The organism is Streptomyces sp. NPDC002643, assembly GCF_053592555.1.
In genome coordinates this window covers 227,861-284,131 of the sequence record NZ_JBSFVY010000009.1, presented here as the reverse complement: position 1 = coordinate 284,131, position 56,271 = coordinate 227,861, and the positions used below count along the sequence as shown (strand labels likewise).

The window sequence follows — 56,271 nt, the reverse complement described above, 5'->3', positions numbered from 1 at the left end:
AGTGCACCGCGCGGGCGATCGCCACCGCCTGCTGCTGGCCGCCGGAGAGCGAACCGACCAGCTGGCGGGGGCTCTTGATGCCCTCGATGGTGACCACGCTGTCCAGGATCTCCGCGGCGATCTCGTCCATCTGCTTGAGCTTCAACATGCCGAGAACGTTGGTGAGTTCACGGCCCATGAAGATATTGCGGGTGATGGTCATCGAGGGGACGAGCGCGGAGTCCTGGAAGATCGTCTCGACGCCCCGCTTCTCCGTCTCCTGACGGTTGAGCGTGCTCAGCTTCTCGCCGCGCCAGAGGTAGTCGCCCTCCTCGGCGACGACCACCCCGGACATCGTCTTGACCAGGGTCGACTTACCGGCGCCGTTGTCGCCGAGCAGCCCGACGACCTCACCCTGGTGGATCTTGAAACTGACGTCGTTCAGAACCGTGTTGGCGCCGTACCGCTTGGTGATGCCGGACAGCTCCAGCAGGACCTCGCCGGTGCGCTCCTCGGTGGCGGTGGGGGACATGGTGGTTGCTCCGTTTCCGGCGGTGGACGCGGCGGCGCTCACTTCGCCTTCCCCTCGATCATGCGGTTGAAGAAGGCCGCGGCGACGATGATCAGACCCACGAAGAGGTCCAGGTAGAAGCCGGGCGCACCACCGAGCAGCAGGATGTCCTGCACGGTGAGGATGAGTCCCGCGCCGAGGACCATGCCGAGGACGCTGCCCCGCCCACCGGACAGGGCCACTCCGCCGACTACGGCCGCCGCGATGGCCTTCAGCTCCATACCGCGCCCGGTGCCGGGCTGGACGGAACCGGTGCGTACGGCGGTCAGGATCGCGGCCAGCGCCACACACAGACCGAGGATGCCGAACGCGATGATCTTGACCCGGTCGGGGTTGATGGAGATGGCGCGGGCGGCGGCCGGGTTGCCGCCGACGGCGAAGATGTGGTTGCCGAGCCGGTGTCTGTGCACGAGCAGCCAGAACACGACGCCGATGCCGACCATCCACAGCGCCTGGCCGCGGAAGAAGCCGAAGTCGGCCGTGAAGACCTGCTTCATCGTCTCGCTGGGCATCATCAGGGTGGCCGTGGTGCCGTTGTAGAAGAGCGCCGCGCCCTCCCAGAACATCATCATGCCGAGCGTCACGATGAACGAGGGGATCTTCGCCTTGGTGACCAGCAGCGCGTTCACCAGGGCTATCGCGACACCGGTCAGGACGGCCATGCCGGTGGCGGTCCAGGCGCTCGCCCCGTCGGCGTACCACCGGGTGAACACCAGCGCGCAGAAGGTGAAGTTGGCGCCCAGTGACAGGTCGAACTCACCGGCGATGATCAGGACACCGGCGCCGATGGCGAGGATCGCGAGGACCGGGACGGACTGGCTGAGGACGTTGAAGTTCGACTTCTCCAGGTAGGGGAAGCCCACCGGGTCCACGAGGTAGTAGACGATGCAGCCGAGCTGCACCAGGACGAAGACCAGGCCGATCTCCAGCGCGCCGCGGCCGCGGATCTGCCGGAAGCGCTCCTTGAGCCGGTCGCCGGTGCTGGTGGGGGCGGAGTCCGCGAGAGTCCGCTTCTGGGCGGGGACGGCCCCGGCCGGGGCGTCCTCCGCGACGGCGGCGCCCCCGGCCGCCGCAATGCTCCCCGCGGTCGTCTGACCGCTGCGCTCGCTCATGGTCGTACTGCCTTCCTGAAGGGTTGGGCGGGGCGGCCGGCCGGTGCTGCCGGGCCGCCCCGGGCCGAGTCGTCGGCGGATGAAGAGGTGGCTGCCGTCGGGTGCTGACCGGACGGGTCAGCGGACCTTGCCGGCGAGTTCCTTGGCGATGCCGACGTTGGACTTGTCGACCAGGCCGCTGCCGCCGGAGTTGATGTCGGCCGGGCTGAGACCGAAGTCGAGGAGCAGACCGAGCTGCATGACCGTCTGGAAGCCCTGGACGTAGCCCTGCTGGTCGGCGGCGGCGTCGATGACGCCGGACTCGATACCGGTGACGATCTGCGGAGCGAGGTCGAAGCCGACGACGGGGACCTTCAGACCGGAGTCCTCAAGGGCCTTGGGGACATTGCGGTGCGGGGTGCCGCCCAGCGGGACGATCGCGGCCGTGTCCTTGTGGCCGAGGAGGTACTGAGTGATCTTGTCGAGGGCGGCGGAGTCCTCGATGCCGGTGCCGAGGATCTCCGTCTTGGCGCCCACCTCGTCCAGGGCCCGCTTCACACCGGCGTGGCGCTGGACGGCGTAGACCTGGTCGGGGAACTCGACGGGGGTGAGGACGGTGTCGCCCTTGCCGATGTCGGGGTGGTCGGCGAGGAGGCGCTTGCCGAGGAGGTAGCCGACCTCTTCGAAGTCCTGGCCGACGAAGCCGAGGGTGCAGTCGCCGACCTCGCCCTCCTGCGTGATGTTGTACGTCATCACCGGGATGCCGGCCTTCTGGGCCGCGCAGACGTTCTCGGTGTACTTGTTGGGGTCGTCCAGGACGACGGCCAGCGCGGCGGGCTTGTCGGCGACCGCGCTGCCGATGAGGTCGTTGTACTTCGACTGGTCGCCCGAGCTGGTCTGCATGTTCAGATCGAGGTCCAGCAGCTGCGCGGCGTCCTTGGCGCCCTGCGCGATGGTCGTCCAGAACGGGTCGCCCGGGTCCTGGGCGAGCAGGAAGGTGACCTTGCGGTCCTTCGCCGTGCTCCCGAGGCCCGACGACAGCGACGTGCCCTTGCCCGAACCGGACGCCTCGTCGTTCGCGGCGGCCGAGCAGCCCACGGCGAGCAGGGCCAGCGCGGGGACGACGGCCAGCGCGCGCAAGCCGGAGATCCGACGGCTGCGGGTTCTGCGGGGCGAGTGAGCGGAGTGCGGCATGTTTCGACCTCTCCCTTGAGGAATCTGTGAGGCGCCGCGCCCGCGGAGAATTGCGGGTCTGAACGGATGGGGGCCTCTTTGGCGAAAATTAGCGCCCTTTTGGCCGAAGGTGTCAACGCTTATTCGCGAGGTAATTCCAACGAAAAGGTTACGGCGATTATGGGCATAAAAACGCAGGCCAGAGAGCCGTGCCGGGTTCTGATCGATAATCGGCAAGGCCCTCTGGCTGTAGTATTCAATTATTTATGGAGCGCTCTAGCTCAAAGGCAAATGAAACCTATGAGGCGAGTTCCTTCGAGATGCGGTCAAGCATGAACGCGGAGGATTCGCGAGCGCGTTCCTCCCAGGCGAACACACAGGCCGTGGCCACTCCGTCGAAGTTCAGTTCGCGAAGGGTGCCGAAGAACGCGTCCCAGTCGACCTCTCCCTGCCCGATGTCCAGGTGCTGATGGATACGGGCGGTGGTGCCGGGAGGGTTGAGGATGTACCGCAGGCCGCTGGAGCCCTTGTGGTTGAAGGAGTCCGCGATGTGCACGTGCCCCAGCCGGTCGCCGGCGTAGCGCATCATCGCCGCGATGTCCGCGCCCACCTGGGAGGGACCGGAGAGATGGAAGGAGTGCGGGGCGCAGTACAGATAGTTCACCCACGGCTTGTTGATCGCGCGGACCAGATCTACGGCGGGGGTGTTCTCCTCGCAGAAGTCGTCCGGGTGCGCCTCCAGGTTCAGAGCGATGCCTTCCCGCTCGAACACCGGCAGCAGCTCCTCCAGGGAGCGCCAGAACGCGGCCTCGCTCTCGGCGGCCTTCTCGGGCCGGCCGTTGAACTCCGAGTTCATCAGATCGCAGCCCAGATCCGAGGTGATCTGGATCATCCGCTTCCAGTAGCGGACGGCGGCCTGCCGCTCGGTCTCGTCGGGCGACGACCACTTGTACAGCGGCAGTACCGAGGACAGCTCCACACCATGGGTGCGCAGCGCCCGCTTGAACTCGGCGACACGCTCGTCGTCCGCCCGAGGGTGCAGGAAGAACGGCATGAAGTCGTCGCGCGGCGACAACTCGATGTACCGGTAACCGAGTTCGGCGACGGTACGCACCATGTCGTCGATCGACAGGTGCCGGAACATATAGGGGTCGAGGGCGATTTTCACGCGGTGCCTCCGTAGAGGGTCGGGCGGGGCTTGAGGTCAGTGGCGACGACGCGGCCCGATTCCAGGGCCTCGACGGTCGCGGCGGTGATGACGGTGGCGGCGTAGCCGTCCCAGGCCGAGGGCCCGGTGGGCTCGTCGCCGGCGGCGAGGTTCGCGACCCACTCGCGGAACTCCGTGTCGAAGGCGTCCGCGAAGCGGCCCACCCAGTCCGTGAGCACCGTCGTGGTGTGCGCTCCCGTGTGGCGTACGGCGACCGAGGCCGGGTCGGGCAGCCGGACCAGGCCCTCCTCACCGACCGTCTCGCACTGGATGTCGTAGCCGTACTGGCAGTTGACGAACACCTCCAGGTCGATACGGACGCCCTTGGCGGTCTCGAACAGCATGATCTGCGGGTCCTTCAGATGCTCGAACCGCTTGCTCGTCGAGCGCGGGGTGACCACCTGGGCGGAGACGATCTCGTCGTCGAGCAGCCAGCGCAGTACGTCCACCTCGTGCACCGCCGTGTCCAGGGCGGCCATGGCGGAGGTGTACGACTCCGGCACGGTCGGGTTGCGGTGGGCGCAGTGCACGATCAGCGGCTCACCGATCCGGCCGGAGTCGATGACCTGCTTCATCTGCCGGTAGCCGACGTCGTAGCGGCGCATGAAACCGACCTGCACCAGACGACGGCCGAACGCCGTCTCCGCCTCGATGATCTTCAGACAGTCCTCGGCGGTGGTGGCCAGCGGCTTCTCGCAGAACACCGGCTTGCCGGCGGCGATCGCGTTCAGCACATGCTCGGCATGGGTCGGGCCCCACGAGGTCACGAGGACCGCGTCGACGTCGTCCGCCGCGACCACGGCCGCGCCGTCGGGCAGCACCCTGGCGCCGACCGGGGCCGCCGCCTCCTCGGCACGGGCCGGGTCGATGTCGGTGACCGCGGTGACACGGGCACCGGTGACGGTCTCGGTGAGTCGCCGGATGTGTTCCTTGCCGATCCAGCCGGCGCCGATGACTCCTATGCGTACGGTCATGGCCGTTTCCCTTTCGAAGGGCTCGCGGGGGCCGGGAGTCGAATCGCTCCCGGCCCCGGGGTGGGGAAGAGAAGAGGGATCAGGAGAAGCGGGCCTTGAGTTCCGCTTCGAGGGTTTCGAGGCTGCGGCCCTTGGTCTCGGGGACGTAGAGCTTCACGAAGGTGATCGAGAAGACCCCCGCGACCACGAACAGGAAGAACGTGTTGGAGATCCCGATCCCGTCGACCAGCGACGGGAAGACCAGCCCGATCACGAAGTTGGTCAGCCACAGCACCACGGCCGCGACACCCATGCCGAAGCCACGCATCCGCATCGGGAAGATCTCCGACAGCATCAGCCAGGTCACCGGCGAGATCGCACCCTGCTGGAAGGCGAGGAACGTGACCGTCATCGCCAGCACCGCGTACGCCCGGCCGTCACCGGCGGGCAGCACCAGCGAGAACACACCGATCAGCAACAGCGCGGCGGTCGTGCCGACCTGACCGGCCATCAGCATCGGACGGCGGGCGACCCGCCCCAGCAGCCAGATGCCCACGAACGTGGCGAGCACCGAGATCACACCGTTGGCGATGTTCGCCGTCAGCGCGCTGTCGGCGGCGAAACCGGCGTCGGTGAGGATCTGCGTCCCGTAGTACATGATCGTGTTGACGCCCGTGATCTGCTGCACGATCGCGATACCGAAGCCCACGAACATCAGCTTGCGAATCCACGGGGTGGACTTGATGTCCTGCCAGCCGCCGAGCTTCTCCTGCTCGTCCTTCACGGCCAGCGCGGACACCTCGGCAAGCTCCGCCTCGGCCCGCTGCTGGGACCGCACCTGCTTGAGCACGGACAGCGCCTCGTTGAACCGACTCTGCGAGGCCAGCCAACGCGGGCTCTCCGGCATGACCAGCATGCCGAACCACAGCACGACGGCCGGGAGGGTGGCGATCACCAGCATCCAGCGCCACACACCACCGGACTCGCCACCGACCTGAGCGATGATCGCGTTGGAGGTGAAGGCCAGCAACTGCCCCGTCACGATCATCAGTTCGTTACGGGTGACCAGAGCACCGCGCCGCTCGGCGGGGGAGACCTCCGCGAGGTAGACGGGCACGGTCACCGACGCGCCACCGACGGCGAGACCGAGCACGAACCGCGCGACGACCATCACGGCCGTCGTCGGCGCGAGCGTGCAGCCGAGCGCCCCGATGAAGAACAGCACGGCCAGCGTGAGGATGGTCCGCCGCCGGCCCCGCGCGTCGGACAGCCGCCCGCCGGTGATCGCGCCGAGCGCGGCACCCAGCAGCAGCGAACTGGTGACCATGCCCTCGGTGACCGGCGTCAGCCCGAGGTCGTCGGTCATGTACGGCAGGGCACCGTTGATGACACCGGTGTCGTAGCCGAAGAGCAGACCGCCGAAGGTGGCGATGATCGTGATGAGCCGCAGCCGCCGCGACACGGCGGGCGGGGCGTCATCGGCGGTACGAGTGGGGGCCTGATTCGCGTCGTCCCTGACGTCCATGGCCACCTCCTACTGGTTGACGGTGGGGCGTCGGGTTCCGGTCAGACCGCAGCCTGCCAAGTGCTCACGGGTGCGGACGGCTATGGGCAGCGGCACCTCCGGGGCGCACGGGTACAGGTCCTGCTCGACAATCACGAACAACTCGGCGTCCAGCCGGGCGAGTTCGGCGACGACATCGGCTGGGTTGGGCACTCCGGCGGGCGGCGACACGCACACACCCCGCTTGACCGCCTCACCGAACGACAGCTTCTCGGCGGCGACCTGCGCGAGGATCTCCGGGTCCATCTGCTTGATGTGCACATATCCGACACGCTCGCCGAAGCGCCGGATGAGATCGAGGTTGTCGCCACCGCCGTACGCCACATGCCCGGTGTCCAGGCACAGATTGGTGTACGCGCTGTCGGACTCGTTCAGCAGCCGCTCGATCTCCGGCTGCGTCTGGATGTGGCTGTCCGCGTGCGGGTGGATGACGAGCCGTACGTCGTACTCGTCCAGCAGCAGCTTGCCCAGCCGGTCGGCGGCCTTGCCGAAACCGGCCCACTGCTCGGCGGTCAGCTCCGGGGACTCGGTGAAGTCACCGGTCTTCTCGTCCCGGTACATCGGAGGGATGAGCACGAGGTGATGGGCGCCGGCGGCCTGGGTGAGCGTGGCCACCTGGCGGACATGGGCGAGCATCTCGTCCCACGCCTCGGGCCGGTGCAGCGCGCCGAAGGCGGTACCGCCGGAGACCTGGAGCCCGCGTGCGTCGAGTTCCTCCTTCAACCGCTGGGGGTCCGTGGGGAGATATCCGTACGGCCCGAGCTCCAGCCACTTGTAGCCCGCCTCGGCCAGCTCGTCGAGGAAGCGGGTGGGGGAGACCTGGTGCTCGTCCTCCGGGAACCACACGCCCCAGGAGTCGGGCGCGGAACCGAGGCACAGATTGCCCACGGTGGTGCGGAGAGATGGCGTCGTTGCCATGGGGGTGCGTCCTTCGGGAAGGGGAGAGGGGAGTGGTGTCGACAGGGGGTCGCTTCAGCTGGAGGTGGGGAAGTCGAACCCGGCGGTGACGTGCTGGGCCTGCTGGGGCCAGCGGGTGGTGACGACCTTCGGCCGGGTGTAGAAGCGGATGCCTTCGGGGCCGTGGATGGGGTTGTCGCCGATGAGGGAGTCCTTCCATCCGCCGAAGGAGTAGTAGGCCATGGGGACGGGCACCGGCACGTTGATGCCGATCATGCCGACCTTGATGTTGCGCTGGAATCGGCGGGCGGCTTCGCCGGAGGCGGTGAAGAGGGCGGTGCCGTTGCCGTAGGGGTTGGCGTTGATGAGGTCGATGGCCTGGTCGAGGGAGTCGACGCGGAGGATGGCGAGGACGGGGCCGAAGAGTTCTTCCTTGTAGGCGTCCATCTCGGTGGTGACGTGGTCGAGGAGGGAGGGGCCGGTGAAGAAGCCGTTCTCGTGGCCGTCGATCTTGAGTCCGCGTCCGTCGACGATGACGGTGGCGCCTTGGGTGGCGGCTGTGCCGACGGCGTTCTCGACGCGTTCCTGGGCCGCCTTGGTGACCAGGGGGCCCATCTCGGTGCCGGGGGCGTCGCCGGGGCCGACCTTCACCTCGTTCGCCTTGCGCTGAAGGATCTCCACCAGCGCGTCGGCGGCGTCACCGACGGCGACGGCGACGGAGAGGGCCATGCAGCGTTCACCGGCGGAGCCGTAGGCGCCGGCGGTGATGTGGTTGGCGGCGAACTCCAGGTCGGCGTCGGGGAGGACGACGGCGTGGTTCTTGGCACCGCCGAGGGCCTGGACGCGCTTGCCGTTCGCGGTGGCCGTCTCGTGGACGTACTTGGCGATGGGTGTGGAGCCGACGAAGGAGACGGCTTCGATGCCGGGGTGGGTGAGGATCGCGTCGACCGCGTCCTTGCCGCCGTGGATGACGTTGAACACGCCGTCCGGGAGGCCGGCCTTCTTGTACAGGTCGGCGACGAAGTTCGCGGCTGACGGGTCGCGCTCACTGGGCTTGAGGATGAAGGTGTTGCCGGTCGCGATGGCGATGGGGTGCATCCACAGCGGGACCATCGCCGGGAAGTTGAACGGGGTGATGCCGGCGACGACTCCCAGCGGCTGGCGGAAGTTGTGCACATCCACGCCGCGCGAGACCTGGTCGGAGAAGGAGCCCTTGAGGACGTCGCCGAGGCCGCAGGCGAACTCCACGACCTCCCGGCCTCGGACGATCTCACCGCGGGCGTCGTCAACGGTCTTGCCGTGCTCGGCGGAGATGATCCGGCCCAGCTCCTCCTCGTGCTCGACGAGGAGCTGGCGGAAGTTGAACATGACCTGGGTGCGCTGGGTGAGGGAGGACTCCCCCCAGGTCTCGAACGCCTTGGCGGCGGCGGTGACGGCGGCGTCGACCTCCGCGCTGCCGCCGAGGACGACGCGGGCCTGCTCGGCGCCGGTGGCCGGGTTGAACACGGCCTGGGTATCAGGGCTGGTGGCCGGGGCGCCGTTGATCCAGTGGGGGATGGTGTTCATCTGAGGGTGTCCTTCACAGGTAGTGGCGCTGGGCCTGCTTGGCGGCGGCGTAGGTGTCGTAGGCGCTGCGGGTGGAGTCGAGTGCGGAGACCTCGCTGACGGGGACGTCCCACCAGCCGTGGCCGGGCGGGTTGGGGCCGTAGAGGTCGGTTTCGACGTGGACGACCGTGGTGCGGGTGGCGGCCTTGGCCTTCTCCATCGCGGTGCGGAATTCGTCCACCGACGTTGCGTGCAGGACGTCCGCGCCGAGGCTGGCGGCGTTGGCGGCGAGGTCGACGGGGAGGACGTCGCCGTCGAGCTGCCCGGAACTGCCGTCGCGGTAGCGGTACTTGGTGCCGAAGCGCTGGGAGCCCAGTGATTCCGACAGGGCGCCGATGGAGGCGAAGCCATGGTTCTGGACGAGGACGATGATGACCTTGAGTCCTTCGGAGACCATGGTGACGATCTCCTGGGCCATCATCAGGTACGAGCCGTCTCCGACAAGGACGACGACCTCGCGTGACGGGTCGGCCATTTTGGCGCCTGCTCCTGCGGCGACTTCATAGCCCATGCAGGAGTAGGCGTACTCGACGTGGTAGGCCTTCGGGTCCCGGGCCCGCCAGAGCTGCTGGAGGTCGCCGGGCATGGAGCCGGCCGCGTTGATGACCACGGCCCGGTCGTCGAGCACGTCGTTCAAGGCGCCGAGGATCTGCGTCTGGGCAGGCAGGTCGCCGGTGTTGCGGTCGGGAGCGAAGCACTCCTCCTCGATCTCCCGTGTCCGGGCGATCAACTGGCGGGTGCGGTTGCGGTATCCGGGGTCGACTTCCCAGTCGGCCAGGGCTCCGGCGAGGGCCTGGATGCCGAGGCGGGCGTCTGCGACCAGGGGTTCGGCGGAGTGTTTGACGGCGTCGAGGCGGGCGACGTTGAGGTTGACGAAGGTGACGTCCGGGTTGCCGAACACGGTGTGGCTGGCGGTGGTGAAGTCGGAGTACCGGGTGCCGATACCCAGGACCACATCGGCGTCCTTCGCCAGCTCGTTCGCCGCGTACGACCCTGTCGATCCCACACCGCCGACGGCGCAGGGGTGGTCCCAGGCCACCGCGCCCTTGCCGGCGTGGGTGTCGGCGACGGGGATGCCGGTGGCTTCGGCGAACGCGCGCAGCGCGGTCTCCGCACCGGAGTACACCGTGCCGCCACCGGCCACGATCAGCGGCTTCTTCGCGTTGCGCAGCAGCCGTGCGGCACGCTCGACGGCAGCCGCCTCCGGTACCGGGCGGCCCACGTGCCAGACCCGGCGCCGGAAGAAGGAGACCGGCCAGTCGTATGCCTCGGCCTGGACGTCCTGCGGCAGCGCGAGGGTGACCGCGCCGGTCTCGACCGGGTCGGTCAGCACCCGCATGGCGGCCAGCGCGGCCGGGATCAGCTGCTCCGGACGCGAGACGCGGTCGAAGTACTTCGATACGGCGCGGAAGGCGTCGTTGACCGTGACGTCCCCGCCCCGGGTGTCCTCCAGCTGCTGCAGGACGGGGTCGGCGACGCGGGTGGCGAACATGTCGGAGGGCAGCAGCAGCACCGGGATGCGGTTGGTCGTGGCGAGCGCCGCGCCGGTGATCATGTTGGTCGAGCCGGGCCCGGTGGAGGCCGTGCAGGCGAAGGCCGCCAGCCGGTCGCGCATCTTCGCGTACGCCACCGACGCGTGGACCATGCCCTGTTCGTTGCGGGCCAGGTAGTAGGGGAGATCCGCCTCGCCTGTCGCGGTGGCCTGGAGGAGTGCTTGTCCGATGCCGGCGACGTTGCCGTGGCCGAAGATGCCCCAGACGCCGGGGATGAGGCGGTGTTCCTGGCCGTCGCGTTCGCTGTACTGGTTGGCGAGGAAGCGCACCAGGGCCTGGGCGGTGGTGAGCCTGATCGTTTCCATTACTCGTTCTCCTCGGCGCCGAAGGGGAGCCGGTCGTCGATGTCCTGCGAATCCCAGGTGGTGCGGACCCAGCCGTGTGCGGGGTCGTCGCAGATCAGCCAGGCGCGGTCCTGTCCGGGGCCGGCCATGACGTTGAGGTAGTAGAGGTCGTAGCCGGGGGCTGCGATGGAGGGCCCGTGCCAGCCGTGCGGAATCAGCACCGTGTCCCCGGAGCGGACCTCGGCGAGCACGTCGATGGGGCGTTCGGGGGTGCCGTAGACGCGCTGGTAGCCGAAGCCGTTCTCGCCGCCGGAGACCTCGAAGTAGTAGATCTCCTCCAGCTCCGATTCCACCGGAGTGCCGTCGGCGCCGGTGCGGGCTTCGTCGTGCTTGTGCGGCGGGTAGGACGACCAGTTGCCGCCCGGGGTCAGCACCTCGCACACCAGGAGTTGTTCGGCGTCGAAGGTGCCGGGCAGGCAGTAGTTGTTGACCTGCCGCGAACACGCGCCCGCACCCCGCAACTCCACCGGCACCCCGGCTTTGGGCCCGTACCGAGCGGAGAGTGAGCTCCGCTCGGTACGGGCGGAGGGCAGCGCGAACCTGCCACCGGCCGCGCTGCTGATAGTGGCCTCCGACTTCTGGGGGAGGTACGCGAAGTCGGTGGCCGAGGTGAACACATCCGTACGGCCTTCGAGCGCGAAGGTCTGCCCGTCGACGGCGACGGTGCAGCCGCCGCTCAGCGGCAGGACCAGGAACTCGCAGTCACCCGTGGACAGCGTGTGCGCCTCACCCGGACCCAGAGTCAGAATCCGGAGCCCTGAGTAACCCCAGCCCGCCGACTCGGGTGTGACGACCAGGTCGTACGCCCCCTCGGCCGAAGTCCCCTTGGGCAGGTGGTACTTGTTGGTGCCGGTCACAGCAGGCTCACCGCCCGGTCGACCGCGCCGGCGACATCGCCGTTGGACGGGTAGAGAAGAGAACGGCCGACGACCAGGCCTTGTGCGGTGGGCTGCTTCAGTGCCTTGCCCCAGGAGGCGAAGGCGGCATCGGCGTCCTTGACCTCGCCGCCCAGCAGCAGCGCGGGGAGTGTGGAGGAGGCGAGTACGCGTTCCATGTCGTTGACGACGGGGAGCTTCAGCCAGGTGTAGGCGGTCCTGCGTCCGAGGCCCGAGGCGATGGTGACGGACTTGACGACCGCGTCGGTGGAGAGGTCGTTGCGGATCTTGCCGTCCTGCCAGAGGGAGATGAACGGCTCCACCATCGCGATGAGCCGGCGGTCGTTCAGCTCGTCGACCGCCCGCGCGGTGTTCTCCAGCACCGACGGGGTGGCGGGGTCGCCCAGTGCGATGCGGGTGAGCATTTTGCCGCCGTCGAAGCCCATGGCGGCGATCGTCTGGGCGTCGTAGCCGGTGAACCGGTCGTCGATCTCGAAGACCGAGCCCGCCAGTCCGGCCCGGTTCATGGAACCGAAGACGCTCTTGCCGTCCAGGACGCCGAGCAGCAGCAGGTCTTCCAGGATGTCGGCGGTGGCCAACACCCCGGTCACGCCCGGCCGTTCCAGTGCAACGCACAGGCGGTCGAGCAGCTTGAAGCGGTCGGCCATGGCGTTGGGGTCGTTGCCGACGCCGTTGGCGCCGCGTGCGGGGTGGTCGGCCGCGATGATCATCGCCTTGCCGTGCTCACCGAGCAACGAGGTGGCCCTGACACGTCGGGCCGCTGCCACAGCGACGGCACCGGGATCGTTGACCCGGGCGGTCACGATGCGGCTCACATGGTCGGTCTGCACCTCGTCACACCTCTCGTTCGATGTCAGCGGGGGCCGTCGTCCGGTCTCCGGCCGCGGTGGCGCGGAGCTTTTCCTCGACTTCGGTCTGGGTGGGCATGGCGTCGGAGCAGGACAGCCGGCCGGCGACGATGGCGCCGGCGGCGTTGGCGAAGGCGACCGTGCGGTAGGTGTCCCAGCCGGACAGCAGTCCGTGGCACAGGGCTCCGCCGAAGGCGTCTCCGGCGCCCAGGCCGTTGACCACGTCCACCGGGACCGGCGGGATCTCGGACACTGAGCCGTCCCGGTCCATGGCCAGCACACCCTTGGGCCCCTGCTTGACCACGGCCAGTTCGACCCCGGCGGCCAGCAGCGCCTTCGCGGCGGCCACCGGTTCACGCTCACCGGTGGCCACCTCACACTCGTCAAGGTTCCCGACCGCGACCGTGGTGTGCCGCAAGGCTTCCGTGTAGAAGCCGCGCGCTTGGTCGGGGGTGGCCCAGAACATCGGCCGCCAGTCCAGGTCGAACACCGTGATCCCGGCCTTCGCCCGGTGCGCCAGTGCCGTCAGCGTCGCCGACCGGCTGGGCTCCTCGCTCAAGCCCGTTCCGGTCATCCAGAACACCGAGGCGTCCCGTACCGCCTCCAGATCCACATCCCCGGCCTCGATGTCCAGGTCAGGGGCTTTGGGCAGTCGGTAGAAGTACAGGGGGAAGTCGTCCGGCGGGAAGATCTCGCAGAACGTCACCGGTGTCGGCGCGATCTCCGACACCCCAACGAACCGTGGATCGACCCCGTAGCCCTCCAGCGCGGCCCGCACGAACTCCCCGAACGGGTCCCGTCCGGTCTTCGTGATCACGGCGGCGCTGCGGCCGTAGCGGGCGGCGGCCACGGCCACATTCGTCGGGGAGCCGCCGAGGTACTTGCCGAAGGAGGTGACCTCGGCCAGTCCCACCCCGGTCTGGAGTGGATACACATCCACTCCCACACGGCCCATGGTCAGCACTTCCAGCGGCATAACAGCGAAATCCCTTCACTCCGGAAGACCCGGGGAGTCGATGGGGGACGATGATGAAGAAGACACTGACGCGCTCTACTAGCGCGCTCTAGTGCGAGTACGATGGCCCCTGTCCAAATGTCATGTCAATAGCTTGTTGCTGGGAGATTTCGGGACTGCCCTAGGGTTGGGCGCGGCGAAGGGTGGTTCTCAGTGAATGCGTCGGGGAAGCAGCGGCCCACCATGGCGGATGTCGCGGCGAAGGCGGGGGTGTCCAGGGCGCTGGTCTCGATCGTCTTTCGTGGTCAGCCGGGTGCGGGCCGCGAGACGCGGGAGCGGGTGCTGCGGGTCGCGGACGAGATCGGCTACCGCCCGGACAGCGCGGCCCGGCTGCTGGCGCGTGGGCGCAGTCGCACGCTCGGTGTCATGTTCACCGCCCATCAGATCTTCCAGGCCGACCTGGTGGAGGGGATCTACTCCGAGGCCGAGCGGCTCGGCTATGAGGTGCTGCTGTCGGCGACCAGCCCGGCGCGCAGTGAGGCCAAGGCCGTGGAGGCGCTGCTCAGTCATCGCTGCGAGGCGGTGATCCTGCTCGGCCCGGGTGGGGCGGACGCGGACCTCGACGCGCTCGGGCAGCGCACGGTCGCCGTCTCCGTCGGCCGGCGGGTGCCCCGGGCCCATGTCGACAGCGTCCACACCGCCGAGGGCAAAGGCGTACGCCAGGCCATGGACCATCTGGTGGAGCTGGGCCACCGGCGGATCGTGCACATCGACGGCGGCCGGGGTCCCGGTTCGGCGGAGCGGCGGCGGGCGTATCGGGCCGCGATGCGCCGGCACGGCCTGGAGGCCGAGTTGAGGGTGATTCCCGGCGACCACACCGAGCAGTCCGGGATCGAGACCGGGCGGCTGCTGGTGGCGGAGCGGGAGCGCGGGCTGCCGCTGCCGACGGCCGTACTCGCGGGCAACGACCGTTCCGCCATGGGGTTGTTGATGGCGCTGACCCGGGCCGGAGTCGAGGTTCCGCGTGATCTGTCGGTCGTCGGGTACGACGACAGCCATCTCTCCCATCTGATGCCGATCGGTCTGACGACGGTCCGTCAGGACGCCTTCCTCATGGCGGAGTACGCGGTGCGGTTCGCCGTGGAGCGGCTGGAGAACGGGGAGTTGGAGCCCCGGGAGGCGGTGCTCGACTCGAAGCTCGTGGTGCGGGGGACCAGCGGGCCCGTCCCGGAGGGCGGCCTCACGCCCCCCATATGATGTGACCTAGCTCACATCGATTGGAAAACCTGCCGCCCGGGCCGGGCGTCTAGCGGGTGTGAGATCAGTCAGAGCAGCGCTGCACGAGGTGGACGAGGAGCGTCTCGTCCGGCTGGTGGCGAAGGGCGACCGGGCCGCGTTCGAGGAGCTGTACCGGCGTACGGCACCGTGGTTGGCGGTGCGGTTGCGTCGTCGCTGCGCGGACGAGCAGATCGTCGCCGAGGTCATGCAGGAGACCTTTCTGGCGGTGTGGCGCGCGGCGGGCGCGTTCGCCGGGGCCGCGGCCGGAGGGACGGCCGTCGGCTGGCTGTGGACGATCGCGGCCCGCCGCCTCGTCGACGCGTTCCGGCGCAGAGCCCACCACGCGGAACCACCGCCCGCCGCGGCACCCCACCCCGTGGCACCCGCCGCCGAGGAGGAGGCGCCCGGGGCGACCGTCGGCGGTGACGTCGGCGACGCGCTGCGGCGGCTCGCGCCGGAACTCAGAGACGTACTGCGGGCGATGGTCCTCGACGGGTTGTCCGTCCGGGAGACCGCCGTCCTGCTCGGGCTGCCCGAGGGCACGGTCAAGACCCGGGCCCGCCGTGCCCGGATCGCGATGCGAAAGGCGCTGGCATGAACGGGGAACACGCGTCGAGGCGGCTCATCGACGCCTACGCGGACGGCGCCGCCGACATCGCCGCCGACGAGATGTGGGCCCTGGAAGCCCATCTGGAGACCTGCCGGGGGTGCCGCGACCGGCTGTCGGCCGCCGTCACGGCGCGGGCGCCCGCCGTGTCGTCGCTGGTCGACACCGTGTGGTCCGACCTCGAACCCCGACTGGCCGCCACCGCCACGATGCCGCGCCGACGCCACTGGGCGGCGCCCCTGTCCCGCTGGACGACCCCGACGGCGGTGCCCTGGCTGGCCATGGTCGTGAGCGTGACCCTGCTCGCGCTCCTCCTCGACCTGGCCGACACCGGCTTCGGCCCCGGCTCAGGCGAGGTGTCGCTGGTGCTGCTGCTCGCCCCGGTCCTGCCGGTGCTCGCCGTGGCGGCGTCGTGGTCACGCGGTCTGGACCCGGCGTACGAACTCACGGCCTCGGCACCGAGAGCGGGACTGCCTCTGGTGCTGCGGCGCACCGCGGCCGTGCTCGCCGTGGTCGTCCCCCCGCTGCTGCTGGGCGGCTGGGCGACGGGGGTGACGGCCGCGCAGTGGCTGCTGCCCTGTCTGGCCTTCACCTCGACGACTCTGGCGCTCGGCGGCGTCATCGGCGTCACCCGCGCCGCCGTCGCGCTGGTGGCCGTATGGGCCGCCGTCATCCTGGCGCCGACCCTGGCGGCGGGCCGCACGGCCCTCGCCCTGCGGGCGGACGGGCTGCCCGTGTGGGGGCTGATCCTCGCACTCGGCATCGGTGTCGTGATCGCCCGCAGGGGCGCGTACTCCGTGCTGGGAGCCCGACAGTGACCATCGGAAAGGAAGCAATGATGCCCGCGGTGAACGCGGCCGACCTCGCACCGACCGCCTACGCCTGGGAGATCCGGGCCGACGGGCTGAAGGTCAGGGTCGGCAGGAAACGCATGGCCGTCGACGGACTCGACCTGTCCCTGGGCACCGGGGTGCACGGCCTCCTCGGACCCAACGGCGCCGGCAAGACCACCCTCATCCGGACGCTCGCCACCGTGCTGCGCCCCACCGAAGGCACCCTGGAACTGCTCGGCGAGAGCGTGGGCGGCCTGGGCGAACACCGTGCGCTGCGCCGCAGGATCGGCTATCTGCCGCAGGAGTTCGGGTACTACAAGCGGTTCACCGTACGCGAGTTCGTCGAGTACATGGCGTGGCTGAAGGAGGTCCCCAAGGCGGACATCCCCGCCGCCGTGCAGCGCGCGGTGGAACGGGTGGGGCTCGCGGACCGGGCCGACGACAGGATGAAGTCACTGTCGGGCGGCATGGTGCGACGGGTCGGTATCGCCCAGGCCATCGTCAACGACCCGGCGATCCTGCTGCTGGACGAGCCGACCGTCGGCCTCGACCCGGCGCAGCGGCTGCGCTTCCGTGAGCTGTTGCAGGAGTTGGGCACCGACACCTGCGTGGTCGTCTCCACCCACCTGGTCGAGGACGTGGCCGCCGTCTGCACCGATGTGGTGCTGATCGCCGAGGGCCGCCTCGTCTTCCAGGGCCCTCCGGACGAACTGGCCTCGGCGGGCGGCGCGGAGCACCAGGGCGACACCCCGCTGGAGCGCGGCTACTCGGCCATGCTGCTCAACCCCGCGCGGGAAAGGGGAAATTGGTGAACGCCCGTGTCCTGCGTGTCGAGTTGAGGCGCTCCGTCGCCCCCTGGGCCGGAGCCGCCGTCCTGGCGATCGCGCTGACCTTCCTCTTCCTCGTCCCCGGAATCGGCACGGTGTGGACGGCCCAGTGGACGGCCATGGCCCTGGAGACCCGCTTCCTGCTGGTCCTGCTGTGGCCGCTCGTCCTGGGGCTCGGGGCGCTCCAGGGGCTGCGCGACCGCCGCTCGAAGATGTCCGAGCTGCTGACGAGCACACCGAGGCCCGCCCGGCACCGCGCCGCCACACTGGTGGGCGCGATGGCGATCACCCTGGCCTCGGCCTTCACGCTCGTCCTCCTCACCGGCGCGGTCCAGGTGCTCACCGAGGCCGACTACTTCCCCTTCGGGTGGCTGCCCATCTCGCTGGTGGGGCTCCTCGGCCTGGTCGCGGGGGCCGTACTGGGCATGGGGATCGGGCGGGCCCTGCCGTCGCCGCTCACTCCGCCCGCGCTGGCCGTGGCCGCCTTCGTGTTCGTCAACCTCGTGCATCCGTCGACGGACTGGGGTGTGCCGACCGCCGCCGTACCGAACCGGCTCTCACTGCTGTCACCGGCGGTGGCCGAGGTACGCGAAGTGCTCCTCACGCTCTCCGCCCCCGTCCATGTGGGCCAGACGCTCTGGCTGCTCGGTGTGACCGCGACGGGTTTCGCGCTGCTGGTCGCCGCGACCCCGCGTGCCCGGCTGCTCGCCCTGGCTCCCGTCCTCGCGGGCGTGGCGGTCGCCCTGCTCGTCCTCCCCGCCGACCCGCGCCGGACGTATGTCGTCGACGAGACGGCCGCGGCGCAGGTCTGCGACGGCCCGGTGTGCGTGGCCAGGGTGCACCAGGACCGGCTCGCCGACCTCGCGGGCCCCGGCCGGGAGGCACTGGCCCTGCTGCACGACACTCTCGGCGACCGGGCGCCGGTCTCCCTCCGCGAGACCACCGCCCTGCTCGCCATCGGCGACACACCCGAGAGATCCCGTACGGCCGTGCTCGTCGACTTCGACGACGGGATGCTCGACTCCGCGAAGGGCGAGAAACTGACCCGAGCCCTCCTCGCACAGGGCCTGGCACCGACGTGCTTCGCACGCAGCCGCAACGAGAGCGGCACACTCGGCGAGATCGCCGCCCAGGGCATCGCGGCGGGCTGGGTCCTCGGTGACTACGAACCGCTCGGCGGCACCCTCCACTCCTCCCTCGACCAGAGCGCCCTGGCCGACCCGGTCTGGAAGGAACTGACGGCGCGGCCACGGGCCGAACAGGTCCGCAGGATCAGGGCGACACACACCGCCGCCGTCTCCTGCGCGGCCGATCCGCTCAGCGTGCTGGAGGACGCGTCCCGGTGAGATGGCTGACGCTGTACGCGCGCTCACGACAGGTGCCCGCCTCGCTCGCCACGGTGGTGATCAGCGCGGTGGCGGTGTGGGCGCTGGCTCGGAACGGCGGGGAGGGCTCCGAAGGTGCCCGGTCGGCCGTGCTGGTCCTCACCGCCGGGGTGACGGCGCTGTCGATCGGACTCGGCGGGCAGGACCCGGAACTGGACCGGACGGCCGCGATCCGCTGGAGGTACCGCAGGGCGGCGCATGTGCTGCTCGCGGGGGCGGTCGTCGGTGCCGTGCTGTGTGCGGTGCAGACGCTGGGCGCGGACCTGGCCACCACCGCGTTCGTCGTCCGGGACAGCGCGGGGCTGATCGGGCTGGTCGCCCTGGGGGCGGCGGTGTGCGGGGCGCGGTACGCGTGGACGCCGCCGATTGTCTGGCTGTCGTTCTCGCTCTTCGCCCCGGCCCCGACGAGCGTGCCGACGCGGGTGGCGGCCTGGATGCTGGTGCCTCCCGGCACGGCGGCGGGGACCTGGACCGCGTTGACCCTCGCGGTCGGCGGCACGGTGGCTTACGCGATCGGGGGGCCGAGGCGGTAGCGCTCCGCTGAATGGACCGCGATAGGCCGTCGGTTGGCTGCGGCGCCGTGGTGGCTGGTCGCGCCCGCGCGGCGGAGCCGCAGAATGTTCCCGCCCCGCGCCCCTTTGGGGGCGCCACCTGTGACCCTGGCAATACGGCCATCGGGGTTGAAATTTCAAACGGATCGCGCGACACTCGTTGTGCTTGAGAGTTCAAGTGATTCCCTTGTCGGAAGCCGCTGAACTCCTCCCTGTCCCCCTTTCTGGAGCCCCCATGTCTGTCGCCTCTGCCGCAACCCCCGTCCGCCGTGGTCCGCTCGTCGTGATCGGAGGTGTTGTCGGCGCGATCGTCGTGGCCTCCCTGGCCGACGCGATCCTCGCCCTGGCCGCCCTCGCCATCGGTGCGCCGGACGACTTCCAGCCGCTCATGCCGGGTTCGTACATCTTCCTGACGGCGGTCGGGGTGATCGCCGGCGCGATCGGCTGGGCCGTGGTGCGCAAGGTGTCGAAGGACCCCGAGGCGTTGGTGCGCTGGCTGGCGCCGACCCTCGTCGTGGTGTCCTTCATCCCCGACTTCCTGCTCTTCGGCGACGGAGGAGTGGCCGGAGTGGTGGCCCTGCTGCTGATGCACGTCGTGGTCGCGGTGGTCGCCGTGTACGCGTTCCGCAAGGTCATGCCGCTGTCGTAGAGCCGGCCTCCCCGCCCGGCACGGCCGCCCCCTCCGCCCTTCACACTCGGCGGGTCAGCGGGGCGTCCGTGCGCGCGGCGATCTCCTCGGCACTCACCCCGGGGGCGCACTCCACCAGGACGAGCCCCTCGGGAGTGATGTCGAGGACGCCGAGGTCGGTGATGATCCGGTGGACGCAGCGCTCGCCGGTGAGCGGGAGCGCGCACTCCTTGACGATCTTCGGGGTGCCGTCCTTGGCGGTGTGTTCCATCAGGACGATGACGCGGCGGGCACCGTGGACGAGGTCCATCGCGCCGCCCATGCCCTTGACCATCTTGCCGGGGATCATCCAGTTGGCCAGGTCCCCGTGTTCCGACACCTGCATGGCGCCGAGCACGGCGGTGTCGACATGGCCGCCGCGGATCATGCCGAAGGACAGGGCCGAGTCGAAGAAGGAGGCCCCGGGCAGGACGGTCACGGTCTCCTTGCCCGCGTTGATCAGATCGGGGTCGACCTCGTGCTCGTACGGGTACGGGCCCGTGCCCAGGATGCCGTTCTCCGAGTGGAGCACGACCTGGACTCCGGGCGGGAGATGGCCGGGGATCAGGGTGGGCAGGCCGATGCCGAGGTTGACGTAGGAGCCGTCGGTGAGTTCGGCGGCGGCGCGGGCGGCCATCCGGTCGCGGGTCCAGGGCATCAGAGTCGTACCGTTCTCTTCTCGATGTGCTTCACGGCCGCTTCGGCGGCCGACAGTGCCACCACGCGCTGGACGAAGATCCCCGGCACACGCACCTCGTCCGGGTCCAACTCGCCCGGCTCCACCAGCTCTTCGACCTCGGCGAGCGTGATATGGCCCGCCATCGCCGCCAACGGGTTGAAGTTGGCGGCCGACTTGCGGAAGACCAGGTTGCCGTGGCGGTCGCCGCGCCAGGCGCGGACCAGGGCGTAGTCGGTGGTGATGCCGTGCTCCAGGACATGGGTGCGGTCGGCGAAGGCACGGGTCTCCTTCGCCGGGGAGGCCACGGCGACCGATCCGTCGGGCGCGTAGCGCCAGGGCAGTCCGCCGTGCGCGACCTGGGTGCCCACACCGGCCGGGGTGTAGAAGGCGGGGATGCCCGCGCCACCGGCCCGCAGCCGCTCGGCGAGCGTGCCCTGCGGCACCAGCTCCACCTCCAGCTCACCGGACAGGTACTGGCGCGCGAACTCCTTGTTCTCGCCCACGTACGAGCCGGTGACCCGGGCGATCCGGCCCGCGCCCAGCAGGACGCCCAGCCCGCGCCCGTCGACCCCGCAGTTGTTCGAGACGACCCGCAGACCGGTGGCGCCCTGCTCGTACAGGGCGTCGATCAGGACGGCCGGGATGCCGCTGAGACCGAAGCCGCCCACGGCCAGCGACGCGCCGTCGGGGATGTCCGCGACCGCCTCGACGGCGCTCGCGCAAACCTTGTCCATGAGGGGAAGGACCTTTCTGTTCCTGCCGGCTTCCTGCCGGATTCCGCCGCTCAGATGCTCATGGGCGCTGTCGCGGGCGCTTGCGGGCCGGTGGGATCGGGAGTGGAGCGGGGCCCGGCACCACCGTGTTGGAGACGGAGCCGATGCCCTCGACGGTGAGGGTCACCGTGTCGCCGGGCTTCAGGGGCGGCGGGTCCTGCCTGCCCCGTACGCCCCACAGTTCGGCGAGGCAGCCGCCGTTGCCGCAGGTGCCGGAGCCCAGCACATCGCCGGGGCGGACGACCGTGCCCCGTGAGGCATAGGCGACCATCTCCTCGAACGTCCAGCTCATGTTGGACAGCAGATCCCTGCCGACGACCTCGCCATTGACCTCGGCGGTGAGGGCGAGGCGCAGAAAGCCGTCCGGGTCGCGGTACTTCTCCAACTCGTCGGCGGTGACCAGATACGGGCCGAGGGTGGTGGCGGTGTCCTTGCCCTTGCAGGGGCCGAGGTTCACGCGCATCTCCGCGGACTGCAGATCACGGGCCGACCAGTCGTTGAAGATCGTGTAGCCGACGATGTGGTCACGGGCCTGCTCGGGGGTGAGGTCGCGGCCCTCCTCCCCGATCACGGCGGCCACCTCCAGCTCGAAGTCCAGCGCACCCGACCCCGGCGGCATGGGGATGTCGTCGTGCGGGCCGTACACCGCGTACGGGTTGGTGAAGTAGAACGTGGGGGCCGCGTACCACTGCTCCGGCACACCCGCGCCGCCGTCCACGGAACGCCGTACGCCCTCCACATGCTCCTCGAAGGTGACGAAGTCCCGTACGGTCGGCGGGCGGAGCGGGGCGAGGAGGCGCACCTCGGAGACATGCGGGCCCGGCGCGAGCGGAGCGGTGTCCCCGTCGAGGAGTTCGGGCAGGCCGCCGCCCTCGGCCAGGAGACCGGCCAGCGAGTGGACGCCGGGCAGCGGACGGAGGGTGCCGTCCTCGTCGACGACGGCCACCTGGTGCCGGTCGCGGTACTCGTACGTGGCGAAGCGCATGGGAGGGGTCCTGTCGGCCGGAGGACGGGCGGGGAGAGGGCGGGGACGGGACCGGGGGCGCGGCAGGCAGTCAGGGCACTGACCAGGGGAGCCACGCCCCCGGCGTATTCCGGGGACGCGATCAGGGGAACGGATCAGGGGATCGGATCGCGGGACCGGATCACGGATCACACCGGCGGGGCCACGAAGACGCCGCGGTCCACGTCGTTGAACGACTCCTTGGCGACCAGCTCGTTCATCGGGTTGGCCGTGCCCCACTGGTCGGTGACCTCGGGCCGGGAGAAGTCGTAGACGGACGGGTGCCAGGTGTCCTCGTCGAGGAGTTCCAGCTCGGTCGTGTACTCGACGGTGTTGCCGTGCGGGTCGAGGAAGTAGGTGAAGGTGTTGTCGCCCGCCATGTGCCGGCCGGGGCCCCACACCTTCTTGAAGCCGGCCCGGATCACCCGCCCGGAGCCCCGCATGTACTCGTCGATACCGCGCATCTCGAACGAGATGTGGTGCAGCGCGGTGTGCGGGCCGCGCGCCAGGGCCATGGAGTGGTGCTGGTTGGAGATCCGCATGAAGTGCATGACCTCGCCCATGTGCGGCGAGCTGAGCGTGTCGGAGAGCCGGAAACCGAGGTGGGTCTCGTACCACTCCCGCGTCCTGTTCAGGTCGGGCGAGTTGAGGACGACGTGCGACAGCTTGACCGGGATCGACTCCTTCTCCTCGATCCTGCGGTGCTGCCGTACCTCGACATCGGCGGAGACCTCGATGGTCCGGCCGTCCACGTCGAAGAAGCGGAAGCCGTAACCGCCGCCCGGCGTCTCGACCTTGCCCGGCTGGGAGATCAACTGCACTCCACCGGCGAGGAGTCGCTCGGCGAGTGTGTCGACGTCGGCCGCGCTCGCCGCCCCGTAGGAGACCAGGTCGAGGCGCTTCTCGTCGGCCTTGCGCAGCCGGACGACATACTGCTCGGGGCTGCCCTCGGCGGCGAGGAAGGAGATACCGGAGTCCTCGGCGACCTTGGTCAGACCCCAGACGCCGGCGTAGAAGTCGAGTTGCTTGTCGTAGTCCGGTACGGCCAGGTCGACGTGCCGGAGATGGGTGAGCAGGCGGTTGCTCATGGGGGGTTGCCTCCTCGGGCGAGGTTGAGCAGGGCGGCGGCGTTGCCGCCCCGCACCGCGTGGAAGTCGTGATCGGACAGACGCGCGGCGTGCAGGGCGTCGAGGGGGTCCTCGGTGCCCATGTCGAAGGGGAAGTCGGAGCCGAGCAGCACCCGGTCGGCGCCGACGGCCCGGATCAACTCCCGCAGGACGTACGGGTCGTGGACGAGGGAGTCGAAGTGGAGCCGCCTGAGATAGCTGCTCGGCTCCTCCGCGCAGCCCCGGGTGTCGGTGCGGGCGCGCCAGGCGTGGTCGGAGCGGCCGATATGGGTCGGGAGATAGCCGCCGCCGTGCGCGGCGATCAGCCTCAGCCCCGGATGCCGGTCCAGGACCCCGGAGAAGATGAGGTGCGACAGCGCCACCGCGTTCTCGGTGGGCTGGCCGACGGTGTTGGACAGGTACCACTGGTCCAGGCGCTCGTCGAGCGTGCAGCCGAAGGGATGCAGGAAGACCAGGGCGGCGGTCTCCTCCGCACGCGCCCAGAAGGGGGCGAGCCGGGGATCGGACAGCTCCACCTCACGGGTGCCGCCGGGGCCGGGGGCGTGCGAGGAGATCTCCACCCCCGCCAGGCCCTGGTCGAGCGCGTGGTCGAGGAGGGTGACGGCGAGGTCGGGGTGCTGGAGCGGGACCAGTCCCAGTCCGCGCAGTCGGTCCGGGGCCTTGGCACAGTGCGCCGCCGTCCCCTCGTTCGCCAACCGGCAGACCAGCTCGGCCAGTCGGGGCTCGGCCCAGTAGTGGTAGTGCCCCGGGGAGGGGCTCACCAGCTGGAGGTCCACCCCGGCGTCGTCCATGGCCGAGAGACGTACGGCGACATCGGTCAGCCGGGGCACCCGGGCGCCGACCATGGGCCCGTTGACGGCCAGGGCGGCCGGGCCGTTGCGGCGTGCGTCGAGAGCGCGGGCCTCCGCGAGACCGGGATGACCCGCGACGGCCTCCTCGACCTCCGGGAGCAGCAGATGGGCGTGGACGTCGATCGTCGGGATCGACTCGGGCTCGGTCACGGCAGTTCCTTCAGGATGCCCAGGGTGCGGCGCATCAGACCGGCCACATCCGCGTCGCGCCTGCGGTCCAGCAGCCATGTGCTGAGCAGGACGGAGGCGTCGACGACCGTGCGTACGCGGGGCATCCGGCGGTCGCGGTAGTCGGTGAGGAGTTGGTCGTTCCACTCGTCCCGGCCGGTCAGCAGCTCGGCGAGGACCTGGACGTCCTCCAGGGCCATGGCGGCGCCCTGGGCGAAGGTGGGCGGGCAGGTGTGGACCGCGTCGCCGACGAGCACGACCCGGCCGCGGTGCCACGGGCCCTCGATCAAGTGCCGGTCGAAGCAGGCGTAGTTGACGGCCTTCGGGTCGGTGAACGCGGTACGGATCTCGTTCCACGCGCCGCCGTAGCTCTCGCTGAGCGTCCGCATCTCGTCAGCGAACGTGTCCGGGTCCAGCGAGGAGCGGTCCCGTGCCGGCTCCACGAGGTAGGCGTAGACCGTGTCCTCGCTGGTCGGGCAGTACCCGGCGATGTAACAGCGGCCGCCGTACATCATCTCGGTGCGGTTGACACCGGCCGGACGGGGAGCGGGCGCGCGCCAGATGCCCATCCCGATGGCTTCGGGCTCATCCGTGATGCCGATCATGGAGCGGGTGGTGGAGTGCAGTCCGTCGGCGCCCACGACCAGGTCGTAGCGGCGGCTCGTGCCGTCCGAGAAGGTGACGTCGACGCCGTCGCCGTCCTGCTGGAACGCGGTCGCCCTGATGCCGAGGCGGACATCGGCGCCCGAGGCGCGCACCTGGTCGATGAGGAGCTGCTGCAGCCCGGGCCGCTGCATGCCGATGTGGGCGGGCAGGTCGTCGCCGCCGGTGCGCAGCTCTTCGTGGGCGTGCAGCACGGTGCCGTCGGGGGCGAGGACGGCGACGCCCTTGGCCTGGTAGCCGTCCTTCTCGATGCCTTCCAGGACGCCGACCTCGCGCAGCACACGCAGCGCGTTGCCCTGCAGAGTGATCCCGGAGCCGAGGGAGGCCTTCCAGTCGGGGCTCGCCTCGATCAGATCGACGGCGATACCGGCCCGGCGCAACAGCACCGCCAGGGCGTTGCCGGAGGTGCCGCCGCCGATGACGAGGACGGATCGCGGGGTGGGGCTTTCGGTCATGTCGGGAACCTCCCGAGGTAGGGCCGCGCTGCGATGAGCGGCGGAGTGCGGCTCGCCCGCCGGGGAGCGCGGGCCGTTTTGGGGAAAGGTTTCGGCTTGCCCGTGGGGGAGTGGCCGGCCGAAGAGGGGACAGAGGTGCGGCTTGCCCGCGTGGATGCGGGACGGGTGCGTGAAACGGGGGTGCGGCTCGCCCGCCGGGAGCGGGCCCGGGTGGTGCGGGGCCGGATGCGCCGTCGCCGTCCGGGGAAGGGCGGCGCATCCGGGTCCGGAGTGGACCTACTTGACGGCGACCGGATTGACCGGGGAGCCGACGGCGCCTGTGATGGGCAGGGGAGCTGCGGTGAGCCAGAACGCGTACACACCGTCGTCCGCGCAGTCCGCGGCGAGGGCGTCGAGGTCCCACATCTCGCCGATCAGCAGGCCCATGTTGGGGATCACGACCTGGTGCAGCGGCTGGAAGGCGTTCTCGAACTCGTTCGGCCGTACTTCGAAACCCCAGGTGTCGGTGGCGATGGCGGCGACCTCGGTGGAGTGCAGCCAGCCGGCCGTGGTGAACGACAGCCCGGGCGCCGGTCCGCCCGCGTAGTCGCCCCAGCCGTCCCGCCGGGCACGCGCGAGGTGTCCGGTGCGGACGAGGACGATGTCGCCGCGACCGACGGTCACCCCGTGGGCCTCGGCGGTCGCGGCGAGGTGCTCCTCGGTGATGGGGAATCCGTCGGGCAACTCCCCCTCGGTACCGATCACCCGGCCCACGTCGAGGAGGACACCGCGCCCGGCGACGTACGGGGCCATGTGCTCGATGCCGGTGACGAGGTCGCCGTCGGAGGTGACGACCTTCTCGGCGTCCCGGCCGTTCCACGCCTTGCCGTGGTCGAAGATGTGCCCGAGCCCGTCCCACTGGGTGGAACACTGCAGCGGCATCGCGATCACGTCGTCGGCGCCGCCGATGCCATGCGGGAAGCCCTGGTTGCCGAGCGCCGCGTCCGTGCCGGTGTCCAGCATGGTGTGCACCGGGTTCGTCCGGCGCCGCCAGCCCTTCTGCGGGCCGTTCATGTCGAAGGACTGCGAGAGCGAGAAGCTGACACCCCGGCGGACCAGGGCCGCGCCCTCGCGGCGCTTGGCCTCGTCGAGGAAGTTCAGGGTGCCGAGCACATCGTCCTCGCCCCAACGCCCCCAGTTGGAGTACGCCTTGGCGGCCTCGGCGATCGCGCCCTCGGGGTCATGCCGGTCCAGGCTCATTCCGCGCCCTCCGCTTCCGTGGTCGCCTCGTCCGTGGCCCTCTCGTCCGTGGCCTCCGCGACACAGCGGGTGCGCTGCACACCCAGCCCGGTGATCGACCCCTCCATGACGTCGCCGTCGCGCAGCAGCCGACCCCAGTGGATGCCGTTGCCGGCCGGGGAACCCGTCAACACCAGGTCACCGGGCAGCAGTTGGGCGGTCTGGGAGATGTACGACACCAGCCGGGCCACGCCGAAGAGCATGTCCTTGGTGGACTCGTCCTGCATGGTCTGGCCGTTCAGCTTCAGGGTGACCCGCAGATCGTCCGGGTCGGCGATCGACGCGGCGGGCACGATCCACGGCCCCAGCGGGGTGAAACCGGGGGCGTTCTTGCAGCGCAGCCAGTCGGTGCCGATGGCCTTCATGTCCCGCCGGAACACGGTCGCCCGGTCGGTGAGATCGTTGGCGATCGTGTACCCGGCCACGCACTCCAGGGCCTCGTCGACCGACACCCGATGAGCGGGCCTGGCGATCACGGCGGCCAACTCAAGCTCCCAGTCCGGCTTCTCGGCCCACGAGGGCAGCACGACATCGTCGTACGGACCGGCGATCGTGCTCGGCAGACCGATGAAGACATACGGCAGGTCCTCGGCGGCCCGGCGGTCCATGACCGCGGCGATCTCCGCGCGGGCCTCCTCGATCGTGCGCGGGTCGTCGGGGGCGCGGTGGGCGACCTCCAGATCGATGACGTGCTGCCGGTAGTTGGCACCGGACTGGAAGATCTGGCGGGGCTCGATCGGGGCGTGCACCCGCAGGCCGTCCAGGGGCCGCCAGCCGAGGGTGTCGTCGTCGGCGAGGGAGTGCAGCACGGGCAGGGCCGCCTCCCAGCGCTCCACGACGGCGCGCACATCGGACGGGGCCCAGTCCAGGGCCCTGCTCAGGTCGAGCACCCGGCCCTCGGCCAGGAGACCGGGGAAGGGCTCCTCGTCCTGGGCTGAGAACGTGCCGAGCCCGAAGGGGCCGACAGGTTGCGCGAGCGTTGCCATGAGATTTCCTCCTGAGGGGTTGCCGACTACTCTGGCCCCGATCGATGAATCACGGAAATCAATCCTGTGGATGCGTCCCATCCATAGGCTGGATGATGCTCTCCGCTAGGTAGGTGGCCCGGTGAACCTGTCCCGACTCGACCTGAATCTGGTCGTCGCCCTGCGCGCCCTGTTGGAGGAGCGCAATGTGACCCGGGCCGGGGAGCGCATCGGACTGAGCCAGCCGGCGATGAGCGCGGCACTCGCACGGCTGCGCCGCCATTTCGACGACGAATTGCTCGCCCGCACCGGCAACGCCTACGAGCTGACCCCGCTCGGTGCCGCCCTGCGCGACCGCAGCGCGACCGCCTGCGACCTTCTGGAACGCGTCTTCTCCAGCCAGGCCGACTTCGAACCGGCCGCCGAGACCCGTGAGTTCACCCTGCTCGCCTCGGACTACGGAGCGGCCGTCTTCGGCGCGGCGCTCGCCCGTGCCATCCACCAGGAGGCGCCGGGCATCCGCTTCGACTTCCAGCACCCGGCGCCGTCCGTCGTGGAGAACACGGCGACGATGCTGAGCACCGTCGACGGGCTGCTGATGCCGCACGGCGTCATCGACGGCTTCCCCGCCGTCGACCTCTACCAGGACCGCTGGCTCTGCCTCGTCGCCGACGACCACCCCGACGTAGGGCACGAGCTGACTCTCGACCAGCTCGCCACGCTGCCGTGGGCCGTCTACCAGCGGCCCTACGATGCCCCGGTCGCCCGGCAGCTCAGCATGCTCGGCATCAGCCCCCGGGTGGAGGTCTCCGTGCAGACCTTCCAACTGCTGCCCCACATGGTCGAGGGCACCCGCCGGGTCGCCCTCATCCAGGAGCGCCTGGCCCGCCGGGCGGTCGGCGCGGCGGCGGTACGAGTGCTTCCGTGCCCCTTCGAAGCCGTGCCTGTGCGGCAGGCCATGTGGTGGCATCCGGTCCACGCGCAGGACGCGGCCCACATATGGCTCCGCCAGAAGGCCGGGGAAGTGGGGGCGAGCCTGATGGGCAACGCCCCGTAAGGGGCGCGGGGCGGTATCGATATGCGGCTCCGCCGCGTGGGCGCGAGCAACCAAGTACAAAGCCGCACCCGCCGATCCACGGTTGGTGGCAGACGCGTCTGCGGCTTGTACGTGGCTGGTCGCGCAGTTCCCCGCGCCCCTAAAGGGCGCGGTGGTGGGCCGCACGCATGCCCACCGCCACGCCGGCGGCAGCCAGACCCAAGAGACCCACGGCACCGGCGAGGGTGCCCACCGCCGCCTCCCCCGCCAGCAGGATCAGCGGGCACACGAACTCCCCGCCGAAGAACGCGGCCATCCACAGGCCCGTCCCCCGGCCCCGGTCCTCGAAGGCCAGACGGGACATCGCGCTGGTGAGGAGGGCGGGCAGGAGCATGCCGGTGCCCACGCAGTTGATCACGGCGCCGACGATCAGCAGGGGGACGTTCGCCGCCACCGTCCCGGCCGCGAACATCACGCCGAAGCCGACCGCGCAGACCGCGAGGACGGCGGGCAGCATCGGGTCGGGGGCGCGCTTCAGCCGGGCGAAGGCGATGGCCCCGCCCACGGTCGCGGCGCTGGCGACGGCAGTGGCCAGACCGATCACACCGGGGTTCTCCACACCGAGATCGTCCAGGAGGTACGCCATCTCCACCGGCACGGTGTAGAAGACCATCGCCCCGAAGAAGGTGAGCGCGCAGATCCCGGCCAGCCGCCGGAAGGGGAAGGGCCGCTTGGCCTCCGGCGAGGACCCCGCCCCCGGCGAAGTGCCCGCTTCCGGCACGGCGGTGGCCGGCGTCTGCCCGGCCGGCGAACCCTCCGCGGACGCGGCCCGTGCCGTCGGGTCCGGCAGCGCGGTGGCCATCAGCGGAGCGAGCAGCAGGCTCACGGCGTACACCCAGAACGGCATCCGCCAACCCGCCGCGCCGACCGCACCGCCGAGCACGAAGAACGCGGTGGCCGACGCGGACGCGCACATGGTCTGCAGCGCGAGGTACCTCACCCGCCGGTGACCGGAGTAGTAGTCGGCGATCAGGGTCGTGCAGCACGTCATGATCGCGGCCTCGGTGACACCGACCAGCGCCCGGCTGGCGATGATCGCGCCGAGCGAGTCCAGCCAGAGCGGTGCCGTGCCGAACACGGCGTACAGCAGGGTCGTCACGATCAGCAGCCGCTTGCGGCCCAGCCGGTCCACGATCACCCCGGCGAACGGGGCCAGCAGCGCCAGGGAGAGGGCGGGGACGGTCAGCGCCAGCGGGACCAGGGCCTTGGCGCCGGGGGTCGACGCGAAGTAGTCCTGCATCTTCGGCAGCACCGGGGCGATCAGTACCGCGCCCAGGATCGGCAGACAGCTGCCCGCCATCAGCAGGGTCACCCGCAGCAGATGGGCCGGGCCCGAGACGGTGACGGCCGAGGGCGCTGTCTCGTCGGCCTCGGTGAGCGGCGGCGGGGGAACGGATGCGGGCATGGCGACTCCAGGGACGGGGACAGGAGCGGGCATGCCTCTCACGGGCGCCGACCTGGGGCGCCGACGACGTACGGCATGCCGTGGGGAACCCGCGTGGCGGCGGCTGAACCGGACAGCGGCGTGCGGGTAGGGACGACTATGGGCGGTGGGGAGCCCGGTCGCCATCCTCCGAGCGATCCGAATCGCGTATCCGGCTCATCCACGGGGTGGATGAGCTGCCTTCGCCCGAAGCTTTCGTTTGAATGTTCAATCGTGGCGGGCTATCCTGCGATCATGACCACTTCGCCACGCTGGCTCAACAGCGAGGAGCGGCGGGCCTGGCTGGCCTACGTCGACTTCTCCATGCTGCTGGCCGACCACCTCAACCGGCAGCTGCGCCGGGACTCCGGGGTGACGCACGCGGACTACGTACTGCTGGTCCATCTCTCCGCGGCACCCGGCCACACCTGGACCATGTCGGAGCTGGCGGAGCGGCTGAAGATCACCCGCAGTCGGCTCACCCATGCCGTGACCCGGCTCCAGGAGGCCGGCTACGTGGAGCGCCGGGAGGACCCGGACAACCGCCGCAACCAGCTCGCCTCCCTCAGCGACCAGGGGCGGGAACTGCTGGAGCGGGCGGCCCCCGGCCATGTCGAGGCCGTCCGCCGGGCCGTCTTCGATGTGCTGACCCCGGAGCAGGTGCGCCAGTTCGCGGAGATCGGCGAGGCGATCAGAGCCGCGCTGGAGCACGAGGACGCCACGGCCGACGGCGCCGAGACATTGCCATGGCGGCGGCGTTAGCGCACTGTGGGCCCGGCCGTCCCCTGTAGTCGTACGCGTCGCATGGGGTGCCCGGCGCACAATGGACCCCGACACTGGGACCCTGGAAGTCTGGCAGCGGTGCCGACGCGGTCGTGCCACGACCGCGTCGGTGGTGGGGTCCCGGTCTGGTGGAGAGAAGGAACGATGGGCGAGCACGGTGTCGCCTCGGCCGCGGTGGACGCGGGCGGGGTGGTCGTCGCCTGGAGCGCCGGTGCCCGCCGTCTGCTCGGACACGAGCCGGAGGAGGCGATCGGCCGCCGGGCCGCCGATCTGCTGGCCGTCGCCCTGCCGCTCTCGGCGGTGCGCTCCCTCGCCGAGCCCGCCGACTGGCACGGCACGGTCCACGCACGGCACCGGGACGGCCACCGCGTAGAACTGGAGCTGGAGGCGCACCCCCTGCTGGACGCGGTGGGGGAGACCCGGTGGTTCCTGACGGCGAGGGCCCCGCGGCCGGCCGTCCGGCTGCGCACCTGGGCCCTGGAACAGTTCCCCGTCCCGATGGCCCTCTTCGACCGGGACGGACTCGCGGTCTCCGCCAACTCCGCCATGGAAGTGGTCATGGGCCGACCGGAGCGGGAACTGCTCGGCCGCCGGGTCGGTGAGTCCGCCGACGGGCGGCGACGGCTCCCGGGTTTCGAAGGACTCGGCGAACAGGTGCTGCGCGTCCTGCGCACCGGCGAGACCGTACCGTTCGAGGCCTGGCTGCACGCGCCCGGCGAGACCCGTGAGCACGCCTGGCTGATCTCCCTCAGCCCGCTCAAGGACGACGAGGGCGACGTCCTCGGCGTCTGCCTGGCGGCGATGGACAGCACCGAGCAGTTCCTGGCCCGGCGCCGGCTGAGCATGCTCAACGAGTCCAGCGGCCGTATCGGCTCCACCCTGGACGTCACCCGCACCGCCGAGGAACTCGCCGAGGTGTGCACGGACCACTTCGCCGACTTCGCCATCGTCGACCTGCTGGACTCCGTACTCGCCGGCGAGGAGACACCCCCGGCCCCCGGCCCTCTCCTCTTCCACCGCACCGCCCAGCGCTCCGTCCTCGACGGCGTCCCCGAGGCCGTCATCGAGGTCGGCAACCGCCACACCTACGTCGAGGAGTCCACCCCCGGCCGCTCCCTGACCAGCGGTCGGGCCATGCTCTACGAGGCCGACGACGTCACCCGGCGCGGCTGGGCCATGGGCCTGCCGGAGCGGGCCCGCAGCATCGAGACCCATGGCATCCACTCGATGATGGCGGTGCCGCTGCGCGCCCGGGGCGTCACCCTCGGCCTGTCGATCCTGGCCCGCCACCGCAACCCCGAACCCTTCGGCGAGGACGACATGCTGCTCGCCGAGGAACTCGCCGCCCGCGCCGCCGTCTGCGTCGACAACGCCCGCCGCTACACCCGCGAACGCGCCATCGCCCTCGAACTGCAACGCAGCGTCCTGCGCCACCACCAGCCCCGACAGGCCGCCGTCGAGGTCGCCTCCCGCTACCGGCCCGCCTCCACCCGCGCCGGCGTCGGCGGCGACTGGTTCGACGTCATCCCCCTCTCCGGCGCCCGCGTCGCGCTCGTGGTCGGCGATGTCGTCGGCCACGGCGTCCAGGCCTCCGCCACCATGGGCCGCCTGCGCACCGCCGTACGCACCCTCGCCGATGTCGACCTCGCCCCGGACGAACTGCTCACCCGCCTCGACGACATCGTGCTCCGCCTCGACGACGAGACAGCCCCCGACGGCACCGAGGGCACCGAACGCCCCGACGACGGCCCGGAGAGCCCCGGCGAGATCGGCGCCACCTGCCTGTACGCCGTCTACGACCCGGTCTCGCGCCGCTGCTCCATGGCCGGGGCGGGCCATCCACCACCGGCGCTGGTCGCCCCCGACGGCGCCGTGTCCTTCCTCGACCTGCCGACCGGGCCACCGCTCGGCCTCGGTGGCCTGCCCTTCGAGACCGCCGAGTTCGAGGTGCCCGAGGGCAGTGTGCTCGCCCTTTACACCAACGGCCTCGTCCAGACCCCCGCCCGCGACATGGACGCCGGCCTCGCGGCACTGCGCCGGGCGCTCGCCGGACGGGACCGCACCCTGGAGGAGACCTGCGACGGAGTCCTCGCCGACCTGATCACCGACCGCCCCGCCGACGACGTCGCCCTCCTCCTGGCCCGCACCCACGCGCTCGACGCCGACCAGGTCGCCACCTGGGACGTGCCCGCCGACCCCGGCTTCGTCGCCCACGCCCGCAAACTGACCTGCGAGCAGCTCGCCGCCTGGCAGTTGGAGGACATCTCCTTCGTCACCGAACTCATCGTCAGCGAACTGGTCACCAACGCCATCCGCTACGGCGAACCCCCCATCCAACTCCGCCTGATCCGCGACACCACCCTGATCTGCGAAGTCTCCGACGCCAGCAGCACGGCCCCCCATATGCGCCGAGCCCGAGCCTTCGACGAGGGCGGCCGAGGCCTGCTCCTGGTCGCCCAGCTGACCCAACGGTGGGGCAGCCGCCACACGAGGACGGGCAAGACGATCTGGGCGGAACAGATCCTGCCGGAGGACGACGGGAAACGGTGACGGCGGGCCCTCGTTGCCGAGGGCCCGCCGATCACCTCCTCACCCCCCGGTTCAGATGTCGAACTCCTTCTCCTTGGTCTCCGGCAGCGCCAGCACACACATCAGGCTGACCAGACACAGCCCACCCGCATACGCCCCCAGCGCCAGCGGCGAAGCCCAGTGGCTGTTCAGCCACGTCGCGATCAGCGGGGCGAAACCACCGCCCAGCGTGTTGGCGAGGATGAACGTCGCCGAAGCCCCGGTGTACCGCAACCGCGCAGGGAACAGCTCCGGCAGAAACGCCGCGATCGGCGCGAACATCAGCGTGAAGAAGACCATCCCCACCGTGTACGCCCCGGCGATGACGAGCCCGTTGCGGGTGTTCAGCGCCCCGAACATCGGCAGCGCCCACACCACACACCCGATCGCACCGGTGAGGATGACCGGCCGCCGCCCCACCTTGTCGGCCAGCCGAGCCGCCGGCACCGTCGCGACGGCAGCGGCGGCGGCACCCACACTCGCCGCGGCCAGCATGGTGTTCTGCGCGATACCGAGCGCCTTCGGCCCGTACGACAGGCTGTAGACGACGGTCAGGTAGTACACCGACGAGCCACCGATACCGGCGCCGATGCCGAGCAGCAGCCGCCCCGGGTGCTCCTTGACCAGCGTGCCCAGCGGAAAACGCGGCCCGGCAGGCGCGGCCTTGCCCTCGCGCTGCGCGAACACCGGCGACTCGGTCACCCGGGTCCGCACCCAGAGCCCGATGACGATCAGCAGCGCGCTCAGCAGGAACGGCACCCGCCACGCCCCGTCGGCGAAGCCGTCCCGCCCGGCGATCGACAGGGTCGGCAGGATCACCGCGCTGGAGAGGAGGAAGCCCAGCAGCGGACCGGCCTGCGGGATGGAGGCGTACATCGCGCGGCGTCCCGGCGGCGCGTGCTCGGCGGCCAGCAGGACCGCGCCGCCCCACTCGCCGCCCATGCTGACGCCCTGGAGCAGCCGCAGCGTCACCAGCAGCGCGGGGGCGAGGAGCCCGGCGGTCTCGTACGTGGGAAGGAGGCCGACGCCGACCGTGGCCACGCCCATCAGGACCAGGGAGATGACGAGGGCACGCTTGCGGCCCAGCCGGTCGCCGATCGTGCCGAACAGGACGACACCGATCGGCCGGGCCAGGAACGCCGCCGCGAAGGTGAGGAAGGCCGCCAGCGTCTGCAGGGTCGCGTTGCCGGAGGGGAAGAAGGCCGGGCCGAGGACGAGGGCGGCGGCGGTGCCGTATACGGCGAAGTCGTAGTACTCGACGGTGGTGCCGATGAGACTCGCTACGGCGACCCGGGACACCGTGCGCCGGTCTCCCTGACCGGTCTCGGGGCGTCTGAGCGACTGGACGGATTCGGACATGGAGCGGCTCTCTTCCGGTTTCACCTGTGGTGTCGGATGGCGGTGATCCACACCACAGCGGGGACTTGGTGCCCAGAAAGGTGGCGTCTGACCGAAAGTCGCGCACGCCGTCGTGCCGTCCTCCGGCACGGGGCCGGGGTCGCCGCTCGCGGACCTGCCCCTACAGTGGTGGCGTGTCCTCAGGAAATTCCGTGGTGGCGCGCAATGTGCGCCTTCTCAGAGAGCAGCGTGGTCTGTCGCTGGCCGAACTGGCCCGGCAGGCCGGACTGGCCAAACAGACCCTGTCCAACCTGGAGCAGGGCACGGGCAATCCCACGGTGGACACCCTGTTCTCCATCGCGACCGCGCTCGGCGTTCCGGTGACCCGGCTCGTGGCGGAGCGCGAACAGGTCATGACCGTGCAGCGGGGCGACGAGGTCGTCTGGAACCGGCACGACGGCTACGAGTCCCGTGAACTGGACCATGTCTATGGTTCGGGTGTCATCGAGAACTACATCGTGCGCATCGCGGGCAAGGGCCAGGACGGCCGGGACGGGCCGAGCCCCGTCAGACCGACCGAGCCGCATCCGGTCGGCACCCTGGAGCATCTGTACGTCATCAGCGGCCATGTGCGCGTCGGCCCGGCCGACACCCCGGTCGAGTTGTCGGCCGGCGACTTCGTCCGCTATCCCGGCGACCGCCCGCACATCTATGAGTCGCTGGACGGCGAGAGCGTCGTGCACATCGTTGTCAGTGTGCCGAGGGTGCAGCCGGGAACCGGCGGTATCAGCCCCGCGCGCACCCATGGGAGTGGCCGGCACTGAGGGTCCTGGGCGCGGCGGGGATCGGGAGCGGGCCCGGCCGAGGGCCCGGCTCGGAGGCGGCCACAGGCTCTCAGGCGTCGAGGAGGCCGCCGACGCCCGCGGGGACCGTCTGGCGGGCCCGGGCCGCGTGGATCGCGCGGCCCGCCTCGAAGGCCACGCGGCGCAGGGCCGGGGCGTAGCGGGCGGGGTCGAAACGGCGGTCGGCGCCCGCGATGGACAGCGCCGCCACGGGACGCCCGGCGGGCCCCATGACCGGCACGGCGACACAGGTCAGCCCGAGCACGGCCTCCTGGCGGTCGTACGCGATGCCGTCCTTGCGGATGCGGCGCAGATCGGCGCGGAAGCGCTCCGGGTCGGCGAGGGTGTACTCGGTGCGCGCGGGCAGCCCGGCGGTGATGGCGGCCTCGGCGGCGTCGTGGTCGAAGGCGAGCAGGGCCTTGCCGACGCCCGTGCAGTAGGCGGGCAGCCGGGCGCCGATCCGGGAGGGCGAGCGGGCCGCGCGGTGACCGTGCAGCTTGTTGACGTAGACGATGTGCGTGCCGTGCAGGACGGCCAAGTGAACGGTTTCGTGGGTCAGTTCGTACAAGTCGGCGAGATGGGGAAGCAGTCGCTCCTGGAGCAGTGGGGTGGTCGTGCCGTAGGCGCGGCTGCCGATGTCGAAGAGCCTGGCACCGAGCCGGTAGTCGCTGCCGACCCGGTCGACCAGGTCGTTGCGGTGCAGGATGCCCAGCAGTCGGAACGTCGTCGACTTGCTCATCCGGGTGCGGCGGGCCAGTTCGCTGACGCCGATCTCCCCGTCCAGCTCGGCGAGGGACTTCAGCAGGACGAGGGCCTTGTCGACGGCGGTCTGCTGTTCCTGCGCGGTGTTGAGAGGCATGGCGGGCTCCGATGGCGATCACGACGACCATGGTCATCCGGGCGACCAATGAAATGGACGCACGTCCAATGTAGGTGACTGATGTCCGGCTTGTAAACGGGGAGGACAAGCGCGCGTACGCGAAGCGGCACCCCCGTTCCGGGGCCGTTCCACATCCCGGCACAACGGCTGGTCAGGGTGGAGTGCGGCGGCATCTCCTGTGGCCATGGAGCGACACCACACCGGGCACCTGCCGCCGTCCGTGGACGTAGGCGGCTACTTCGACCTGGACCATGGCCTCATCGACCGGACGATCTTCAGCGACCCCGGCCTCTACCGGCAGGAGCTGCGCCGGATCTTCGCGCCGAGCTGGTTGTTCCTCGCCCATGAGAGCCAGTTCGCGAAGCCCGGCGACTTCTTCACCACCTACATGGGTGAGGACCCGGTGATCGTCACCCTGGGCCGCGACCGGAAACTGCGTGCCTTCCTCAACGCCTGCCGCCACCGGGGCATGCGCGTCTGCCGCGCCGACGCCGGCGCCACCAAGGCGTTCACCTGCAGCTACCACGGCTGGGCGTACGACACCTCCGGCAAGCTCATCAACGTGCCCAACGGCGAGGACTACCCCGCCCACTTCGACCAGGACGAATGGGGCCTCATCGAGGTCGCCCAACTCGACACCTACAAGGGGCTGGTCTTCGCCACCTGGAACCCCGAGGCACCGCCGCTGCGCGAGGCGCTCGGCGGGCTCGGCTGGTACCTGGACGCCATGCTGGACCGCGACCCGGAGGGCACCGAGGTCGTCGGCGGGGTCCACAAGTGGGTCCTGGAGGGCAACTGGAAGCTCGCCGCCGAGCAGTTCGCCTCCGACTGGTACCACGTCAACATCTCGCACGCCTCCGCGCTGATGGTCATGTCACCCACCGGCAAGGGCCCCAAGTCGGAGATCGTGCAGACCCCCGGACGCCAGTACTCCGACTCCCTCGGCCACGGCCATGGCTTCCCCACCCACCCCAAGAGCCGCTTCGACGACCGGATCGTCCACGACTGGTACGACTACGAGGCGCTGCGCGACCGGCTCGGCGACGCACGCGTCGAGGGACCCATGACCACCGGCCACGGCACGGTCTTCCCCAACTTCTCGTACCTCCCCGTCAACGGCTCCATCCGCGTCTGGCACCCCAAGGGCCCCGACAGGATGGAGGTCTGGGCCTGGACCCTCGTCGACAAGTCCATGCCGGACGAGGTCAGGGACGCCCAACGCATCTACAACCTGCGGACGTTCGGACCCACCGGCATCTTCGAGCAGGACGACGGCGAGAACTGGTCGGAGGTCCAGGCCACCGCCCACGGCTTCGTCGCCGGCTCCATGACCCTCAACTACCAGATGGGCCTGGGCCTCGAAGCCGAGGACGGCATCCACCCCGGCACCACCGGCCGCCTCTACAGCGACGGCGCCGCCCGAGGCTTCTACGCCCGCTGGCGCGACCTGATGAACACCCCCGCCTGGCACGAGAAGAACCGGGAGCGGGGCCCGGAGACCGACAGCGAGAAGGACACCCCATGAGCACCACCAGCACCGGCATCCGCGTCGCCGACGAGGGCGACATCGAGGAGGGCGAGGCGCTCAAGGTGTCCGCCGACGACACCGGCCACGCCGACGCCATCGCCGTCTTCCACGACTCGGGCTCCTACTACGCCCTCGACGACACCTGCTCCCACGGCCAGGCCTCCCTCTCCGAGGGCTGGATCGAGGACGGCGAGGTCGAGTGCCCCCTGCACAGCGCCCGCTTCTGCCTCAAGTCCGGCGAACCGCAGTGCATGCCCGCCACCGTCGCCGCCCGCACCCATCGCGTCGAGGTCCGCGACGGCGGCATCTGGCTGCACCCCGGGGAAGAGGCCACCGCATGACCACCCCCCGCCGTATCGCCCTCGTCGGCGCCGGCCTCGCCGCCCTCTCCACCTGCGACACCCTCCGCGCCCAGGGCTACGACGGCCAACTCGTCCTGTACTCCGCCGAGTCGGGGCTCCCCTACGACCGGCCCCCGCTCAGCAAGGACGTCCTGCTCGGCAAGGCCCGCCGCGAGGACGTGCTGCTGCGGCCCGAGCGGTGGTTCGAGGACCAGCGGGTGTCGCTCCGCGAGGGAACGCCGGTCCGGGCGATCCGCCCGGACGAGGGGGGACTCGAACTGGGCGACGGCACGGTGGAGTCGGCCGACCGCGTCGTCCTCGCCACCGGTGGCACCCCCCGCGCCCTGCCCGTACCCGGCGGCGACGACCGGGCCGTACACCTCCTGCGGACCTGGGAGGACGCCGAGCGGCTGCGCGAGCGACTGCTGCCGGGAGCCAGGGTGGCCGTCGTCGGGGCCGGGCTGATCGGCGCCGAGACCGCCGCCGTCGCCCACGCCCTGGGCTGCCGGGTCACCCTGATCGACCCCGTCCCCGTACCGCTGGCGGCCGTCGTCGGCGAGGACATCGCCGGCGCGCTGCATCTGCGGCACTCCGCCGAGGGGATCGGCGTCATCACCGCCGGGGTCGAGCGGATCGAACGCCTGGCGGACGGACCCGGAGTGCTGGTCCATCTCACCGGGGGCGCGGGGCCGTTGGCCGTCGACACCGTGGTGGCGGGCATCGGCATCCGGCCCGCCACGGAGTTGGCCGAGACCGCCGGGCTCACCGTGGACAACGGGGTCGTGGTGGGGGAGGGGCAGCGGTCCTCCCACCCCCATGTCTTCGCCGTCGGCGATGTGGCCCGACGGGACGGGCACCGGGTGCGGCACGAGCACTGGGAGGCCGCGCAACGGGACGGTGAGGCCGCCGCGTACGGCGTACTCGGGCGGCCGGCGCCGGAGTTCGGGGCGTCGTGGTTCTGGTCCGATCGGCACGGGGCGCGGTTGGAGGCGGTGGGGACGATGGCGGACGCCGAGCGGGTCGTGGTGCGGGGTGACCTGGACTCCGGGGCGTTCACCGTGTTCGGGCTGTGTGACGGGAGGGTGGTGGCTGCCGCCGGGATCGATCGGGGGCGGGACATCAAGGTGGCGCGGCGGATGGTGGACCGGGGGGTTGTGGTCGACGTCGAGCGTCTGGCCGACGCGGGGGTCGATTTGCGCAAGCTGCTCGGGCGCTGACCGTTGCCGCGCTCTTGGCTGCGCCACCGCTTGCGCGACAGGGGCAGCCACCTGATGTATTCGGGCGGGTGCGGGTGGTTTGTGGCTGGTCGCGCAGTTCCCCGCGCCCCTAAAGGGGCTCGGCCCCGGTCGAACGTGTCCCTGTGCCATCCACCGGCACACGTGCTCCCTGAAACGAAACTCTCCGCGCTGGAATGACTGCACCGAGCGCGGTCCGCTGGAGGAAAGATCCATGAGTACCCATCCGCCGGAGACGATCGCAACGGTCGTCGACCAGGACATGCGGCTGCACTTCGAGGTGCAGCGGCTGTACGCCGTCGAGGCGCGGTTGCTCGATCAGCATCGGTATGCCGACTGGCTGGAGCTGTTCGCCGAGGATCTGCACTACTGGGCGCCGGTGCGGAGCAACCGGCTGCGGCGGCAGCAGGCGCTCGCCGACGGTTCGCCCGGTGAGGTGGCGATCTTCGACGAGACCAAGGCGAGCCTCGCCTGGCGCATCCGCCGGTTCGACTCGGGGATGGCCTGGGCCGAGGACCCGCCGTCCCGTACCCGGCATCTGATCAGCAACGTCCTTGTCTGGGAAGGCGATACGGACGGTGAGTACATCGCCGAGTCCGCCTTCCTCTGCTACCGCAACCGGCTGGAGCGCGAGGTCGACATCTACGCCGGCGGCCGCAGTGACGTACTGCGCCGCACCGAGGAGGGCGGGCTGCTGATCGCCCGCCGCACCATCCTCCTCGACCAGAACGTCCTGCTCGCCAAGAACATCAGCACCTTTCTGTAGGAACCGGAGCCCGCTCGTGACCAGTGAAGAGACCACAGAGGTGAAGCTCGTCGAGCACACCGTGCAGACCACCCTCGGGCCGATCGCGGTCAGCGAGGCGGGGGACGGGCCGGTGCTGGTGATGCTGCACGGCGGCGGGCCCGGTGCGAGTGCCGTCGCCAACTACCGCCAGAACCTGGCCGCCCTCACCCCGCACTTCCGGGTCGTCCTGCCCGACCAGCCCGGCTTCGGCGGCAGTTACCGGCCCACCGAGGCCGACCTCGACGCCCGCAGCATCACCGAGATCACCGTCGACGCGCTCATCCAGACCCTGGACGCCCTCGGTATCGAACGGTTCCATCTGCTGGGCAACAGCCTCGGCGGGGCCGCCGCCATCGCGACCGCGCTCGAAGTCCCGGACCGCGTCGAGAAGTTGGTGCTCATGGCCCCCGGCGGCGGCTGGCTCCCCTTCGGGCCGACGCCCACCGAGGGACAGAAGGCGATGTTCCGCTACTACAACGGCGAAGGCCCCACGGTGAAGAAGATGCGGGACTTCATCCGTGTTATGACCGCCGAACCGGGGCGCTGGGAGGACACCGTTCAGGCCCGCTACGAGGCCTCCCTCGACGAGTCCCACATCGCCTTCTACCACGCCTACAACGCGGCCTTCGCCAAGCGCCACGGCATGGACCCGCTCTGGCAGCGCGTCCACCGGATCAAGGCGCCCACCCTGCTGCTGTGGGGGCGTGACGACCGTACGATCACCCTCGACGGCGCCCAGCTCATGCTGAAGCAGATCCGCGACGTCCAGTTGCATGTGTTCGGAGGCTGCGGGCACTGGGTGCAGCTGGAGCGGCAGGCCGAGTTCGAGCGGCTGGTCGCCGACTTCCTCGGGGTCCGGTGATGGCCGGCTGGCTTCAGGGCGATGTCGCCCTGATCACCGGCGGCGGCTCCGGCATCGGCCGCGCGGTCGCCCTGCGGTATCTGGCCGAGGGCGCGAGTGTCGCCGTCATGGGCCGGAAGATCGAACAGCTCCAGGAGGTCGTCGAAGCCGCCGGGGAGGCGGGGGAGCGGGTGCTGACCGTCCCCGGTGACGTGCGCTCCCCGGACGATCTGCACCGGGCCGTCGAGGCCACCGTGGAGCGGTTCGGGAAACTGGACATCCTTGTCCCGAACGCAGGAATCTGGGACTACCACCGCAGCGTCACCCGGCTCACCGGCAAGGAGCTGTCCGAGACCTTCGACGAACTGTTCGGCATCAACGTCAAGGGCTATGTCCTCGCCGTGGAGGCCGCCTGGCGCGAGCTGGTCGCCACCTGCGGAAGCATCGTCATGACCCTCTCCAACGCCTCCTTCCACACCGACGGCGGCGGTTCCCTCTACACCGCCAGCAAACACGCCTGCCTCGGTCTGCTCCGCCAGTTCGCCTACGAACTCGCCCCGAAGGTCCGCGTCAACGGCGTCGCCGTCGGCGGTATGCGCACCAAACTCAGCGGTCCCGAGACCCTGGGCCTGCAGAACCGCACCCTGGAAGCCTCCTTCGCCAAGAACGAGGCGTCCGGCACCAAGAGCCCCCCGCTCATCCCCCTGTACGACTCCAGCGTGGAGCCGGAGGATTTCACCGGCCCCTACGTCCTGCTCGCCTCCCGCGCCAACAGCGGCACCGTCACCGGGGCGGTCCTCCCCGCCGACGGCGGTATCGCCGTACGCGGCTTCCGTTCCGCCGCCGGCGGCACCGATCTGTAGTAGACAAACCACGCTCCGCATTCCGTACGACAGCCATAGAAGGAGCCGCCGCCATGGCCGCCGTCGACATCAGCCCCGCAGCCGCACTGCACAGAAGGGCCCAATACCCCACGCCCACCGCCGTCGTCTACGAGGGCCGTGAGCACTCCGCCGCACAGCTCAGCCGCACCGCGATCGAGCTGGCCGCCGGACTCGCCGAGCAGGGGCTGCGCCGCGGCGACCGGATCGCCTACCTCGGCTTCAACAGCGTCACCTTCCTCCAGACGCTGTTCGCCGCCTCCCACCTCGGGGCCGTCTTCGTCCCGGTCAACTTCCGGCTCGCCCCCGACGAGGTACGCCACATCCTCGTCGACAGCGGCGCCCACACCCTGGTCGTCGAGGAGGGCCACCGCGAGACCGTCGAGTCCGTCCTCGACGCCGTCCCGGCCCGCCGCCACCTCCTCATCGACACCGACCCCGCCTGCCCGGCCACCGAGACCCCGGCGCCCGTATGGACCCCGCTCTCACGGCTCCTCGGCGACCACCGCCCCACCCGCGAGCCCGTACGACTCCACGACGACGACCTCGCCGCCCTGATGTACACCTCGGGCACCACGGGCCGCCCCAAGGGCGTCATGCTCACCCACGGCAACCTGTGGTGGAACGCCGTCAATGTCGACAGCATGGTCGACACCCGCTCCGACGACGTGAACCTCGCCGTCGCCCCCCTCTTCCACATCGGCGGCCTCAACGCCCTCACCCTGCGCACCCTGGTGCGCGGCGGCACGGTGATCCTCCGCCGGGCCTTCGACCCCGCCGCGTTCCTCGACGACCTCGTCCGGCACCGGGTGACGTCCTTCTTCGCCGTCCCCGCCATGTGCGCCGCCGTCGCCCGCGTACCCGGTTTCGCCGAGGCCGACCTGAGCGCCCTGCGCTCCGCCGTCGTCGCCGGCGCCCCCGTACCGCCCCAGCTGATCAAGGACTACGCCGAGCACGGCATCCTCCTCCAGCAGGCCTGGGGCCTCACCGAGACGGCACCCTTCGCCACCCACCTCCCGGCCCCCCTCACCCTGGACAAGGTGGGTTCGGCCGGCGCCCCCATGCCCTACACCGAGGTCTGCCTCACCCATCCCGGCACCGGCGCCCGCATCGACGAGCCCGACACCCGGGGCGAGATCTGCGTACGCGGCCCCAATGTCACCCCCGGCTACTGGAACAACCCCGACGCGACCGCCGCAGCCTTCGACGACGCCGGCTGGTTCCACACCGGCGACATCGCCCACCGCGACAAGGACGGCTTCTACTACATCGTCGACCGCCTCAAAGACATGATCATCAGCGGTGGCGAGAACATCTACCCCGCCGAGGTCGAACGCGTCCTCGCCGCCTGCCCCGGAGTCCTGGAGGCCGCCGTCATCGGCGTCCCCGACCCCAAGTGGGGCGAGACCGTCCTCGCCGTCCTCACCTGCGCCCCCGGCAGGACCCTCACCCTGGAGGAGGTCCGCGAGTACGCCGGCGGCCATCTGGCCCGCTACAAACTCCCCACCCGCCTGATGGTCGTCCCCGAACTCCCCCGCAACGCCAGCGGCAAACTCGCCAAGGCGGAGCTGCGCCGCATGGCGGAGACCGAACCGGCCACGGACACGGTGTGAGCCGACCGTGATCACGCCGCTGGTCGTACCACCACCGCCCACCCCGGCCCTCGGCCCCGACTGGACCCTGCGCCCCCTGGCCACCGAGGAGCACGCCGTCCACGCGTACGCCGTCACCCCGGGCAGCGGCGGCACGCCGTTCCAGCTACGCCTGTACCGAGTCCAGCACCATCCGCTGCGGGGCTGTTATCCCTACGGCGCCCACGACATCGCGGTGGAGCTGGCGTCGGCCGACGCCCCCGACCTGCTGACCGCCCTGGTCCCGGCACTGTTCACCGCCGACCCGCTCTGCCGCAGAGTGGTGGCGGCACCGGCGGAGGAGGACACGAAGGCGCAGGAGGTCTTCGAGAGGGGCGGCTTCAGAAGGGTGACGGAGGCGGACCTGCCACACGGCAGCGTGGTCCTGTTCACAGCGGAGCCACACTGGCTGGCAGACCTCCCGACGGCATTGGACGACATGCCCCACTGAACGCCCGTTCCACCCCCACCATCACGGCCGACGGCCAGGTACCAGAACCTGCCCGTCGGCCGTGGTCGTGCTTCTCTGACTCCGGGAGGGGCTTTTAGGGGCGCGGGGCTGTGTTGAATTTGCGGCTACCGCCGCCTGGGCGCGACCAGCCACAAACAACCCGCAGCCGCCACACAAACATCGCGCGGCACCCCCTGGGGCGAAGGGGGGCCTGGGGCACAGCCCCAGAAACAGGGGCCACACGTGCTGCCCAGTGGCACGATCACTAGGGCCCACACCAGAACCCGGCGAAATTAGTACCGTGCTTGCCGCAATCGCCATCTCCCAGAGCGCGACCGACCCCCTCTCCGGCCTGGTCCTGCGCGACGTCCCGCAGCCCGAACCCCGACCCGGCTGGTCCAGGGTCCGGGTCGTGGCGTCCTCCCTGAACATGCACGACCTGTGGACCCTCCGCGGTGTCGGCCACCCGCCCGAGCGGCTGCCCATCACCCTCGGCTGTGACGCCGCCGGCTACGACGAGGACGGCAACGAGGTCATCGTCCACCCGGTGCTGGGCGACCCGGACGCCGGCCGAGGCGACGAGACGCTGGACCCGAACCGCGCTCTGCTGTCGGAGCAGCACGACGGGTCGTTCGCCGAGTGGCTGATCGTGCCGACCCGCAATCTGGTGCCCAAGCCCGCGTGGCTGTCGTTCGACGAGGCGGCCTGTCTGCCGGTGGCGTGGACGACGGCGTACCGGATGCTGTTCACGCAGGCCCGGATCACCGCCGGTGACCGGGTGCTGGTGCAGGGTGCCGGTGGTGGTGTCGCCTCCGCCGCGATCAAGCTGGCGGTGGCGGCGGGTGCCGTCGTGTACGCGACCAGCCGGAGCGAGGACAAGCGGGCCGAGGCCGTGAGCTGGGGTGCCCGGGCGGCCGTACCGACCGGGGAGCGGTTGCCCGAGAAGGTCGACGTGGTGATCGAGACGGTGGGGGAGGCGACCTGGTCGCACTCGCTGAAGTGCCTGCGGCCCGGCGGCGCGGTCGTGATCGCCGGGGCCACCAGCGGCGCCAACCCGCCCGCCGACCTCGGCCGGATCTTCTACCTCCAGCAGCGCATCCTCGGCTCCACCGGCTGCACCCGAGCCGAACTGGTCGGGATGCTTCGGATGATGGACGCGACCGGTGTCCGCCCGGTGATCGACCGGACCCTGCCGCTCACGGAGATCCACAAGGGCTTCCAGCTGATGATCGACGGCGGTCTCACCGGAAAGCTCGTCATCCACCCGTCGGATGCCGGCCCCCAGTAGCCCGGACCCCGGCCCCCGGCCCCGCCTCAGGCCAATCCACAGCGCAGTACTCAGCGCAGTCCACTGCAGTAAGGAACCCCCATGCCCGCAGCAGCCGTCGGGTTGTCCCACTCGCCGCTCATCGGCAAGAACGACCCGGAACCGGAGGTCCTGGCCCGCGTCGACGCGGCCGTCGAGACCGCGCGGAGCTTCATCCGCGCCTATGACCCGGACCTGGTCGTGCTCTACGCGCCCGACCACTACAACGGCTTCTTCTACAAGGAGATGCCGCCGTTCTGCCTGGCCACCGAGGCGCACGCGGTCGGTGACTTCGGTACGACGGCCGGACCGCTGTCGGTGGACACGGCCGCCGCCAAGGCGCTGGCCCAGGGCACGCTCGACCGGGGCATCGACCTCACCGTCTCCGCCCGGATGACCGTCGACCATGGCTTCGCCCAGCCGCTGGAGGTCCTCTTCGGCGGCATCGACGAAGTGCCCGTCGTCCCGGTCTTCGTCAACGGTGTGGCCACGCCGCTCTGTCCGGTCAGCCGCATCAGGGCGCTCGGCACGGCGATCGGGCAGGCCGCCGCCGAACTCGACCGCCGGGTGCTGTTCCTCGCCTCCGGCGGCCTCTCCCACGACCCGCCCGTACCGGTCCTGGAGGGGGCCCCGCCCCGTGTCGCCGACGCCCTCATCGAAGGGCACCCGCCGACCCCCGAGCAGCGGGCCAAGGGCGAGCAGCGGGTCGTCCGGGCGGGCCGCGACTACGCCGCCGGATCGTCCGCGATGATCCCCATCAACCCCGAGTGGGACAACCGGCTCCTCGACCACCTCCAGCACGGCGAACTCACCGAGTTCGACCACTGGACCGTGGACGGCATGGCCAAGGAGGGCGGCGGCTCCGCCCATGAGGTCCGTGCCTGGATCGCCGCGTTCGCCTCGCTCGCCGCCACCGGACCGTACGAGATGACGTCCCGTTTCTACGAGGCCATCCCCGCCTGGATCGCCGGGTTCGCGGTGGCCACGGCCGAGGGACGGTGACCGGTATGGCAGACACATCCGACACATCCGATGACGCACAGGCCGTAACAGGAACAGGTATGCCCCACACATCAGTTGACGCCGAGGCCGTGGCCGGAGCCGTCGCCCGGATCGTCACCGCCCTGGACGAGCGGCGGCCCGTGGCACCCGTACGGGATCTGCTGGGCGAGCACGACATCGCCGCCGCCTACGCCGTACAGCGGGAGCTGACCCGTCGCCGTCTGGACGCGGGCGCGGTGGTCGTCGGCCGCAAGATCGGCCTCACCTCCCCGGCCGTACAGAAGCAACTCGGCGTCGACCAGCCCGACTTCGGGGTGCTCTTCGCCGACATGGATGTCTCCGGCGAGCGTGAGGTGCCCTCCGGCAGGCTGCTCCAGCCGAAGGCGGAGGCCGAGATCGCCTTCGTACTGAAGGAGGACCTGGCGGAGGGCGATCTCGGTCCGGAGCAGGTGCGGGCTGCCGTGGACTACGCCGTCGCCGCGCTGGAGATCGTCGACAGCCGGATCGCCGACTGGGACATCTCCCTCACCGACACCGTCGCCGACAACGCCTCCAGCGGCCTCTTCGTCCTCGCCGAACGCGGGCTCGGTCTCGACGAGTTCGAGCCCCGCGAGGCCACGATGCGGTTGTACGTCGGCGATCAGCTGGTCTCGTCGGGCAATGGCGCGGCCTGTCTCGGTGATCCGCTGGGCGCGCTGGCCTGGCTGGCCCGTACGGCACGGGAGTACGGCGAGCCGCTGCGCGCGGGCCAGGTGATCCTCTCCGGCGCGCTCGGCCCCATGGTCCCCACCCCGCCCGGCACCCGTGTCCGCGCCGAGATCAGCTCGCTCGGCGAGGTCACGGCCACGTTCTCCGAAAGAGATGACGCATGACTTCCCCCAAGACCGAGGCCAGGACCAAGGTCGCCATCATCGGGTCGGGGAACATCGGCACCGACCTGATGATCAAGATCCTGCGCCTGTCGGACACCCTGGAGTGCGCCGCGATGGTCGGTATCGACCCGGAGTCCGACGGGCTCGCCCGCGCCGCCCGGCTCAAGGTACCCACCACCCATGAGGGCGTCGAGGGGCTGATCGCCCTGCCGCACTTCGACGACATCGACATCGTCTTCGACGCCACCTCCGCCAAGGCCCATGTCGCCAACGCCCGCAGGCTGGCGCCGTACGGCAAGAAGCTGATCGATCTCACGCCGGCCGCCATCGGCCCGTTCGTGGTGCCGCCGGTCAACCTCGACGACCATCTCGACGCGGGGGCCGCCAACCTCAACATGGTCACCTGCGGAGGCCAGGCCACGATCCCCATGGTCGCGGCCGTGTCGGCGGTGACCGAGGTGCACTACGCGGAGATCGTGGCGTCCATCGCGTCGAAGTCGGCCGGGCCCGGTACCCGCGCCAACATCGACGAGTTCACCGAGACCACCGCCCACGCCATCGAGACCGTCGGCGGCGCCGCGCGCGGCAAGGCGATCATCATCCTCAACCCCGCCGAGCCCCCGTTGATCATGCGGGACACCGTCTTCTGCCTCACCGGAGACGTCGACGAGGACGCCGTACGCGCCTCGGTGAAGGAGATGGCCGAGCGGGTCGCCCAGTATGTGCCGGGCTATCGGCTCAAGCAGGAGGTGCAGTTCGCGCCCGTCGCCGACGACGAGCCCGTGCACACCCTCGTGCCGGACGGCGCCGGGCCGGTGACCACCCGGATCTCGGTGTTCCTCGAAGTCGAGGGCGCCGCCCACTACCTGCCGGCCTACGCCGGAAACCTCGACATCATGACCTCGGCCGCCCTGCGCGTCGCCGAGTCGATCGCCCGACGCAGCACGGCCCCCGCGGAGGTGACCCGATGACCGACACCAGCGAGAACGTCGGCCGGACCCTGTACATCCAGGACGTCACCCTCCGGGACGGTATGCACGCCATCCGGCACCGCATCGACCCCGCCGACGTGGCCCGGATCGCGGCGGCGCTGGACGCGGCCGGTGTGGACGCCATCGAGGTGGCCCACGGGGACGGGCTGGCGGGTGGTTCGCTGAACTACGGTCCCGGCAGCCACACCGACTGGGAGTGGATCGAGGCCGCGGCGGACGCCGTGAGCGACGCCGTCCTCACCACGCTCCTGCTGCCCGGCATCGGCACCATCGCCGAGCTGGAACACGCCTACAAGCTGGGCGTCCGCTCGGTGCGCGTCGCCACGCACTGCACCGAGGCCGACATCGCCGCCCAGCACATCGCCAAGGCCCGCGAACTCGGCATGGACGTCGCCGGGTTCCTGATGATGAGCCATATGGCCCCGCCCGCCGAACTCGCCGCCCAGGCACGGCTGATGGAGTCGTACGGCGCTACTTGCGTGTACATCACCGACTCCGGCGGCCGGCTCACCATGGACGACGTACGCGACCGGGTGCGCGCCTACCGCGAGGTGCTCGACCCGGCGACCGGGATCGGCATCCACGCGCACGAGAACCTCTCCCTGTCGGTGGCCAACAGTGTCGTCGCCGTGGAGGAGGGGGTGACTCGTGTCGACGCCTCCCTCGCGGGGCAGGGCGCCGGCGCCGGGAACTGCCCGATCGAGGCGTTCGTCGCCGTCGCGGATCTGCGGGAGTGGAAGCACGGCTGCGATCTGTTCGCCCTCCAGGACGCCGCCGACGATCTGGTCCGCCCGCTCCGCGACCGCCCGGTGCAGGTCGACCGGGAGACGCTGACCCTCGGCTACGGAGGTGTGTACTCGTCGTTCCTGCGGCACGCGGAGATCGCCGCCGGGCGCTACGGCGTCGACGCCCGCACCCTGCTGCTGGAGGTCGGCCGCCGTGGTCTGGTCGGCGGCCAGGAGGACATGATCGTGGACATCGCCCTGGACCTCGTGGCGAGCCGCGAGTCGTGACCTCGCCGCGGGCCGGGTGTCGTGCGCCTTGCCGCGGGCCGGATCTCGCCGCGCGCCGGGTATGAGCGACCCGGCCGCGGCGAGATGGCGCTGTGCGGGAGGGGATCAGTAGCCGGTCAGCGAGATGGCGAGGTCCGTGATGTTCAGCGGGAACTGGGAGTCCGCCGCGGCGGGGGTGACCAGGGTCGCCTCGCCGGTGAAGAGGTTGACGCTGTAGAGCGACGGCAGACTGGCGCCGTACGGGGTGAGCGTGGCGAAGGCGGTGTTCGAGACCGTCTTGCCGTTGCTCAGGGTGGAGAAGATGTCCATGCCGGAGTTCACACCGGTGTCGATGCCGAGGTTCCCGGTCGCGGCGAGCGTGCCGTTGTTCGCCGGGGACTGGATGACCACCTGGTCGCTGGTGGTGTTGATGTCGAAGAGCGTCGTCGCGGTGGCCGAGTTGAGGTCGTTGTTCGTGTACGCGGCGGCGCTGACGCCCTTGGTGGTGCCCTCGATCGGCGGGGTCGTGAGGTTCAGGTCCTGGATGGTCGTGTGGTCGTTCAGGTTGTGCCGCAGGTTCTGGCCGTTGTCGCTGATCACCCGCAGCCGGTCGGCCGCCGGGTTGAAGTCGACACCGAAGTTCGCCCCGTTCAGCGTGTACTGGAGCTGGGACACCTTGGTGACCACGACGTCCTGGGTGCCCGTCGGGATCTTGATCGTGTAGATGCCGCCCTTGTTGCCCACGCCGTACATCAGGCCGTCCTGCACCCGGAAGTCGATACCGATCAGGGCCGTGTCGCCGCTGAGACCGGTGATGAGCCGGACCCAGTTGAGCACCTTGGGCTGGTCGGTCAGGAACGTGGCCATCAGGGTGCCGTCACCGGTGATCCCGAAGGCACGAAGGCTGGGGGTGGCGGCGGGCGCGGCCGAGGCGGAGCCCGGGACGCTCACCATGAGCGCCGTCGACGTGGCCATGACCGCGAGCGCCGCCGCGATTCTCTTTCTCATGCCTGCTTTCATCGGTATTTCCCTCCCGTTTCGGCGCACGCCGCCGAGTGGCGTGCGGATGAGAAATAGATGTACCCAGCCCGTACCGACTGCCGAAAATCGTGCCGGAATGATTGCCGCGGTGTTCCCCCACCGGGCGGGTACATGGCTCCCATTAAGCCCACTTCACTCCTCCTCCACAAGCGGAACCGGTGGCGGAAACGCCCCGATCCGGGAATTTTGCGCACAGTGACAAAAGTGTCGGCGACACGCTCTCCAGGGCTTTGTGAGAAGTGATGAACGGCGTCCGGATTTCGTCTGTGCACCTGTTCGGGCCGAATGGCATGCTCACCGCACATGGGGAGCCTCTTCGCCGAACTGGCCCTCCGGGCGACGACCAACGCCCGCAGGGAGGTCGAGACGTATGTACGGGAGATTCCGGAGTTCGGAGTCCTGAACGCGAATCCGCGCGCCATGGCTCAGATGCTGGAGTACGCGGTGTGGTTCCGCCGTCGTACCGTCGAACTGTCGCCGGACAACGGTGAGTTGAGGGCCGATGACCTGAGCTACATCTCCTCGATGGGAGAGCTGCGCGCCGGGGCGGGAATGTCGCTCGGCGCACGACAACGGGTCCTGCGGCTGCACACCGCGCTGATGCTGCGCGAGATCAACGAGGCCACCGACGCCCAGCGCGGCGGCGGCGTCGACGAACTGATGCGGATGATGACCTGGTTCGCCCCGCAGGGCGAGCGCGGCATCGGCGCCTACAGTCAGGGATTCGTGACGGTACTGCGGCGGCGGCTGCCGTATGCCGAGCAGGTCGCCCTGCTGGCCCGCTCATTGCTCACCGGGGATTCCATGGCCACCGAACTGGCCGCCGTGGTGGACATGGAAGTGTCCGACTATTACGCGGTCACCGTGATCCGGGTCCCGGACCTTCCGGCCCTCGCCGATCCCGTCCTGGAAAACGAGATCGAGACCCTGGTGAAAACCCACCGGATACCCGTGACCTGGTCCCCGGAAAACGGTTACGAGAGCGGCGAACTGGTGGTCCTGGTACCCCGTCCGTCCGGCGCGGAGAAAGCCGTGCCCGACCTATTGTCGGACCCTTCCGAATCCCCGGCCCCGCTCCCCGGCGGGCCCGATTTATCCATACTCGTACAGGATTTCGCCCAAGCTCTCGCCCGCCCCTGCGCCATCGGCACCGCCACCGCGCCCCTCTCCGACCTCACCGACGCCCTCGAACGCGCCCGCCGGGTCAGCCGAGCCGCCCCGCTGAGCCGGCCGTCCGCCCGATTGCGGGCGCACACCGTGGCGGACGTCTTCGTCGAACTCGCCGTCGCGGACGTCCCCTTCGTCGACGACTGGCTCCGCACGGTGGCCCACCGCCTGGAGGACGGCCCCGACCTCCTCCTCACCCTCGACGTCTACTACCGCCACGACATGCACCGAGGCACCGCCGCCACGGCCCTCAACGTCCACACCCGCACCCTCGACTACCGCCTGCGCCGCGTACGCGAGCTGACCGGCATCGACCCCGGCTCGACGCACGGCGTACGCGTCCTGAGCGCGGTCGTGGCCCGCAGGCTCTCGGGAGCATGGAAATGAGAGCGGGCCGCGATATCGCGTCGGGCCCTTCATGAGGCACGCTGTGTCGGTGAGCGATTCCCATGACTCTCCTTTCGACGACTCCCTCTTCGTCAAGATCTGCGGTCTGAAGACCGAGCGTGACGTGGACACGGCGGTGGAGGCGGGCGCCGACGCCATCGGCTTCGTCTTCTCGGCCAGCCCCCGCCGTATCGACGCCGACACGGCCGCCCGGCTGTGCGACCGGGTCCCGGAGCACGTCCTCACCGTCGGCGTCTTCCGCAACGAGTCCCTGGCCGACGTACGGTCCTTCGCCACCGACTCCGGCATCCGGGCCGTCCAACTGCACGGACCGGAGGACCACGCCTACTACGCCGACCTCGCGGCCGACGGCTGGACCCTGATCCGGGCCGCCGCCTTCGGTGACACCGTGCCGCGCTGCGGGGAGTACGGCGAGGACATGCTGCTGCTGGACGCGCCCGTCCCGGGATCGGGCATGGCCTGGGACTGGTCCAGCAAGCCGGTGGTCGGCCCCGACGAGAAGTGGATACTGGCCGGCGGCCTCTCCCCGGAGAACGTGAGGGACGCCGTCGCCGCCACCCGGCCCTGGGGCGTCGACGTGTCCAGCGGAGTGGAACTCAGCCGGGGCGTCAAGGACCCGGCCCTGATCGCGGAGTTCGTGAAGCGGGCACGCGCCGGAGACTGAGCCCCGCCACGGTCGGCGGCAGCGGAATCCCGTCGACCGGGACGGGCCGCCCGCCGCGTTTCGCCGTCGCCCCCCTCGGGCCGAGTCGGCCGATACCGAACGGCAACACCCCGAGGACACGGAGATCCGCGCCCACCGCCCCAGCTGAACACAACTTCATCACTAGTGACACCCGACGATTCACCCCCACGTGTGACCTGGGGTAGGGTCCCCAGCGTTTCCGGCTACCGACCGAAGGGGGGTCGGTACGGGGAGTGTCGGAGGGCGGCAGGCATGGCAGTGGAATCCCGGTGGGGCGAGAGCGGGTCCGTGAACGCGGACGGCACACGGTTGGAGTCGCTGACCCCCGAACCGCTGCTGACCCGGGACTACGAGACGCGCCCCTCCCTCGTCTACGAACGCCTGCGGCAACGGCACGGCGCGGTCGCCCCGGTGGACCTGCTCGGCGTACCCGCCTGGCTGGTCCTCGGCTACCGCGAGGCACTGCAGGTCCTCCAGGACGACGAGGGCTGGCCCAAGGGCCTGGAGAACTGGCGGGCCCGCACCGAGGGCAGGGTCCCCGCCGACTGGCCGCTCGGCCCCTCCCTGGAGGTCAACCACATCCTGATCCAGGGCGGACCCGCCTATCCCGAGCTGCGCATGGCCTGGGACGCCGCGCTCAAGCCCTTCCAGGACCCGCGCCACGCCCAGGCGAAACGGCTCAAGGCCGCCGTCACCGCGTACGCCGACGATCTGATCACCCTGGTCGGACAGGCCGGAGGCACCGGACTCGCGGACCTGTCCGCCCAGTTCTCCCGCCCCCTGCCGCTGATGGTGGCCAGCCATCTCCTCGGCTTCCCCGGCTCCCAGGGCGACGACGCGCTGATGGACATGTGGCGCGTCCTCGACGCCGGCCCGGACGCGGAACCCGCCCTCGACCGGCTGCTCGCCGCGCTCACCGACCTCGCGCGGCAGAAGATGAAGAACCCCGCCGACGACTTCCCCTCCCACCTCCTCGCCGCCCACCCCGGGCTCACCCTCGACGAGCTGGCCCGTGAGCTGTTCATGCTGCTCGGCATGACCTCCGACCACGTCGGCATCCTCATCTCCAACACCGTCGTCGAAGTCCTCTCCGGCGAGGGCAGTGTGCGTGCCAGCCTGTCCGCCGGGATGGTCCGGGAGACCATGAACCGGGTCGTCATGCGCAAGCCGCCGCTGGTGAACTTCGTGCCGCGCTTCGCCGCCGAGGACACCCGGCTCGGCGACTACACGATCCACAAGGGCGACCCCGTCTGGGTCTCCTCCGCCGCCGCCCACGCCGACCCGCTCTTCGCCGACCACGTCGCCACCGGCACCACCACGGTCAGCACCCGCGCCCACCTCTCCTGGGGCGCGGGCCGCCGCCAGTGCCCGGCCCGCGAACTGGCCTCCACGGTCGCCGCGGTCGGGGTCGACCGCCTCTTCGAACGCTTCTCCCACCTCGACCTGGCCCTGCCCGTCGACCAACTCCCCTGGCGCTCCTCGCCGTTCATGCGAGGCCTGCGGTCGCTGCCGGTGCGCTACGAACTGGCCGCGAGACCCGAGGGGTTGGCACCGGGGACGGATGCGGTCGTGCCGGGGGTGTCGGGAACGTCGGTGGATTCGGCTGCGGAGACCGAGCCGGGAGCGGGCCCGGGGACGGGAGCCGAAACCGGGCCAGGAGCGGAGTCCGGGCCGGGGACGGGAGCGGGTTCGGCGGCGGGGTCGGCCGAGGTGGTGACGCCGGACGCGTCCGCACGCCAACGCTCGTCGCTGTGGCGCTATTTGACGGGGCTGATCCGAACCGGGCGTTGACCCCGCCCCCGGGGACCGTTCAGCCGCGTGGCCGTGCGGCTCCCCGCGTCATCCGGCCGATCTCGGGGGAAGACCGACGGACGGGCCGCCCAGCCAGAGCAGCCAGTCGGCGAGTCCGGCGAGACGTCGGGTGGTATCGGCGATGTCGTGGGAGACCACGGCCTCACGGGTGACGTGGTCGAGCGCGTTGACCACCAGCCGCGCCACCAGGAGGGCGAAGGTGTCCCGGCGGGTGTCCTGTATGCCGAGCAGCCCCAGAACCCGGTGACGTTCACGGATGTCGCGGCGCCACAGATCGAACGCGGCCCGGCGCAGCAGCACGCTCGGATCGTCCTGCCCGGTGAGCGTCCGGTGCATGGCGGCCGCGAGCCGTTCACCCGCCCAGGAACGGCGACTGCGTTCCCCGGTGTACGAGGCGAGCGTCCTGTCGTCGGTCAGGCAACGGGCCAGGCACTCCGCGTCCAGGATGCCCAGGGCCATGCCGAGCGCCGCCAGCGGATGGCCGTGCCCGACGGCGTCCCCGACCAGGGCACAGCGATGACGGCCGTAGAACACCCGCCGCCGGAACTTCGCCCCCGCCCACTGGATACGCCCGTCGGCCAACGCGCCCAGGAACGGCCCCCGCAACCCGGCGGGCAGCACATGCGCGTAGCCCTGGTGGAGGTAGCCCCGAATGCCGGTGGCCCCGGGTGCCGAGAGGGGCACGTCGGCACAGAGCCGGATCAGGGCGGGGGAGAGCCGGTAGGCCAGCACCGGGCCCGGGCCGCCGAGGAACACATGGCCGTAGCCCTCCCTGGGCAGCGAGGCGTCCGGCAGCAGCAGGCCCGCGGTGCGGGAGAGCAGCCGGGGGGACGGCTCGCCGGGTAAGAGCGAGCGACGGACGGCCGACGCCCGCCCGTCGGCACCGATGACATACCGTGCCCGGAACTCCCCGCAGCCCGTGCGGACCCGCCCCTCCGGGGAGGTCGCCACGACCCGGTCGCCCTGGCGGAGCGTCATCCCGGGTGTCTCCCGCACCGCTTGTCGTAGCCGGCCGACGAGGGTGTGGTGGTGCATGCTCACGGCCGTGCCCTCGGGATAGGGACAGGGGATGGGCGGGCCCTCGTCGTCCGGATGCAGTACGAAACCGTGGTTGCGCGTGAACTCCGCGCCGCGCAGCGGGATGCCCAGTCGGCCGAGCGCCAGCACACCGGCCGGGTGCAGCCACTCGCCCGACAGCGCGTGCCCGGGTTCGGCGACCGGGTCGACGAGTTCGACCTCGGCTCCGCTCCCCGCCAACGCCAGCGCGGTCGCACAACCGGCCGGTCCGGCCCCCGCGATCAGAACGTCCACACTCCGCATCGCGCCCCTGCCCTCACCACTCCGCCCCACGAATCCAACAGCCTTGACCTCCCTCAACTGGGGTAACTTCAAACAGTGATTGAGTCGCGACTGAAGGTGACCGAACGGCGAACGGGCTCGCGCACGGGCGCGCGGGCTGCCGGGGAGCCGCCTTGAGGGGGACCGCTCCGCCGTCGGGCCGCCGCTCACTTGCGAGAGCGGCGCTCCGCCGCCGGCCCGTCGGCCGGTTGTGAGAGCACCGGTCCACCGCCGGATCGCCCCTCTGCTTCCAGACCCCCGCTCCACTCCCAGATCGCCGCTCCA

The 56,271-nt window shown here is 70.6% G+C and carries 52 protein-coding genes (1 of these 52 running past the window's edge); 27 read left to right on the top strand and 25 right to left on the bottom strand.

The window, feature by feature from the left end; all coding sequences use genetic code 11:
- The 12 genes from ACWD4G_RS16665 to iolC all read right to left on the bottom strand — a co-directional run.
- Positions 1 to 511, bottom strand: partial view of an ATP-binding cassette domain-containing protein gene (locus tag ACWD4G_RS16665; RefSeq protein WP_451293866.1) — the 5' portion only. It extends 293 nt beyond the left edge of the window; 511 of the gene's 804 nt are visible here — the first part of the coding sequence; its start codon is at positions 509 to 511; the stop codon falls past the left edge of the window.
- Between the two features lie 38 nt (positions 512 to 549).
- Positions 550 to 1,662 carry an ABC transporter permease gene (locus ACWD4G_RS16660; RefSeq protein ID WP_451293864.1) on the bottom strand — a complete coding sequence of 371 codons (1,113 nt, stop codon included), beginning with the start codon at positions 1,660 to 1,662 and terminating at the stop codon, positions 550 to 552.
- Positions 1,663 to 1,779: 117 nt separating this feature from the next.
- A complete protein-coding gene (locus ACWD4G_RS16655; RefSeq protein WP_451293862.1) occupies positions 1,780 to 2,835 on the bottom strand; it encodes a sugar ABC transporter substrate-binding protein in 1,056 nt (351 codons plus the stop codon).
- 277 nt (positions 2,836 to 3,112) lie between these two features.
- Positions 3,113 to 3,982, bottom strand: coding sequence for a sugar phosphate isomerase/epimerase family protein (locus tag ACWD4G_RS16650; protein ID WP_451293860.1), 870 nt, complete (start codon positions 3,980 to 3,982; stop codon positions 3,113 to 3,115).
- Positions 3,979 to 4,995, bottom strand: a complete 1,017-nt coding sequence (locus ACWD4G_RS16645) for a Gfo/Idh/MocA family oxidoreductase (protein ID WP_451293858.1) — start codon at positions 4,993 to 4,995, stop codon at positions 3,979 to 3,981. Before ACWD4G_RS16645 ends, ACWD4G_RS16650 begins: the two co-directional genes overlap by 4 nt.
- Before the next feature lie 79 nt (positions 4,996 to 5,074).
- Complete coding sequence (locus tag ACWD4G_RS16640) at positions 5,075 to 6,499, bottom strand: sugar porter family MFS transporter (RefSeq protein ID WP_451293856.1); 1,425 nt, start codon at positions 6,497 to 6,499, stop codon at positions 5,075 to 5,077.
- A gap of 9 nt (positions 6,500 to 6,508) precedes the next feature.
- Entirely contained in the window at positions 6,509 to 7,456 is a 948-nt protein-coding gene (locus ACWD4G_RS16635) for a TIM barrel protein (RefSeq protein WP_451293854.1), read from the bottom strand.
- A 54-nt stretch (positions 7,457 to 7,510) separates the two neighbouring features.
- Entirely contained in the window at positions 7,511 to 9,001 is a 1,491-nt protein-coding gene (locus ACWD4G_RS16630) for a CoA-acylating methylmalonate-semialdehyde dehydrogenase (protein WP_451293852.1), read from the bottom strand.
- A gap of 13 nt (positions 9,002 to 9,014) precedes the next feature.
- Positions 9,015 to 10,898: a 3D-(3,5/4)-trihydroxycyclohexane-1,2-dione acylhydrolase (decyclizing) gene (gene iolD / locus ACWD4G_RS16625; RefSeq protein ID WP_451293850.1), complete on the bottom strand. Its 1,884-nt coding sequence runs from the start codon at positions 10,896 to 10,898 to the stop codon at positions 9,015 to 9,017.
- Complete coding sequence (gene iolB / locus ACWD4G_RS16620; protein ID WP_451293848.1) at positions 10,898 to 11,794, bottom strand: 5-deoxy-glucuronate isomerase; 897 nt, start codon at positions 11,792 to 11,794, stop codon at positions 10,898 to 10,900. The genes iolD and iolB overlap by 1 nt, the downstream gene beginning before the upstream one ends.
- On the bottom strand, positions 11,791 to 12,663 hold the full coding sequence (locus ACWD4G_RS16615; RefSeq protein ID WP_451293846.1) for a Cgl0159 family (beta/alpha)8-fold protein: 873 nt from the start codon (positions 12,661 to 12,663) through the stop codon (positions 11,791 to 11,793). Before ACWD4G_RS16615 ends, iolB begins: the two co-directional genes overlap by 4 nt.
- A 4-nt stretch (positions 12,664 to 12,667) precedes the next feature.
- Positions 12,668 to 13,657, bottom strand: a complete 990-nt coding sequence (gene iolC, locus ACWD4G_RS16610; protein WP_451293844.1) for a 5-dehydro-2-deoxygluconokinase — start codon at positions 13,655 to 13,657, stop codon at positions 12,668 to 12,670.
- A 222-nt stretch (positions 13,658 to 13,879) separates the two neighbouring features.
- Between iolC and ACWD4G_RS16605 the strand changes: the two genes are divergently transcribed.
- The 7 genes from ACWD4G_RS16605 (at position 13,880) to ACWD4G_RS16575 (ending at position 19,766) form a co-directional block, all read left to right on the top strand.
- A complete protein-coding gene (locus ACWD4G_RS16605; RefSeq protein WP_451293934.1) occupies positions 13,880 to 14,893 on the top strand; it encodes a LacI family DNA-binding transcriptional regulator in 1,014 nt (337 codons plus the stop codon).
- 58 nt (positions 14,894 to 14,951) lie between these two features.
- Positions 14,952 to 15,512 (top strand): RNA polymerase sigma factor, encoded by a 561-nt coding sequence (locus ACWD4G_RS16600; RefSeq protein WP_451293842.1) that lies wholly within the window; start codon positions 14,952 to 14,954, stop codon positions 15,510 to 15,512.
- Positions 15,509 to 16,339: a zf-HC2 domain-containing protein gene (locus ACWD4G_RS16595; protein ID WP_451293840.1), complete on the top strand. Its 831-nt coding sequence runs from the start codon at positions 15,509 to 15,511 to the stop codon at positions 16,337 to 16,339. Before ACWD4G_RS16600 ends, ACWD4G_RS16595 begins: the two co-directional genes overlap by 4 nt.
- Positions 16,340 to 16,356: 17 nt before the next feature.
- Positions 16,357 to 17,166, top strand: coding sequence for an ABC transporter ATP-binding protein (locus tag ACWD4G_RS16590; RefSeq protein WP_451293932.1), 810 nt, complete (start codon positions 16,357 to 16,359; stop codon positions 17,164 to 17,166).
- Positions 17,163 to 18,527, top strand: a complete 1,365-nt coding sequence (locus ACWD4G_RS16585) for a hypothetical protein (RefSeq protein WP_451293838.1) — start codon at positions 17,163 to 17,165, stop codon at positions 18,525 to 18,527. The genes ACWD4G_RS16590 and ACWD4G_RS16585 overlap by 4 nt, the downstream gene beginning before the upstream one ends.
- Entirely contained in the window at positions 18,524 to 19,099 is a 576-nt protein-coding gene (locus ACWD4G_RS16580) for a hypothetical protein (RefSeq protein WP_451293836.1), read from the top strand. The genes ACWD4G_RS16585 and ACWD4G_RS16580 overlap by 4 nt, the downstream gene beginning before the upstream one ends.
- Positions 19,100 to 19,352: 253 nt before the next feature.
- The gene (locus ACWD4G_RS16575; protein ID WP_451293834.1) at positions 19,353 to 19,766 is read left to right on the top strand and encodes a DUF6069 family protein; all 414 of its coding nucleotides are present in this window, start codon (positions 19,353 to 19,355) and stop codon (positions 19,764 to 19,766) included.
- 40 nt (positions 19,767 to 19,806) lie between these two features.
- Here ACWD4G_RS16575 and ACWD4G_RS16570 read toward each other — a convergent pair whose 3' ends face one another.
- The 8 genes from ACWD4G_RS16570 to ACWD4G_RS16535 all read right to left on the bottom strand — a co-directional run bounded on the left by ACWD4G_RS16570 (position 19,807) and on the right by ACWD4G_RS16535 (position 27,767).
- Entirely contained in the window at positions 19,807 to 20,442 is a 636-nt protein-coding gene (locus ACWD4G_RS16570) for a CoA transferase subunit B (protein WP_451293832.1), read from the bottom strand.
- Positions 20,442 to 21,197: a CoA transferase subunit A gene (locus tag ACWD4G_RS16565; RefSeq protein ID WP_451293830.1), complete on the bottom strand. Its 756-nt coding sequence runs from the start codon at positions 21,195 to 21,197 to the stop codon at positions 20,442 to 20,444. The genes ACWD4G_RS16570 and ACWD4G_RS16565 overlap by 1 nt, the downstream gene beginning before the upstream one ends.
- Positions 21,198 to 21,255: 58 nt before the next feature.
- Positions 21,256 to 22,221: a fumarylacetoacetate hydrolase family protein gene (locus ACWD4G_RS16560; protein WP_451293828.1), complete on the bottom strand. Its 966-nt coding sequence runs from the start codon at positions 22,219 to 22,221 to the stop codon at positions 21,256 to 21,258.
- Positions 22,222 to 22,388: 167 nt separating this feature from the next.
- Positions 22,389 to 23,327 carry a VOC family protein gene (locus tag ACWD4G_RS16555; protein WP_451293826.1) on the bottom strand — a complete coding sequence of 313 codons (939 nt, stop codon included), beginning with the start codon at positions 23,325 to 23,327 and terminating at the stop codon, positions 22,389 to 22,391.
- Positions 23,324 to 24,445, bottom strand: a complete 1,122-nt coding sequence (locus ACWD4G_RS16550; RefSeq protein ID WP_451293824.1) for an amidohydrolase family protein — start codon at positions 24,443 to 24,445, stop codon at positions 23,324 to 23,326. Before ACWD4G_RS16550 ends, ACWD4G_RS16555 begins: the two co-directional genes overlap by 4 nt.
- On the bottom strand, positions 24,364 to 25,503 hold the full coding sequence (locus ACWD4G_RS16545) for an FAD-dependent oxidoreductase (protein WP_451293823.1): 1,140 nt from the start codon (positions 25,501 to 25,503) through the stop codon (positions 24,364 to 24,366). The genes ACWD4G_RS16550 and ACWD4G_RS16545 overlap by 82 nt, the downstream gene beginning before the upstream one ends.
- Positions 25,504 to 25,779: 276 nt before the next feature.
- Positions 25,780 to 26,742, bottom strand: coding sequence for a cyclase family protein (locus ACWD4G_RS16540; RefSeq protein ID WP_451293821.1), 963 nt, complete (start codon positions 26,740 to 26,742; stop codon positions 25,780 to 25,782).
- Positions 26,739 to 27,767: a fumarylacetoacetate hydrolase family protein gene (locus ACWD4G_RS16535; protein ID WP_451293819.1), complete on the bottom strand. Its 1,029-nt coding sequence runs from the start codon at positions 27,765 to 27,767 to the stop codon at positions 26,739 to 26,741. Before ACWD4G_RS16535 ends, ACWD4G_RS16540 begins: the two co-directional genes overlap by 4 nt.
- A gap of 121 nt (positions 27,768 to 27,888) precedes the next feature.
- Between ACWD4G_RS16535 and ACWD4G_RS16530 the strand changes: the two genes are divergently transcribed.
- Positions 27,889 to 28,803: a LysR family transcriptional regulator gene (locus tag ACWD4G_RS16530; protein ID WP_451293817.1), complete on the top strand. Its 915-nt coding sequence runs from the start codon at positions 27,889 to 27,891 to the stop codon at positions 28,801 to 28,803.
- A 139-nt stretch (positions 28,804 to 28,942) separates the two neighbouring features.
- Here ACWD4G_RS16530 and ACWD4G_RS16525 read toward each other — a convergent pair whose 3' ends face one another.
- Entirely contained in the window at positions 28,943 to 30,247 is a 1,305-nt protein-coding gene (locus ACWD4G_RS16525; protein WP_451293815.1) for an MFS transporter, read from the bottom strand.
- A 273-nt stretch (positions 30,248 to 30,520) separates the two neighbouring features.
- Here ACWD4G_RS16525 and ACWD4G_RS16520 point away from each other — a divergent pair, with 273 nt between their 5' ends.
- Together ACWD4G_RS16520 and ACWD4G_RS16515 are read left to right on the top strand one after the other, a co-directional pair.
- On the top strand, positions 30,521 to 31,027 hold the full coding sequence (locus ACWD4G_RS16520; RefSeq protein ID WP_451293813.1) for a MarR family winged helix-turn-helix transcriptional regulator: 507 nt from the start codon (positions 30,521 to 30,523) through the stop codon (positions 31,025 to 31,027).
- A 165-nt stretch (positions 31,028 to 31,192) separates the two neighbouring features.
- A complete protein-coding gene (locus ACWD4G_RS16515; RefSeq protein ID WP_451293811.1) occupies positions 31,193 to 33,598 on the top strand; it encodes a SpoIIE family protein phosphatase in 2,406 nt (801 codons plus the stop codon).
- Between the two features lie 51 nt (positions 33,599 to 33,649).
- On the opposite strand, the gene ACWD4G_RS16510 is transcribed toward ACWD4G_RS16515, so the two are convergent.
- Entirely contained in the window at positions 33,650 to 34,975 is a 1,326-nt protein-coding gene (locus tag ACWD4G_RS16510) for an MFS transporter (RefSeq protein WP_451293809.1), read from the bottom strand.
- Positions 34,976 to 35,148: 173 nt separating this feature from the next.
- Between ACWD4G_RS16510 and ACWD4G_RS16505 the strand changes: the two genes are divergently transcribed.
- A complete protein-coding gene (locus tag ACWD4G_RS16505) occupies positions 35,149 to 35,778 on the top strand; it encodes a helix-turn-helix domain-containing protein (RefSeq protein ID WP_451293807.1) in 630 nt (209 codons plus the stop codon).
- Between the two features lie 70 nt (positions 35,779 to 35,848).
- Here ACWD4G_RS16505 and ACWD4G_RS16500 read toward each other — a convergent pair whose 3' ends face one another.
- Entirely contained in the window at positions 35,849 to 36,655 is an 807-nt protein-coding gene (locus ACWD4G_RS16500) for an IclR family transcriptional regulator (protein ID WP_451293805.1), read from the bottom strand.
- A gap of 205 nt (positions 36,656 to 36,860) precedes the next feature.
- Between ACWD4G_RS16500 and ACWD4G_RS16495 the strand changes: the two genes are divergently transcribed.
- From ACWD4G_RS16495 to dmpG, 13 genes are all read left to right on the top strand, one after another.
- Positions 36,861 to 38,201, top strand: coding sequence for an aromatic ring-hydroxylating dioxygenase subunit alpha (locus tag ACWD4G_RS16495; protein WP_451293803.1), 1,341 nt, complete (start codon positions 36,861 to 36,863; stop codon positions 38,199 to 38,201).
- A complete protein-coding gene (locus tag ACWD4G_RS16490) occupies positions 38,198 to 38,545 on the top strand; it encodes a bifunctional 3-phenylpropionate/cinnamic acid dioxygenase ferredoxin subunit (RefSeq protein WP_451293801.1) in 348 nt (115 codons plus the stop codon). Before ACWD4G_RS16495 ends, ACWD4G_RS16490 begins: the two co-directional genes overlap by 4 nt.
- Positions 38,542 to 39,762, top strand: a complete 1,221-nt coding sequence (locus ACWD4G_RS16485) for an NAD(P)/FAD-dependent oxidoreductase (protein WP_451293799.1) — start codon at positions 38,542 to 38,544, stop codon at positions 39,760 to 39,762. Before ACWD4G_RS16490 ends, ACWD4G_RS16485 begins: the two co-directional genes overlap by 4 nt.
- Positions 39,763 to 39,994: 232 nt before the next feature.
- On the top strand, positions 39,995 to 40,546 hold the full coding sequence (locus ACWD4G_RS16480) for a 3-phenylpropionate/cinnamic acid dioxygenase subunit beta (protein WP_451293797.1): 552 nt from the start codon (positions 39,995 to 39,997) through the stop codon (positions 40,544 to 40,546).
- Positions 40,547 to 40,562: 16 nt separating this feature from the next.
- On the top strand, positions 40,563 to 41,429 hold the full coding sequence (locus ACWD4G_RS16475; RefSeq protein ID WP_451293795.1) for an alpha/beta fold hydrolase: 867 nt from the start codon (positions 40,563 to 40,565) through the stop codon (positions 41,427 to 41,429).
- Complete coding sequence (locus ACWD4G_RS16470; RefSeq protein WP_451293794.1) at positions 41,429 to 42,271, top strand: SDR family NAD(P)-dependent oxidoreductase; 843 nt, start codon at positions 41,429 to 41,431, stop codon at positions 42,269 to 42,271. The genes ACWD4G_RS16475 and ACWD4G_RS16470 overlap by 1 nt, the downstream gene beginning before the upstream one ends.
- A gap of 53 nt (positions 42,272 to 42,324) precedes the next feature.
- On the top strand, positions 42,325 to 43,902 hold the full coding sequence (locus ACWD4G_RS16465; protein WP_451293792.1) for an acyl-CoA synthetase: 1,578 nt from the start codon (positions 42,325 to 42,327) through the stop codon (positions 43,900 to 43,902).
- A 7-nt stretch (positions 43,903 to 43,909) separates the two neighbouring features.
- Positions 43,910 to 44,371 carry a GNAT family N-acetyltransferase gene (locus ACWD4G_RS16460; protein ID WP_451293790.1) on the top strand — a complete coding sequence of 154 codons (462 nt, stop codon included), beginning with the start codon at positions 43,910 to 43,912 and terminating at the stop codon, positions 44,369 to 44,371.
- Positions 44,372 to 44,672: 301 nt separating this feature from the next.
- Positions 44,673 to 45,659, top strand: coding sequence for a zinc-binding dehydrogenase (locus tag ACWD4G_RS16455; RefSeq protein ID WP_451293788.1), 987 nt, complete (start codon positions 44,673 to 44,675; stop codon positions 45,657 to 45,659).
- Positions 45,660 to 45,740: 81 nt separating this feature from the next.
- On the top strand, positions 45,741 to 46,679 hold the full coding sequence (locus ACWD4G_RS16450) for a 3-carboxyethylcatechol 2,3-dioxygenase (RefSeq protein WP_451293786.1): 939 nt from the start codon (positions 45,741 to 45,743) through the stop codon (positions 46,677 to 46,679).
- Positions 46,680 to 46,738: 59 nt separating this feature from the next.
- The gene (locus ACWD4G_RS16445; RefSeq protein ID WP_451293784.1) at positions 46,739 to 47,551 is read left to right on the top strand and encodes a 2-keto-4-pentenoate hydratase; all 813 of its coding nucleotides are present in this window, start codon (positions 46,739 to 46,741) and stop codon (positions 47,549 to 47,551) included.
- A complete protein-coding gene (locus ACWD4G_RS16440) occupies positions 47,548 to 48,522 on the top strand; it encodes an acetaldehyde dehydrogenase (acetylating) (RefSeq protein ID WP_451293782.1) in 975 nt (324 codons plus the stop codon). Before ACWD4G_RS16445 ends, ACWD4G_RS16440 begins: the two co-directional genes overlap by 4 nt.
- Positions 48,519 to 49,556 carry a 4-hydroxy-2-oxovalerate aldolase gene (dmpG, locus tag ACWD4G_RS16435; RefSeq protein WP_451293780.1) on the top strand — a complete coding sequence of 346 codons (1,038 nt, stop codon included), beginning with the start codon at positions 48,519 to 48,521 and terminating at the stop codon, positions 49,554 to 49,556. Before ACWD4G_RS16440 ends, dmpG begins: the two co-directional genes overlap by 4 nt.
- A gap of 105 nt (positions 49,557 to 49,661) precedes the next feature.
- Here dmpG and ACWD4G_RS16430 read toward each other — a convergent pair whose 3' ends face one another.
- The gene (locus tag ACWD4G_RS16430) at positions 49,662 to 50,510 is read right to left on the bottom strand and encodes a DUF4394 domain-containing protein (protein WP_451293930.1); all 849 of its coding nucleotides are present in this window, start codon (positions 50,508 to 50,510) and stop codon (positions 49,662 to 49,664) included.
- A gap of 369 nt (positions 50,511 to 50,879) precedes the next feature.
- Between ACWD4G_RS16430 and ACWD4G_RS16425 the strand changes: the two genes are divergently transcribed.
- The 3 genes from ACWD4G_RS16425 to ACWD4G_RS16415 all read left to right on the top strand — a co-directional run bounded on the left by ACWD4G_RS16425 (position 50,880) and on the right by ACWD4G_RS16415 (position 54,627).
- Entirely contained in the window at positions 50,880 to 52,130 is a 1,251-nt protein-coding gene (locus ACWD4G_RS16425) for a PucR family transcriptional regulator (protein WP_451293778.1), read from the top strand.
- Between the two features lie 31 nt (positions 52,131 to 52,161).
- Positions 52,162 to 52,815, top strand: coding sequence for a phosphoribosylanthranilate isomerase (locus ACWD4G_RS16420; protein ID WP_451293776.1), 654 nt, complete (start codon positions 52,162 to 52,164; stop codon positions 52,813 to 52,815).
- Between the two features lie 273 nt (positions 52,816 to 53,088).
- Positions 53,089 to 54,627, top strand: coding sequence for a cytochrome P450 (locus tag ACWD4G_RS16415; RefSeq protein WP_451293775.1), 1,539 nt, complete (start codon positions 53,089 to 53,091; stop codon positions 54,625 to 54,627).
- Positions 54,628 to 54,675: 48 nt separating this feature from the next.
- Here ACWD4G_RS16415 and ACWD4G_RS16410 read toward each other — a convergent pair whose 3' ends face one another.
- A complete protein-coding gene (locus tag ACWD4G_RS16410; RefSeq protein WP_451293773.1) occupies positions 54,676 to 55,968 on the bottom strand; it encodes an FAD-dependent oxidoreductase in 1,293 nt (430 codons plus the stop codon).
- Between the last annotated feature and the right edge of the window lie 303 nt (positions 55,969 to 56,271).

What these genes read in the sequence shown, in the direction of transcription:
- ACWD4G_RS16560 (WP_451293828.1), bottom strand. Translation starts at nt 22,221, where the DNA reads ATGCGCTTCGCCACGTACGAGTACCGCGACCGGCACCAGGTGGCCGTC.
- ACWD4G_RS16655 (WP_451293862.1), bottom strand. Translation starts at nt 2,835, where the DNA reads ATGCCGCACTCCGCTCACTCGCCCCGCAGAACCCGCAGCCGTCGGATC.
- dmpG (WP_451293780.1), top strand. Translation starts at nt 48,519, where the DNA reads ATGACCGACACCAGCGAGAACGTCGGCCGGACCCTGTACATCCAGGAC.
- ACWD4G_RS16500 (WP_451293805.1), bottom strand. Translation starts at nt 36,655, where the DNA reads ATGCCTCTCAACACCGCGCAGGAACAGCAGACCGCCGTCGACAAGGCC.
- ACWD4G_RS16520 (WP_451293813.1), top strand. Translation starts at nt 30,521, where the DNA reads ATGACCACTTCGCCACGCTGGCTCAACAGCGAGGAGCGGCGGGCCTGG.
- ACWD4G_RS16575 (WP_451293834.1), top strand. Translation starts at nt 19,353, where the DNA reads ATGTCTGTCGCCTCTGCCGCAACCCCCGTCCGCCGTGGTCCGCTCGTC.
- ACWD4G_RS16440 (WP_451293782.1), top strand. Translation starts at nt 47,548, where the DNA reads ATGACTTCCCCCAAGACCGAGGCCAGGACCAAGGTCGCCATCATCGGG.
- ACWD4G_RS16410 (WP_451293773.1), bottom strand. Translation starts at nt 55,968, where the DNA reads ATGCGGAGTGTGGACGTTCTGATCGCGGGGGCCGGACCGGCCGGTTGT.
- ACWD4G_RS16630 (WP_451293852.1), bottom strand. Translation starts at nt 9,001, where the DNA reads ATGAACACCATCCCCCACTGGATCAACGGCGCCCCGGCCACCAGCCCT.
- ACWD4G_RS16490 (WP_451293801.1), top strand. Translation starts at nt 38,198, where the DNA reads ATGAGCACCACCAGCACCGGCATCCGCGTCGCCGACGAGGGCGACATC.
- ACWD4G_RS16445 (WP_451293784.1), top strand. Translation starts at nt 46,739, where the DNA reads ATGCCCCACACATCAGTTGACGCCGAGGCCGTGGCCGGAGCCGTCGCC.
- ACWD4G_RS16645 (WP_451293858.1), bottom strand. Translation starts at nt 4,995, where the DNA reads ATGACCGTACGCATAGGAGTCATCGGCGCCGGCTGGATCGGCAAGGAA.
- ACWD4G_RS16465 (WP_451293792.1), top strand. Translation starts at nt 42,325, where the DNA reads ATGGCCGCCGTCGACATCAGCCCCGCAGCCGCACTGCACAGAAGGGCC.
- ACWD4G_RS16510 (WP_451293809.1), bottom strand. Translation starts at nt 34,975, where the DNA reads ATGTCCGAATCCGTCCAGTCGCTCAGACGCCCCGAGACCGGTCAGGGA.
- ACWD4G_RS16415 (WP_451293775.1), top strand. Translation starts at nt 53,089, where the DNA reads ATGGCAGTGGAATCCCGGTGGGGCGAGAGCGGGTCCGTGAACGCGGAC.
- ACWD4G_RS16545 (WP_451293823.1), bottom strand. Translation starts at nt 25,503, where the DNA reads ATGACCGAAAGCCCCACCCCGCGATCCGTCCTCGTCATCGGCGGCGGC.
- ACWD4G_RS16480 (WP_451293797.1), top strand. Translation starts at nt 39,995, where the DNA reads ATGAGTACCCATCCGCCGGAGACGATCGCAACGGTCGTCGACCAGGAC.
- ACWD4G_RS16550 (WP_451293824.1), bottom strand. Translation starts at nt 24,445, where the DNA reads ATGGCTGCTGGACCGCAGGCGCGACGCGGATGTGGCCGGTCTGATGCG.
- ACWD4G_RS16495 (WP_451293803.1), top strand. Translation starts at nt 36,861, where the DNA reads ATGGAGCGACACCACACCGGGCACCTGCCGCCGTCCGTGGACGTAGGC.
- ACWD4G_RS16540 (WP_451293821.1), bottom strand. Translation starts at nt 26,742, where the DNA reads ATGAGCCTGGACCGGCATGACCCCGAGGGCGCGATCGCCGAGGCCGCC.
- ACWD4G_RS16590 (WP_451293932.1), top strand. Translation starts at nt 16,357, where the DNA reads ATGATGCCCGCGGTGAACGCGGCCGACCTCGCACCGACCGCCTACGCC.
- ACWD4G_RS16555 (WP_451293826.1), bottom strand. Translation starts at nt 23,327, where the DNA reads ATGAGCAACCGCCTGCTCACCCATCTCCGGCACGTCGACCTGGCCGTA.
- iolD (WP_451293850.1), bottom strand. Translation starts at nt 10,898, where the DNA reads ATGGAAACGATCAGGCTCACCACCGCCCAGGCCCTGGTGCGCTTCCTC.
- ACWD4G_RS16605 (WP_451293934.1), top strand. Translation starts at nt 13,880, where the DNA reads ATGGCGGATGTCGCGGCGAAGGCGGGGGTGTCCAGGGCGCTGGTCTCG.
- ACWD4G_RS16425 (WP_451293778.1), top strand. Translation starts at nt 50,880, where the DNA reads ATGGGGAGCCTCTTCGCCGAACTGGCCCTCCGGGCGACGACCAACGCC.
- iolC (WP_451293844.1), bottom strand. Translation starts at nt 13,657, where the DNA reads ATGCCGCTGGAAGTGCTGACCATGGGCCGTGTGGGAGTGGATGTGTAT.
- ACWD4G_RS16515 (WP_451293811.1), top strand. Translation starts at nt 31,193, where the DNA reads ATGGGCGAGCACGGTGTCGCCTCGGCCGCGGTGGACGCGGGCGGGGTG.
- ACWD4G_RS16565 (WP_451293830.1), bottom strand. Translation starts at nt 21,197, where the DNA reads ATGGACAAGGTTTGCGCGAGCGCCGTCGAGGCGGTCGCGGACATCCCC.
- ACWD4G_RS16595 (WP_451293840.1), top strand. Translation starts at nt 15,509, where the DNA reads ATGAACGGGGAACACGCGTCGAGGCGGCTCATCGACGCCTACGCGGAC.
- ACWD4G_RS16420 (WP_451293776.1), top strand. Translation starts at nt 52,162, where the DNA reads ATGAGGCACGCTGTGTCGGTGAGCGATTCCCATGACTCTCCTTTCGAC.
- ACWD4G_RS16450 (WP_451293786.1), top strand. Translation starts at nt 45,741, where the DNA reads ATGCCCGCAGCAGCCGTCGGGTTGTCCCACTCGCCGCTCATCGGCAAG.
- ACWD4G_RS16525 (WP_451293815.1), bottom strand. Translation starts at nt 30,247, where the DNA reads ATGCCCGCATCCGTTCCCCCGCCGCCGCTCACCGAGGCCGACGAGACA.
- ACWD4G_RS16485 (WP_451293799.1), top strand. Translation starts at nt 38,542, where the DNA reads ATGACCACCCCCCGCCGTATCGCCCTCGTCGGCGCCGGCCTCGCCGCC.
- ACWD4G_RS16640 (WP_451293856.1), bottom strand. Translation starts at nt 6,499, where the DNA reads ATGGACGTCAGGGACGACGCGAATCAGGCCCCCACTCGTACCGCCGAT.
- ACWD4G_RS16635 (WP_451293854.1), bottom strand. Translation starts at nt 7,456, where the DNA reads ATGGCAACGACGCCATCTCTCCGCACCACCGTGGGCAATCTGTGCCTC.
- ACWD4G_RS16660 (WP_451293864.1), bottom strand. Translation starts at nt 1,662, where the DNA reads ATGAGCGAGCGCAGCGGTCAGACGACCGCGGGGAGCATTGCGGCGGCC.
- ACWD4G_RS16570 (WP_451293832.1), bottom strand. Translation starts at nt 20,442, where the DNA reads ATGCCCTGGACCCGCGACCGGATGGCCGCCCGCGCCGCCGCCGAACTC.
- ACWD4G_RS16430 (WP_451293930.1), bottom strand. Translation starts at nt 50,510, where the DNA reads ATGGCCACGTCGACGGCGCTCATGGTGAGCGTCCCGGGCTCCGCCTCG.
- ACWD4G_RS16535 (WP_451293819.1), bottom strand. Translation starts at nt 27,767, where the DNA reads ATGGCAACGCTCGCGCAACCTGTCGGCCCCTTCGGGCTCGGCACGTTC.
- ACWD4G_RS16470 (WP_451293794.1), top strand. Translation starts at nt 41,429, where the DNA reads ATGGCCGGCTGGCTTCAGGGCGATGTCGCCCTGATCACCGGCGGCGGC.